Origin of the sequence: Glycomyces sp. NPDC021274 (assembly GCF_040641195.1) — a bacterium.
Taxonomy (GTDB): domain Bacteria; phylum Actinomycetota; class Actinomycetes; order Mycobacteriales; family Micromonosporaceae; genus Glycomyces.
In genome coordinates, this window is sequence record NZ_JBFADC010000006.1 from 1 (window position 1) to 56162 (window position 56162).

The 56162-nt window shown below is 68.4% G+C and carries 59 protein-coding genes, 1 tRNA gene and 3 pseudogenes (1 of these 63 running past the window's edge); 26 read left to right on the top strand and 37 right to left on the bottom strand.

Annotation, left to right across the window (positions count from 1 at the left end):
- Positions 1-106: 106 nt before the first annotated feature.
- From AB0I03_RS14970 to AB0I03_RS14995, 6 genes are read right to left on the bottom strand one after another with little or no spacing between them, the layout of a single operon-like run.
- Positions 107-250, bottom strand: coding sequence for a hypothetical protein (locus AB0I03_RS14970; RefSeq protein ID WP_360412239.1), 144 nt, complete (start codon positions 248-250; stop codon positions 107-109).
- A gap of 49 nt (positions 251-299) precedes the next feature.
- Positions 300-635: a hypothetical protein gene (locus AB0I03_RS14975; RefSeq protein WP_360412242.1), complete on the bottom strand. Its 336-nt coding sequence runs from the start codon at positions 633-635 to the stop codon at positions 300-302.
- Positions 632-853 carry a hypothetical protein gene (locus tag AB0I03_RS14980; RefSeq protein WP_360412245.1) on the bottom strand — a complete coding sequence of 74 codons (222 nt, stop codon included), beginning with the start codon at positions 851-853 and terminating at the stop codon, positions 632-634. The genes AB0I03_RS14975 and AB0I03_RS14980 overlap by 4 nt, the downstream gene beginning before the upstream one ends.
- Positions 850-2232, bottom strand: a complete 1383-nt coding sequence (locus AB0I03_RS14985; RefSeq protein WP_360412248.1) for a replicative DNA helicase — start codon at positions 2230-2232, stop codon at positions 850-852. Before AB0I03_RS14985 ends, AB0I03_RS14980 begins: the two co-directional genes overlap by 4 nt.
- Positions 2229-2819, bottom strand: a complete 591-nt coding sequence (locus tag AB0I03_RS14990) for a hypothetical protein (RefSeq protein ID WP_360412251.1) — start codon at positions 2817-2819, stop codon at positions 2229-2231. Before AB0I03_RS14990 ends, AB0I03_RS14985 begins: the two co-directional genes overlap by 4 nt.
- A complete protein-coding gene (locus tag AB0I03_RS14995; RefSeq protein ID WP_360412254.1) occupies positions 2816-3898 on the bottom strand; it encodes a hypothetical protein in 1083 nt (360 codons plus the stop codon). Before AB0I03_RS14995 ends, AB0I03_RS14990 begins: the two co-directional genes overlap by 4 nt.
- A 133-nt stretch (positions 3899-4031) precedes the next feature.
- Here AB0I03_RS14995 and AB0I03_RS15000 point away from each other — a divergent pair, with 133 nt between their 5' ends.
- Positions 4032-4253 carry a hypothetical protein gene (locus AB0I03_RS15000; RefSeq protein WP_360412257.1) on the top strand — a complete coding sequence of 74 codons (222 nt, stop codon included), beginning with the start codon at positions 4032-4034 and terminating at the stop codon, positions 4251-4253.
- A 5-nt stretch (positions 4254-4258) separates the two neighbouring features.
- Here AB0I03_RS15000 and AB0I03_RS15005 read toward each other — a convergent pair whose 3' ends face one another.
- The 20 genes from AB0I03_RS15005 to AB0I03_RS15100 form a co-directional block, all read right to left on the bottom strand.
- Positions 4259-4759 (bottom strand): RusA family crossover junction endodeoxyribonuclease, encoded by a 501-nt coding sequence (locus AB0I03_RS15005; RefSeq protein ID WP_360412260.1) that lies wholly within the window; start codon positions 4757-4759, stop codon positions 4259-4261.
- Positions 4760-4781: 22 nt separating this feature from the next.
- On the bottom strand, positions 4782-5021 hold the full coding sequence (locus tag AB0I03_RS15010; RefSeq protein WP_360412263.1) for a hypothetical protein: 240 nt from the start codon (positions 5019-5021) through the stop codon (positions 4782-4784).
- Complete coding sequence (locus tag AB0I03_RS15015) at positions 5011-5382, bottom strand: DUF4326 domain-containing protein (RefSeq protein ID WP_360412265.1); 372 nt, start codon at positions 5380-5382, stop codon at positions 5011-5013. The genes AB0I03_RS15010 and AB0I03_RS15015 overlap by 11 nt, the downstream gene beginning before the upstream one ends.
- Positions 5379-6470 (bottom strand): DNA cytosine methyltransferase, encoded by a 1092-nt coding sequence (locus AB0I03_RS15020; protein ID WP_360412268.1) that lies wholly within the window; start codon positions 6468-6470, stop codon positions 5379-5381. Before AB0I03_RS15020 ends, AB0I03_RS15015 begins: the two co-directional genes overlap by 4 nt.
- Positions 6467-6862, bottom strand: a complete 396-nt coding sequence (locus AB0I03_RS15025; RefSeq protein WP_360412271.1) for a hypothetical protein — start codon at positions 6860-6862, stop codon at positions 6467-6469. The genes AB0I03_RS15020 and AB0I03_RS15025 overlap by 4 nt, the downstream gene beginning before the upstream one ends.
- Positions 6859-7281 carry a WhiB family transcriptional regulator gene (locus AB0I03_RS15030; RefSeq protein ID WP_360412274.1) on the bottom strand — a complete coding sequence of 141 codons (423 nt, stop codon included), beginning with the start codon at positions 7279-7281 and terminating at the stop codon, positions 6859-6861. The genes AB0I03_RS15025 and AB0I03_RS15030 overlap by 4 nt, the downstream gene beginning before the upstream one ends.
- Entirely contained in the window at positions 7260-7586 is a 327-nt protein-coding gene (locus AB0I03_RS15035; protein WP_360412277.1) for an HNH endonuclease, read from the bottom strand. Before AB0I03_RS15035 ends, AB0I03_RS15030 begins: the two co-directional genes overlap by 22 nt.
- Before the next feature lie 6 nt (positions 7587-7592).
- Positions 7593-8501: a hypothetical protein gene (locus tag AB0I03_RS15040; RefSeq protein WP_360412280.1), complete on the bottom strand. Its 909-nt coding sequence runs from the start codon at positions 8499-8501 to the stop codon at positions 7593-7595.
- Positions 8498-9364, bottom strand: a complete 867-nt coding sequence (locus AB0I03_RS15045) for a hypothetical protein (RefSeq protein ID WP_360412283.1) — start codon at positions 9362-9364, stop codon at positions 8498-8500. Before AB0I03_RS15045 ends, AB0I03_RS15040 begins: the two co-directional genes overlap by 4 nt.
- The gene (locus AB0I03_RS15050) at positions 9361-10110 is read right to left on the bottom strand and encodes an exonuclease domain-containing protein (protein WP_360412286.1); all 750 of its coding nucleotides are present in this window, start codon (positions 10108-10110) and stop codon (positions 9361-9363) included. The genes AB0I03_RS15045 and AB0I03_RS15050 overlap by 4 nt, the downstream gene beginning before the upstream one ends.
- Positions 10107-10415, bottom strand: coding sequence for a hypothetical protein (locus AB0I03_RS15055; RefSeq protein ID WP_360412289.1), 309 nt, complete (start codon positions 10413-10415; stop codon positions 10107-10109). The genes AB0I03_RS15050 and AB0I03_RS15055 overlap by 4 nt, the downstream gene beginning before the upstream one ends.
- Positions 10415-10744: a hypothetical protein gene (locus AB0I03_RS15060; RefSeq protein WP_360412292.1), complete on the bottom strand. Its 330-nt coding sequence runs from the start codon at positions 10742-10744 to the stop codon at positions 10415-10417. Before AB0I03_RS15060 ends, AB0I03_RS15055 begins: the two co-directional genes overlap by 1 nt.
- Before the next feature lie 2 nt (positions 10745-10746).
- Entirely contained in the window at positions 10747-11106 is a 360-nt protein-coding gene (locus AB0I03_RS15065) for a hypothetical protein (RefSeq protein ID WP_360412295.1), read from the bottom strand.
- Between the two features lie 118 nt (positions 11107-11224).
- A complete protein-coding gene (locus AB0I03_RS15070) occupies positions 11225-11446 on the bottom strand; it encodes a hypothetical protein (RefSeq protein ID WP_360412298.1) in 222 nt (73 codons plus the stop codon).
- Between the two features lie 51 nt (positions 11447-11497).
- A complete protein-coding gene (locus AB0I03_RS15075; protein ID WP_360412301.1) occupies positions 11498-11827 on the bottom strand; it encodes a hypothetical protein in 330 nt (109 codons plus the stop codon).
- A complete protein-coding gene (locus AB0I03_RS15080; protein ID WP_360412304.1) occupies positions 11827-12135 on the bottom strand; it encodes a hypothetical protein in 309 nt (102 codons plus the stop codon). The genes AB0I03_RS15075 and AB0I03_RS15080 overlap by 1 nt, the downstream gene beginning before the upstream one ends.
- Positions 12132-12419, bottom strand: a complete 288-nt coding sequence (locus AB0I03_RS15085; protein ID WP_360412307.1) for a hypothetical protein — start codon at positions 12417-12419, stop codon at positions 12132-12134. Before AB0I03_RS15085 ends, AB0I03_RS15080 begins: the two co-directional genes overlap by 4 nt.
- A 133-nt stretch (positions 12420-12552) precedes the next feature.
- On the bottom strand, positions 12553-13248 hold the full coding sequence (locus AB0I03_RS15090; protein ID WP_360412310.1) for a hypothetical protein: 696 nt from the start codon (positions 13246-13248) through the stop codon (positions 12553-12555).
- 229 nt (positions 13249-13477) lie between these two features.
- Positions 13478-13681 (bottom strand): hypothetical protein, encoded by a 204-nt coding sequence (locus tag AB0I03_RS15095; protein WP_360412313.1) that lies wholly within the window; start codon positions 13679-13681, stop codon positions 13478-13480.
- Entirely contained in the window at positions 13668-13919 is a 252-nt protein-coding gene (locus tag AB0I03_RS15100; RefSeq protein ID WP_360412316.1) for a hypothetical protein, read from the bottom strand. The genes AB0I03_RS15095 and AB0I03_RS15100 overlap by 14 nt, the downstream gene beginning before the upstream one ends.
- Positions 13920-14127: 208 nt before the next feature.
- Here AB0I03_RS15100 and AB0I03_RS15105 point away from each other — a divergent pair, with 208 nt between their 5' ends.
- Both AB0I03_RS15105 and AB0I03_RS15110 read left to right on the top strand, forming a co-directional pair.
- Entirely contained in the window at positions 14128-14649 is a 522-nt protein-coding gene (locus AB0I03_RS15105; protein WP_360412319.1) for a hypothetical protein, read from the top strand.
- A 176-nt stretch (positions 14650-14825) separates the two neighbouring features.
- Positions 14826-15278, top strand: a complete 453-nt coding sequence (locus AB0I03_RS15110) for a hypothetical protein (protein ID WP_360412322.1) — start codon at positions 14826-14828, stop codon at positions 15276-15278.
- A gap of 55 nt (positions 15279-15333) precedes the next feature.
- Here the strand turns inward: AB0I03_RS15110 and AB0I03_RS15115 are convergent, their stop codons facing one another.
- A complete protein-coding gene (locus AB0I03_RS15115) occupies positions 15334-16914 on the bottom strand; it encodes a recombinase family protein (protein WP_360412325.1) in 1581 nt (526 codons plus the stop codon).
- A 319-nt stretch (positions 16915-17233) separates the two neighbouring features.
- Here AB0I03_RS15115 and AB0I03_RS15120 point away from each other — a divergent pair, with 319 nt between their 5' ends.
- From AB0I03_RS15120 to AB0I03_RS15160, 9 genes are all read left to right on the top strand, one after another.
- A complete protein-coding gene (locus AB0I03_RS15120) occupies positions 17234-18325 on the top strand; it encodes a MoxR family ATPase (RefSeq protein WP_360412328.1) in 1092 nt (363 codons plus the stop codon).
- 14 nt (positions 18326-18339) lie between these two features.
- Positions 18340-19233 carry a DUF58 domain-containing protein gene (locus tag AB0I03_RS15125; protein ID WP_360412331.1) on the top strand — a complete coding sequence of 298 codons (894 nt, stop codon included), beginning with the start codon at positions 18340-18342 and terminating at the stop codon, positions 19231-19233.
- A gap of 72 nt (positions 19234-19305) precedes the next feature.
- Positions 19306-20256, top strand: coding sequence for a VWA domain-containing protein (locus tag AB0I03_RS15130; RefSeq protein WP_360412334.1), 951 nt, complete (start codon positions 19306-19308; stop codon positions 20254-20256).
- 119 nt (positions 20257-20375) lie between these two features.
- Positions 20376-21080, top strand: coding sequence for a beta-ketoacyl-ACP reductase (locus tag AB0I03_RS15135; protein WP_360412337.1), 705 nt, complete (start codon positions 20376-20378; stop codon positions 21078-21080).
- Between the two features lie 51 nt (positions 21081-21131).
- Positions 21132-21914 carry an enoyl-ACP reductase FabI gene (gene fabI, locus AB0I03_RS15140; protein ID WP_360412340.1) on the top strand — a complete coding sequence of 261 codons (783 nt, stop codon included), beginning with the start codon at positions 21132-21134 and terminating at the stop codon, positions 21912-21914.
- A gap of 16 nt (positions 21915-21930) precedes the next feature.
- Entirely contained in the window at positions 21931-22968 is a 1038-nt protein-coding gene (locus AB0I03_RS15145; RefSeq protein WP_360413069.1) for a ferrochelatase, read from the top strand.
- 100 nt (positions 22969-23068) lie between these two features.
- On the top strand, positions 23069-23515 hold the full coding sequence (locus AB0I03_RS15150; RefSeq protein WP_360412343.1) for an NfeD family protein: 447 nt from the start codon (positions 23069-23071) through the stop codon (positions 23513-23515).
- 100 nt (positions 23516-23615) lie between these two features.
- Positions 23616-24650: an SPFH domain-containing protein gene (locus AB0I03_RS15155; protein WP_360412346.1), complete on the top strand. Its 1035-nt coding sequence runs from the start codon at positions 23616-23618 to the stop codon at positions 24648-24650.
- Between the two features lie 71 nt (positions 24651-24721).
- Positions 24722-25531 carry an RNA methyltransferase gene (locus AB0I03_RS15160; RefSeq protein WP_360412349.1) on the top strand — a complete coding sequence of 270 codons (810 nt, stop codon included), beginning with the start codon at positions 24722-24724 and terminating at the stop codon, positions 25529-25531.
- Here the strand turns inward: AB0I03_RS15160 and AB0I03_RS15165 are convergent.
- Together AB0I03_RS15165 and AB0I03_RS15170 are read right to left on the bottom strand one after the other, a co-directional pair.
- Positions 25528-26625: a C45 family peptidase gene (locus AB0I03_RS15165; protein ID WP_360412352.1), complete on the bottom strand. Its 1098-nt coding sequence runs from the start codon at positions 26623-26625 to the stop codon at positions 25528-25530. The two genes, AB0I03_RS15160 and AB0I03_RS15165, sit on opposite strands and share 4 nt — an antisense overlap.
- A gap of 44 nt (positions 26626-26669) precedes the next feature.
- Positions 26670-27683, bottom strand: coding sequence for a phosphotransferase (locus AB0I03_RS15170; protein ID WP_360412355.1), 1014 nt, complete (start codon positions 27681-27683; stop codon positions 26670-26672).
- Between the two features lie 156 nt (positions 27684-27839).
- Here AB0I03_RS15170 and AB0I03_RS15175 point away from each other — a divergent pair.
- Positions 27840-27924, top strand: a tRNA-Leu gene (locus AB0I03_RS15175).
- A gap of 90 nt (positions 27925-28014) precedes the next feature.
- On the opposite strand, the gene AB0I03_RS15180 is transcribed toward AB0I03_RS15175, so the two are convergent.
- Positions 28015-28203: a hypothetical protein gene (locus AB0I03_RS15180; RefSeq protein WP_360412358.1), complete on the bottom strand. Its 189-nt coding sequence runs from the start codon at positions 28201-28203 to the stop codon at positions 28015-28017.
- Positions 28204-28456: 253 nt separating this feature from the next.
- Here AB0I03_RS15180 and AB0I03_RS15185 point away from each other — a divergent pair, with 253 nt between their 5' ends.
- Entirely contained in the window at positions 28457-28954 is a 498-nt protein-coding gene (locus AB0I03_RS15185) for an HAD domain-containing protein (RefSeq protein WP_360412361.1), read from the top strand.
- Between the two features lie 191 nt (positions 28955-29145).
- Here AB0I03_RS15185 and AB0I03_RS15190 read toward each other — a convergent pair whose 3' ends face one another.
- Complete coding sequence (locus AB0I03_RS15190; protein ID WP_360412364.1) at positions 29146-29745, bottom strand: NADPH-dependent FMN reductase; 600 nt, start codon at positions 29743-29745, stop codon at positions 29146-29148.
- Between the two features lie 435 nt (positions 29746-30180).
- On the opposite strand from AB0I03_RS15190, the gene AB0I03_RS15195 reads away from it, so the two are divergent.
- From AB0I03_RS15195 to AB0I03_RS15230, 8 genes are all read left to right on the top strand, one after another.
- Positions 30181-37242, top strand: a complete 7062-nt coding sequence (locus AB0I03_RS15195; protein ID WP_360412367.1) for a hypothetical protein — start codon at positions 30181-30183, stop codon at positions 37240-37242.
- Positions 37239-40325 (top strand): hypothetical protein, encoded by a 3087-nt coding sequence (locus AB0I03_RS15200; protein ID WP_360412370.1) that lies wholly within the window; start codon positions 37239-37241, stop codon positions 40323-40325. The genes AB0I03_RS15195 and AB0I03_RS15200 overlap by 4 nt, the downstream gene beginning before the upstream one ends.
- A complete protein-coding gene (locus AB0I03_RS15205; RefSeq protein ID WP_360412373.1) occupies positions 40322-43342 on the top strand; it encodes a hypothetical protein in 3021 nt (1006 codons plus the stop codon). Before AB0I03_RS15200 ends, AB0I03_RS15205 begins: the two co-directional genes overlap by 4 nt.
- Positions 43343-43622: 280 nt before the next feature.
- The gene (locus AB0I03_RS15210; RefSeq protein WP_360412376.1) at positions 43623-43835 is read left to right on the top strand and encodes a hypothetical protein; all 213 of its coding nucleotides are present in this window, start codon (positions 43623-43625) and stop codon (positions 43833-43835) included.
- 1729 nt (positions 43836-45564) lie between these two features.
- Positions 45565-46440: a hypothetical protein gene (locus AB0I03_RS15215; RefSeq protein ID WP_360412379.1), complete on the top strand. Its 876-nt coding sequence runs from the start codon at positions 45565-45567 to the stop codon at positions 46438-46440.
- An 84-nt stretch (positions 46441-46524) separates the two neighbouring features.
- On the top strand, positions 46525-46887 hold the full coding sequence (locus tag AB0I03_RS15220; RefSeq protein ID WP_360412382.1) for a hypothetical protein: 363 nt from the start codon (positions 46525-46527) through the stop codon (positions 46885-46887).
- Between the two features lie 566 nt (positions 46888-47453).
- Entirely contained in the window at positions 47454-47666 is a 213-nt protein-coding gene (locus AB0I03_RS15225) for a hypothetical protein (protein ID WP_360412384.1), read from the top strand.
- A 511-nt stretch (positions 47667-48177) separates the two neighbouring features.
- Positions 48178-48699 carry a hypothetical protein gene (locus tag AB0I03_RS15230; RefSeq protein ID WP_360412387.1) on the top strand — a complete coding sequence of 174 codons (522 nt, stop codon included), beginning with the start codon at positions 48178-48180 and terminating at the stop codon, positions 48697-48699.
- Positions 48700-48707: 8 nt separating this feature from the next.
- Here AB0I03_RS15230 and AB0I03_RS15235 read toward each other — a convergent pair.
- From AB0I03_RS15235 to AB0I03_RS15260, 6 genes and pseudogenes are all read right to left on the bottom strand, one after another.
- Positions 48708-49514, bottom strand: a pseudogene (locus AB0I03_RS15235) (IS5 family transposase).
- 114 nt (positions 49515-49628) lie between these two features.
- Positions 49629-50366: a methyltransferase domain-containing protein gene (locus tag AB0I03_RS15240; protein ID WP_360412390.1), complete on the bottom strand. Its 738-nt coding sequence runs from the start codon at positions 50364-50366 to the stop codon at positions 49629-49631.
- 301 nt (positions 50367-50667) lie between these two features.
- The gene (locus AB0I03_RS15245; RefSeq protein ID WP_360412393.1) at positions 50668-52710 is read right to left on the bottom strand and encodes a hypothetical protein; all 2043 of its coding nucleotides are present in this window, start codon (positions 52708-52710) and stop codon (positions 50668-50670) included.
- A gap of 268 nt (positions 52711-52978) precedes the next feature.
- The gene (locus AB0I03_RS15250) at positions 52979-53281 is read right to left on the bottom strand and encodes a transcriptional regulator (RefSeq protein WP_360412396.1); all 303 of its coding nucleotides are present in this window, start codon (positions 53279-53281) and stop codon (positions 52979-52981) included.
- Complete coding sequence (locus tag AB0I03_RS15255; RefSeq protein WP_360412399.1) at positions 53278-53775, bottom strand: hypothetical protein; 498 nt, start codon at positions 53773-53775, stop codon at positions 53278-53280. Before AB0I03_RS15255 ends, AB0I03_RS15250 begins: the two co-directional genes overlap by 4 nt.
- Positions 53776-53872: 97 nt before the next feature.
- Positions 53873-53965 (bottom strand): annotated as a pseudogene (locus AB0I03_RS15260) (carbohydrate kinase); the annotation flags it as partial.
- A gap of 16 nt (positions 53966-53981) precedes the next feature.
- Here AB0I03_RS15260 and AB0I03_RS15265 point away from each other — a divergent pair.
- The 4 genes and pseudogenes from AB0I03_RS15265 to AB0I03_RS15280 all read left to right on the top strand — a co-directional run.
- Positions 53982-54119 (top strand): annotated as a pseudogene (locus tag AB0I03_RS15265) (IS5/IS1182 family transposase); the annotation flags it as partial.
- Between the two features lie 95 nt (positions 54120-54214).
- Positions 54215-55207, top strand: a complete 993-nt coding sequence (locus AB0I03_RS15270; RefSeq protein WP_360413072.1) for an IS630 family transposase — start codon at positions 54215-54217, stop codon at positions 55205-55207.
- A gap of 71 nt (positions 55208-55278) precedes the next feature.
- Positions 55279-55785: an NUDIX domain-containing protein gene (locus AB0I03_RS15275; protein WP_360412402.1), complete on the top strand. Its 507-nt coding sequence runs from the start codon at positions 55279-55281 to the stop codon at positions 55783-55785.
- Between the two features lie 282 nt (positions 55786-56067).
- Positions 56068-56162, top strand: the beginning of a protein-coding gene (locus AB0I03_RS15280) for an erythromycin esterase family protein (RefSeq protein WP_360412405.1). Its footprint extends 1180 nt past the window's final position; 95 of the gene's 1275 nt are visible here — the first part of the coding sequence; it begins with the start codon at positions 56068-56070; the stop codon falls past the right edge of the window.

Consider the following 56162-nt stretch of genomic DNA (forward strand, 5'->3'; position numbering starts at 1 on the left):
TCGGCGACGGTTGCACAGGTCGGGTCGTCGCAGGCGGCGAAACGCTTCGTGGCGATCACGGGTGTGTTACTCCTTACGGGAACGGGACAGGGAAGGGCGAGCACGGCTACTCGCCCTGCTCGTCGCGGGCCTGCCAGCAGTCATCACAGACGCCGGAGCGGGCCTCGTCGCATGTCAGCGGGGCATCACAGCCCTCGCAGTCGCCGTATACGCCGGTGCATCCCAGGGCCGTCTCGCAGATGTGGGTCATTCGGTTCTCCTTGGTCTCGTAGCCCTCGAACAGGGCAAGGGGAAAGGGGTTAGGACTGGCCGCCGTCGAGGTCATCGGCGACGTGCTCCAGGAGCCGTGCCGAGTGCTCGTGGCCGGCGTTGCGGAGGGAGGCCGCGGCCTGCCGGTAGTAGGCGGCCGTCGCGTGGTCGAGCATCCCGGCGCCCGGGGCGGCAGCAACCTCGTCGCGGCGGGCACGGAGGCGGGCGATAGCGTCCTCGGCCGTCAGGCCGTCCAGGTCCGAGTCGAACGCGGACAGGTAGTCCACGGCTTCGCTGTAGACCTCGGGCCGGAAGACGGCCAGTGCCGTGTCGTGCGGGTTCGGGGCCGGGCGGGTGGTGGGTTCGGTCGCGTAGCGGTCGCTCATCGGGGGTTCCCTTCGTTGGTGGAGAGGTTGGCGAGGAGGTCGGCGGCGAGTTCACCGAAGTCCGTGGGTTCGGCTCCGGCGCCGGCGTGCTCCCACCACGTCGCCCACGTGTGCCCGCAGTAGCAGCGGTACGTGGCCTTCCCGGTGGACTCGTCCCACGACGTGGCTTCGTTGTCCCGGCGCAGGCAGCGCGGGCATCCGTCCTTGCGGCCGGTCATCGGGTCGCTCCGAAGTCGTCGAAGTGCGCCATGGACGCGAAGCGGGCGATGTGGAGCTGCGCGGCGACGGGGATGACACCGCGTTCGCCGTGCCGGTGCTTGGCGACGATGAGGTCGGCCTCGCCCTTGCGGACGGAGTTCTTGTCGGCGACCTCTTCGCGGTGGACGAGGATGATCACGGAGGCGTCGTTCTCCAGCGACCCGGATTCGCGGAGGTCTGAGGCCTGCGGGCGCTTGTCGGGGCGGTTCTCGGGGCCGCGGTTGAGCTGCGCGGCCACGATGATGGGGATGTCGAGCTGGGAGGCGAGGATCTTCAGCTGGCGGGAGATCTCGGAGACGGCGTTCTGCCGGTTCTCGGCCTTCGGCGGCGTGATCAGCTGCAGGTAGTCGATGAGGAGGAGCCGCAGGCCGTGGCGGCGCTTCCAACGGCGGGCGAGCGCGCCGATCGACGCGATGGTCTGCGAGGTGTTGTCGTCGACCCACAGCGGCGCGTCGGCGGACATGCCCGCGTCCTTCGCGAGCTTCATCCAGCCCTCATCGCCGGGGCGTCCAGAGTTGAGGGCCTTCAGGGGGATCGCGAGGCGGGACGCGACGATCCGGTTGTATATCTCGAACTTGCGCATCTCCAGCGTCAGCAGGAGACTCGGGAGCTTCCGGTCGAGCGCGGCGTGCGCGGCGATCTGCGCGAGGAGGGTCGACTTGCCGTGCCCGGGGCGCCCGGCGACGATGTCGAGGTCGCCGGGAAGGAGCCCGTGGATGAGTGCGTCGAGGTCGCCCAGGCCCGTGGGGATGCCGCGGTGCGTGGCAGGGTTCTCGGCTGCTTCGATCGCTTCCATGCCCTGGGTGACGAGGTCGTCCCACCGCACCGGGCCGTCGTCGGTGTCGGGGTCGTCCAGGTCGTTGAGGTGCCTGCGCAGCTCGTCGAGCATCGTGTCGGCGTCGACGGGCCGTGCGGTGACCTGAGCGGCGCGAGCGGCGAAGGTATCGAGACCGCGGCGGCGAGCCATCTCGGCGACTCGCAGGGCGTGCCAGGTCGCCGACTGAGGGGCGGGAGCCTCGGCGAACAGGTGCGCGACGTACTCGCCGCCGCCGGCCTGAACCAGGGAGCCGGTGTCCATGAGAGCGGAGACGACCGCGGCAGGGTTGACGGGCGCACCGTCGCTGTGGAGGGACCGGAGGGCGCCCCAGATGAGGCCGTGGCGGACGTTTTCGAAGTCGTCGGTGTTCAGGGTGATCTCGTCGATGAGGTCGCTGTTCAGCATGCAGGCGCCGATGACGGCGGCTTCGGCACCGTGATCGGTGTTGGTGGGGCGGCGTGGTGCCGCAGCTTCCTTGTCGGGCTGGGTTTCGAGGTCGGCCCACATGTCGGTGTCGGTCATTGCATCCTCCGGTCGGGTCCGTTGAGCACGACGGTGCGGCACATGCCGAACAGTCGGGAGGGGATGCGGGGGTCCATGCGCTCGGCCATGTCGGTCGGGCCGAGGTTCGAGGTGAAGATCGTCGGGAGGAGGTCGTCCCAGCGGGTGTTCACGAGGTCTTCGACGACTCCGGAGTTCCACGAGGTGATGTGGGTGGCGCCGAGGTCGTCCAGGACGAGAAGTCGGGCGGTGAAGAACCGGTCGACGCCGTCGCCGCCGGGGCGCGCCGCGGCGAGGAGCCGCGCGTGCGTGGTGGCCGCGATCTGGGGGATGATGCCGCGCGCCGCCAGGCCCCGGGCGGTGTACTCGAGGGCGGCGTAGGCGTTCCCGGTCTTGCCGGTGCCGATCTCCCCACCGAGGAGGAGCGAGTCGGTCCCGCCGGCGATGATCGAGTCTGCCCAGGCGGTGATGTCGGGGTGCTCGATCCGGTAGCCGCGGTACCGGGCGGGAACGTGCTCGGGGAGGACGTGCTCGACTTGTTCGAGCCGGAGCGCGGCCATGTCGGCGAGGTGCACGGAGGTCGGTTCGTCGTTGTCAGGGCTGGTCATGAGGTTCCCTTCTTGGTCCATGCGTTCAGGGATTCGGCGCTGGAGACGGCCCGAGAATCACCGGACGGCCGGGCGCGGTGGGTTTTCTCCCACTCGGCAACGGCCTTCATCCGCAGCTTCAGGAACTGCTTGCGGAAGGTCGGCATCGACAGGATGTTGGTGTGCCAGAAGTCGTCCGCCTGGCACCAGTCGATGAGTTTCAGCGCCTTGTCGAGCTCGCGCTTGTCGGTGTCCAGCAGGAGTCGCGCTGACCGCTTCCACTCTTCGGAGATTTCCGGGCGTTCGCCGGAGTTCTTCTCGATGTGGTCCGCGAGGCGGGTGCACAGCTGATCGACGTCGTTGCGTTGCGGCTCGGTCTTCTTGGCGCGCTTCTTCGGTTTCGTCTTCGGCTTCTCCTGGTCGGCGGCGGCAGCCGTGGACGAAGAGTCCTGTTGAACCGTTGAACTAAGAACTCCCGTAGGGAGTTCTTTATTGTGTCCAGCTCCTGGACTATCCGAGTCCAGCTCCTGGACTATGGATGGTCCGGCTCCTGGACCATCATTCGCATCAGATAGTCCAGCTCCTGAACTGTCCTGTCCGGATTCAGCCTGTTCAAGCGGTCCAACTCCTGGACCGTCGTGACCAGTTTTGGCCGGTTTGGATAGTCCAGCTCCTGGACTATCCAGCTCCTGAACTAGTCCAGCTCCTGGACTTGACGCGGTCGCTTCGTCCTTTCGTGGCTTGCGCGCGTGCTTCTCGTGCTTCAGCTCCGGCGGCAAATCGAAGCTGCCGATGGCGAGGCGGTACTGGGTGCGGCGCCCGCGGTTGAGTGCATCGGCGACCGAAGGGCGCTCACGCACCAGCCAGCCGGTCGCCTCAAGTCCGTTGAGGTACTGCGCGACCGTGGAGCGGCCCAGGCAGGTCGAGCCGGCCAGGTCCGTGAGCGAGGGCGTGAACTGCGCGGGGATCACGGCGTCCTTGGCATGGGCACGCATCAGCAGGTCCCACATGACCGTCTTGGCGGGCGCCTTCATCGGGACCTTCCGAAGCTGATCAGCGATCTCAAACTTCAGGTCCTTCTCGTCGGACTCAGATCCCAACGCACACCTCCTCTCCAGAACCAGCCCGAGTGCAACATGATGTCTCACTATACTGCCACATGATGAGGCAACGCAATGTGCCAGTCTTCACGCCACCTTCCGTGGCAAGCCCGTGATGCGGCATACTGGTGTCATGACCACCGAGGAGACCGACGAGGCCCAGCAGCTCGCCGCCTTGGCGAGGAAGTTCCGAGCCGCCGAAAGCACCACCGAGCAGCGACGCATCGAACTTGCCGCCGCGATCCGCGCTGCGGCCGGCCGATCCGAGCCGCCCAAGCGACTCGGCCCGACCGCGATTGCGCGCCTCACCGGTTACACCCGTGAGCAAGTGCGCCGGATCGCCAACGGCCAGTAGTCCCTTCACGCCGCACCCGCCAGGCCCGGGAGCATCCCGGCAGCCGCAGGAACGAACGGTCGCACCCGGATCACAGCGCCCGGCCGGTCGAGCGCGTCGGCCTCGGCGGATCCCGCGTAGACCTTCCCGGAAGCCTCATACCGAACCACCAGGGCGTCGTCCTTCCAGACGATGCCCGTCATCGCGTCCTCAGTGGCCCGCACCAACTTCGAGAAGTCCGGGGTGGTGGCCGGGGCGACCGGCGCCGAGTCACGCAGCAGGTGGGCGTACTTCCCAGTGCGGAAGTGCGACTTCGGACGGGCAATCGTGAACACCATGCAGGCCACCAAAGGCCCGTCGAGCGGCTCACGGATGCCGAGGGCGCGCGCCGCGGCGGCGACCTCGGCCCGCCACGGCTTCACACGTTTCGACATCTCGACCAGCGCCACTTTGCCGGTGAACACCTTCGCCCCGGCCTTACCCTTGTAGATCGCATACGCCTGCTTCGACCCCTGCGGGGCGGGCACGCCGTACACGGTGAACTCGACCTCAGCCACGACGCACCGCCGGGTCCTTCGGGCAGCAGATGCTGACCTCCTGGTAGTGCTCGTACAGGTCAAGGCACACGACGCACACCTGCAGGTCGCTGTCAGCGTCGGTCCACTCGTAGTCGGCGCGGTCGAGGCTGAGCCCGCAGAACGTCGTGAAGAAGTCGCAGCAGCATGCGAAGTGGTCGAGCGCCACGGCGGCGTAGGCCAATCCAGGGCGCGAGAACGACTCAACGGTCACGGTGGGCCTCCTCATTCGCGAGCTCGAGCAGGACGTCGGCGTGGCACGGGCTCGACAACGGGCACCAGCACATGAGGTCACGGCCGGCCAGGAGCGGCACGAGATCAGAGCAGCGGTTCGCCGACCCGAGCAACCACTTCCGGTACAGCTGCACAGCGTGTGCGGCGTCGCGGACGTACACCGGCTTCGGCGAGTACGACTCGACGGGCGGAGTCACGGTCTCGCCGACCACGAACGGGTTCCCCCAGCGGCCAGGGCGGCCGACGTACACCGGCCGCCGCCCCTGCGGGTCCAATGGGGCCCGCCAGTTTGCCGTCATGCGCCGCTGCACGCGCTGCGGCGGCCTAGTCAGGGTGGTCATGCTGCTGCCTCCCAAAGGGTCTGCTGGCGCGCGGCTGGCGCAGTGAGCGCAGCCGCGGGGTAGATGCCGGCGAGGTAGTCACGAACGGGGGCCTGCCAGTCGAGGCCAAGGCACGCGCCGATGACGGCGGCGGCAACGGGCGGCGCGACGACATCGGCGGCTTGAAGGAACTGCCGCGACCGGGAGCCCTGCCACGGGTAGTCGGAGGGGAAGCCGACGAGGAGCCCGGCTTCGGCGGTTGTGAGGCGGGCGCCGTCGCTGACGCGCTGCCACGTGCGGGCCTTCTCGGTAAGACACCAGGACGGACCATCGGCGCTGAACTCGTTGCCGCCGCTGGTTTTGCGGTTCCCGCGCGTGTTGACCCGCTCCCCGGCGGGCCAGCCGAGGACGTCGGCCATGGACGGTGTGCTGAACGCGGCACCGGTCTGTGGCACGAGCTCGGCGGGCGGGGCCCACCTGCCGGTGACCCAACCGGAGCGGATCGGCAAGCCGTCGAGGACGGGCGGCCAGTGCCGCGAGGCGAGCAGGAACGTCCGTGCCCGGCGGGAGGCGACGCCGAGATCTTCGGCGGCGACGGTGACGACGACGGCGTGGTCGAAGTCCCCGACGGCGGCGAGCTCGGCGCCGATCTCCTGCCAGATTCGGCCGGCGGCGGGGACCTGTTCGCATACGAGCCACTGGAGGTGCGGCAGCCGCAGTGCGAACCGCAGGGCCTCGGTGACCAGGGCGGAGCGCGGGTCCTGGACGGACGCCGCGGCGGCGCGCCATGCGGCGTCAGCGCCGACGTGCGTGGCCTGGCTGTTGCCGAGGAGGGTGAGCGCGTCGAGGATGCGGGGCATGTCATCGCGGCCGGTGCGGCGCCCGGCCGCCGAGAACGTCGGGCACGGCGGGGTGATGACCGCACCGGTAACCCCGCGCATCGACTCGGGGTCGAGGTCGGTCACGCTCGCGCGAGTCCGCGCGTACCCGGCGGCGGCCGCGGTGGCGCAAGCGTCGGCGTCGAGGTCCCAGCCATGCACGTCGAGGCCGAGGAGCGCGGCGCCAGCGTCGGCACCTCCGGGGCCGGCGAAGAGACTGATCGTCTTCATGCCGCCCTCCCGTCGTCTCGGGGCTGGTAGTCCGTGCACGCGGGCCACTTCCGGCGGCAGTCGGTGCCGGTCGAGTTCGATATCCGTGGCGCGAACGTGACGCGGCCGCGCTCGTCGCGGTCGGCGGCGAACGTGCACTTGGAGAACGTCTTGGTGCGGTAGCCGTCGCCGACGGGCAGGCCGACGCGGGCCAGGTGCTTGCAGCTGCCGCACGTGCCGGTCCCCGAGGGGGCCAGGCGGATCAGGCGCGGCATCGCGCCGACGCCGGACAGCGGGTGCATGCCGGCGTCGATGCGGGCCTGCTGCCGCTGCCCGAGCGTGTACGGCTTCGCGGTGACCGGGTTCATCTTCGGCCCGATCTCAACGAACAGGGGCTCCTCGACGTAGGTCATGCCGCAACCGCCCCGGCCATGTTCTTGGCCCTGCTGCGCTCGCTCCGGCACTTCTTGCAGTTACGTCGACCGTCGTGGACGTAGGTGTTCTCGGGGGTGAACTCGTGGTTGTTCTTGCAGTGCGTCTTCGACGCGTTCGAGGGGCCAGCCAGACCACGCGGCTTTCGGCCCTGCCGGGGCTTCCGCCCGTTCTTGAGGGCCGTGCGCTGCGTCGGGCTGAGGCCGCCCCGGATGCCGAACCGGTCCTCGGTTTCGAGGGCGTCGCGCAAGCAGGCCTCGGCGACCGGGCAGTCCCGGCAGACACGGCGGGCCTTCCAAGCGTTCTCGTCCTGCATCGATTCCGGGTGGAAGATGTTCGGGTCCATACCCAGGCATGCCGCCTGTGCTCTCCAGTCGGTCATCGTGTCGCCGCCTTCCATCCGCCTTCGTCGTCGAGGAGCACCAGGCCACGCCAGGTCCTCACGGGCGCAGTGGTCTCGTCGTCCCAGGACTTCACCGACCAGCCGGCCTCGTACGCCTTCGTCGGATTGCTGTGAATGTCGCCATGACATTCCGTAGTCCCAGTCCCACAGACATCCAGCCCGTTGGAGGCCGTCCAGCGGCCACCCTGCGAGCGGTTCTTGCGGTGCTGGAAGTTCGTCGCACGCCGGAGCCCGCAGACCTCGCAAATCCCGCCGGAGCGCTCGCGCACGAGTTGGCGCGCCTTCCTCTCATTCGTGTTCATGGCGCGTCACCAGCCCGGTTCATCGACGATCTCGGCGTCGACCGGCTCGGCCTTCGGCGCCATCGCCTTCCGGATCGCCGCCCCCTTCGCCTCGAACTCGCCCCGGAGCTCATCGGTGATGGCGCCAGCGTTCCCGGCTTCCTCCCACAGGTCGGTGAGCGCGGGGATCGTGGTAACGGCGAGGAGCAGCGCGGAGTAGTCCGGCCCGGCGGCGATCGCGACGCGGGAACGGTTATCGATCGCCTCGGCGCGGCGGGCGGCGGCCATCTCCGGGACCTTCCCCGACAGGAGCTCGGCGGGCGTGAACTCGGCGATGTCCAGGACGGGGACCGCGAAGTTGAACGTCTTCCCTCCACGGGTGACGGTCCGCTGGTCGAGAATGAGCTTGCCGGGGATCAGGCCCTTGGCCTCGGCGAGGATGCGCGCGACGGAGGGCAGCTCCACGGCGGCGTAGAACGAGCCCGTGTCGACCCTCCACACCCCGATCCCGGGGACCTCCTCGAGGAGCACGCGGATGCGGGTGTGCATCTTGCAGTCCCGCTCCTGCGGGTCGGGGTCGCACATGCACGAGCTGCCGGAGATCCGTTCGGTCTGCCCGTCGCATCGGCGCAGGCATCCGCCCTTGGACCACATTTCGAACCACTGCGACTCGGAGGGGTCCTGCGGGGGCACCATCACCGGGACCTCCGTAGAAGTCGTGATGACCTGCCACTGGCCGTTGCCCTTCGGCGGCGACCAGGGCTCGACCTTCCCGCCGTACAGCTCGGCGACCTTCTCGATGAGGTCCCGGCGGGGGGAGGTGAAGCGGAGCGTGTCGAGCTTCGCGGGCCGCTGTCCTCCGGTGGAGGTGGCGAGCTTGACGCCGAGGCGGATCCGTCCGACTTCGGTCTGCTGCTGCTGGAGTCCGATGATCACTTCGTGGTCTCCTTCGTCTTGGGGAGTTGCGCGGGCCGGGAGAGCACGTCCCCGAGCGGGGCGGTGACGCCTTCGGCCATGCGGAGGGTGTGGATGAACTTCGCCTGGTTGAGCGGGTTGATGTGGGCTTCGCGCATCTTCACGCCGCCCTCGGCTTCGGGTCGGATGTGCAGGATCAGGCCCGAGTCCACGGCGGGCGTCGGGATCTCGCTGCCGTCCTCCAGGACCGCGGTCTCGCACAGCGAATAGCCGTTGATCTGCCAGGCATGGGTGCGGTCGATCGACTTCGAGGTCTTCTTGTCGACCAAGAGGACCTTGTGCCGCAGGTGCTCCAGGGTCTTCGGGAGCACGGAGTCGTCCCCGAATCGCATGAGGTTGTCGAGCGTTCCGGCGTGCCCCCACTTGCGGGAGACGACGGTCATCTCGGCGGCGATGATCTCGGGCTGCGCGCGGTCGGCCCAGTCCACGTACGCGTCGAAGAACGGCTTGGCGTCGTCGTCGACGGTGCCGCCGGGGCCGAACTTCTCGCGGTGCTCGGCAGCCTCGTGGAGTTTCGAGCCGCGGTCGCCGGCGGCGTCGCGGTAGACGTTGTGCCGGTCGGCCAGCCACGTGGTGACGCAGTCGCGGCACAGGCCGCACGCGTTGTCGCCCTTGGTGTTGCAAGAGGGCGTGTCAGCGGCGATGAAGACCCGTTCGGCGTTGTCGAGCGCGGCTTCGGCGGCGAGGCGTGCAGCCCACCCGGTCAGGTGGGGCTTGGCGATGTACGACAGGACCGTGGTGACGGAGATGAACCGCTCCCCGGTGTTGAGCACGTAGTAGCGGGACCCGGCGGCGTCCGTGTCGGCGAAGAACGGTTCGGTCACGACGGAACCTCCGCCCCCGTGAACGGGCGCATCGGCCAGGACCGGTCGACGGTCTCGTCTTTGCCCTCGCGCCGGAGCCACTGCTCGAAGCCCTCCGCCCATTCGAAGTGCTTCTCCGCCTGGTAGACCTGCAGCGCGGGCAGGCTCATCTCGGCGATCTTCGGGAACGTCGAGGCGGTCTTGTAGGCGACACGAGCCGCGGCCAGGCAGTCGCCGGCGGCGGTGTGCGCGTCCTCATCCGACAACGGCACGTTGTAGAACGCGGACAAGGCCCCGAGCTTCCGCGCGCCCTTGCCCTTCCGGCGCGGCACGACCACCTTGTCGAGGACGAGCGGGTCGATCACGAACAACTCGGCGTCGGCGTTCGCGACCCGCTCCTGAACCGTCGGCAGGCCGTACCGGCGGCACTCCCGGTCGAGAACGGTCAAGTCGTAGGGGGCGTTGAAGATGACCAGGGGGATCCCGGCGACCGCGGCGTGTGTGAGGCTGTCGGTGATCGCCTTGACCCCGCCCGCCGCATCGACACCTTTCTCCCTGGCGATCTCGGTTGTGACGCCGTGGATGTCGCTGGCCTTCGTCGGGATCTGCACGCCCGGGTCGAGCAGCCACTCCACGGACTCGACCGGGAGGCCCGGCCGGATCGTCACCACAGCGGAGGTGACGATCCGGGCGGTCTCCACATCGACACCAGTGGTCTCGGTGTCCCACGCACACATCGGGCCCAGCGCCCACGAACGCCCGCTCATCGACGCTCCTCCGCCCAGGACTCGATGTGCCCGTCGACGCCGAGGTCGTCGTAGACGACGCCAGCGACGATCTGGTCGACCAGAACGTCCGCGATCGCTTCGACCGAGTTCTCCAGCCGCTCCGGGACACGGGGCGTGAGGTGGTCGATGAACGAGGCCTGCAAGCCCCGCTCGAGCAGGATGGAGCGGCGCTTCTCAGCGGCCAGGAGGCTCTCGGCGGTGGCCAGGCGCGCGCGGAGCTGCGCGGCTTCGTCGGCCTGCTGCTCGTTGGTCGTGGTGTGCCAGTTGCGCGGGAGGGTGTCCATTAGAACGGCACCACCTTCGAGTAGTCCTTGCCCGGCTTGGGCATCGCGTAGGCCTGGTGGTGCTCGATCGCGGCGGCGGCGGCCGTGGTGGTCGGGTATTCGCCGTTCACCACGAGGAACGCGGCGAGCGCGACGCGGGCGTCGGCGGCGGCCTTCGCACGCTTCTTGTTGCGCGGCGCGGCGTCGGCTTCCTCGGCGGCGAGGAGGTAGTCGCAAAGGAGGTTGCGCCGGCGCTCGGCGCGGATCTTCCGCTTCTCACGGGCGAGCTCGGCGTTGTCGATCGCGTCGAACATGGCGGCGGTTTGCTGCGGAGTCAGGATGTCGGTCATGGCTACTTGGCCCCGTTCTTGCCGTGCAGCGTCTCGGGTCCGTACTCGCCGGAGCGGATTCGGTTGCGCATGTCGGTGAGGTAGCCGAACGCGCCGTCGTACGAGTCGAGCGGGACGCCTTCGCTCCAGTCCTGGGACCTGTCGTGCTTGTAGTCCTCGGACAGCGACTCAAGCGAGCCGGTCACCCCGGCAGCGGCGAGAGTCGGGTAGAGGGCCCGCACCATCTCGCGGGCCTCCCTGGCGAACTGAGAGCCGTCGATGTGCGCTGCGTCAACACCCAAGGGGCGGACTGTGGCGCAGTACAGCCCGGCAAGGAGCTCGGCGGCGGCTTGCTCGGCGATGTTGATCGGGTGGTAGGTCATGACTGCTTGGTCTCCTCGGTCTCGGTGCGGGGCTGGGTGATCTGCTCGGGTGCCAGGCGGGGGGTGTGCTTGCGGCCCCCCCGGCGGCCAGGACGGCGACGCGTCGGGGCGGCAATGGCTACTTGCCCGCCCCGACGACGCCCTTGCCAAGTTCCGCAAGGAAGGTGGTGGCGACGGTGATGGCGGTGGCCATGAGGACCACCAGGACCGATGACCAGTAGCCGATCGTCGGCATCATCGGGAGCCATTCGCCGTGGACGACCCCGACGAGGAGCATGAGCAGCCATGCCTCGACGAAGATTGAGGCCGGGATCAGAGGGATCAGGAGGAGGTAGCGCATGAGGTTCCTTTCAGGTGGTGGCGGGCCGGGCCTGGGACGCGGCCCGCCGGATCAGGTCTGGGAAGCCGCGCGCTCGGCGCGGCGGATCGAACGGCGGACCCGAAGCGGCAACGGCCGCTTGAGGTCCCGCTCGAGGGCTTCGAGGAAAATCGCTTCGGTGCGCGGCATGCCCGGGTCGAACTCGCCGTCGACCGGGAGCCCGGCGGCCAGCGCCGCCTGCAGCCCCTGCAGCGCTTCGGACAGGCCCTGGGCGTCGCCGCGGGCGGCCGCCAGGCGCTCCTCCGCGAGCAGCGCCTGGCGGCGGTACCGCCACATGGCCGCCAGGTAGCCAAGGCCGACCATGCACGCGGTGAAAACGACGAACCCGATGAGCAGCACCATCACCGTTCACCTCCCGGCGCGGTCCGCCAGTGGTCGAACTCAGCGGCCGTCGCGGCATCCGAGCCCGCGCGGTCGGCTTCGGAGAGGTGCCCGTCAAGGGCCTGCGCCGCGGCGACCAGACCCCGCAGATTGGACTGGATCTCAGCCCGGACGACCGGGTTCGCGCGGCCAGCCATGAGCCGCTGCACCCAATCCGAGTGCTCAATCAGCTCAGCCATGAGGCCCGCAGCCTGCTCGGCCTCGGCCTCGTCAGCGACGGGCTCCGGTGTCCGCAGTGCTCGGCGCAGCCGAATGGTGTCGTCGCTCATGACCTGCCCGCTTCCATTGCACGGACCTCGTTGCACACGTGCCCGTTGCCGGGGCGGAGGTCGTAGATGGGGAGGTTCGGTTCGCGACGCCAGTGCGCGGCTACGACCTCGAATCGGTGGCGCCCGCAGGAGAAGTCGGCGGCGTCGCCGTTCCCGACCCGGTGCTCCGCCTCGACGACGCAGTCGAAGACATCAGCGATGACGACTTGCCGCGGCTCAGCGGCCGGGCGGAAGAACTCGGGGGCGGAGGGTCCGGTCTGGTTGGGGAGCATCGCGACCATCACGACCGCCCGACCTTCGACCCGGACTTGCCGCCCTGGTCAGTGGTGGAACGGGAGTCTGAGGCCGGCGTCGTCGTGCCGCGGTCGATAATCGGCGCCGGGTTCCAGTGACCCCGGTTCGGGTTGGTTGAGTTCGTCATCGGGCACCGCCCGCCCGGACCTCGTTCATGTCGATGTCGCCCGCGTCGGAGGGGACGTCGTCCTCTTCGTCCACGAGCAGCGAGATCATCGGCCGACGGCCCTGGTGCCCGCACTCCATCGACTGCGACCCGCGAGCGGCCCGCACCGGCACCATGCCGAAGCTGGCCTCCAGCTCCGCCGCGAATTCGTCCGCGTGCCGCAGGCAAGACCACAGGAATACCAGATCGGACCCGCTGGTAACGGCCATCGTGACCGCCGCCTGGGCTTCGCAGGCTTCCTCGTAGTCGTCGTGCTTCGAGAAGCACGCGCTCGAGCAGCAGCCGGAGCCGCCGCCGTCTTCGGAGTTCGTGCAGCCGTCTGACGCGCACTGCTCGGGCTCGTCGAGGACGGCGCGGATCAGCGCATCCGTGTACTCGGCCAGCGAGGTGTACTCGCCGGGGAGCATGATCGTGCGCGGCCGGTAGTCGCCGGTCTTGCGGGTGCGGATCGCGACCTGCTCGTTGGGGGACTCCCACGCGTTCGCGTCCGCGTGCATGTAGGAGGTGCCGACCGACGGGAGCATGACGATCCCGCGCGCCCGCAGCGCCTCAGCAACCGCGACCAGGTCCGAGACCTCGTGGTCGATCGAGTAAACGAAGCTGACCAGAGCCTGTTGCTGCGGCTCGGTCCCTTCTGTAGTCTTCTCTTCCATGGGCACTCCTTCAGGTCTTGCCCTGTCGAAGCCCTGGCCCTGTCCGGCCGGGGCTTCCTTGTCGTGCGTCTCCGGGTGTCGATCCCGGCACTGCCCCACTGGGGGAGAAGCAGGGGTGGTTGTGGTGGGCTGGCCCCGCACCCCTCAGGCGGAGCCAGCCCTGGTGGTCAGGCCCGAAGGCCCTCCCGTTCCCCTCCCGCGCCACCCCTCGTCACGCGGTCGGGAAGATCTACGCGGCCTTGACGTGCTCGGCGGCTTTCGCCTTTTCGCGAGCGGCGAGACGTTCGGCGGCCTTGGGAAGTTCGAGGCGCATCATGGCGACGATGCGACGCTCGACCTCGGGGGATAGGGCCGGATACGAGTCCACATCGGTCTCGCGGGCGGGGGCGCCCACCATGCCCGGGTAGGTTGTCGCGGATTCACTCGCTTTCATCGCGGGACTCCTCCTTCGCGAGGGGGAAGAGGCGCGTATAGGCCCTAATCCCAAACAGCTGTCGACATGCGTTGGCGAAGCGAAGCCCTGGGTGTCGCTGCCCGGTGCGAACGCGGTAGACCGTTGTCCCCTCGACGCCGAGCGCGCGGGCGCGCTCGGCGTCAGTGGTGAGCTGCTTGCCGTCGCATAGCTCGTTGAAGAGCTCTCGGTTGAAAAACGGCTCGGAATCAATCGGCATAGGGAGAACCATACACTCCTGCCTGTCCGCAGGCAAGTAAGCCGAAAGGTTGACAGTGCGGGGTACTTTCAGGGAGAGTACTGCCTACAGGCAGACAACCAGAGGAGTGAAGATGCCGCTGACAGCAATGGCGAGCAGCAGAACGTCATCTGAACCACTTGCCCGCAGGCAGATGCCAGGAATGCTGAAGTCAGATACGGTCCTGCCTATGAGCAGGCAGGAGCGCCGCGCACGATGGCCCTACCAGGATTTCAGCAGCCTCCTGGATCGGAAGATGATCCAGGCGGGCATCCCGCTGACGAGCAAGGGCAGGCCGAACACGATGGTCTTTGAGGACATCACCGGAATCGGCAGCGACCGTGTCTCCCGATGGCGGAGTGGATACCAGCAACCCACCATCGACAGCCTCCGCGATGTCGCCAACGCGCTCGCGCCCCGCACCGGCGACGATCCGGCACATCTGCAATGGGAGCTGGAGATCGCCGCGGGCAGGCGCTCCCGAGTAGAGCAACGGGAACCGTCGTCGGTGTCCCGCGCAGGGCCCGACCTCGACCTGATCATCCGGCGCATCAAACTCCGTCTCGATCAGAAGCCTCCGACACCGGAGCGGCAGGAACTCGAGCTGAAGCTTGTGCGGGCCCGGCGCGCGCGCGACGCGAAGCGGCTCGCTGACGAACTCATTGCTGAGATCGAGACGGAACTGGACCGGACGACGGACGAAGGATCCTGACAGGTTCACCTGATCGTGTGACCGCGCGACACGTTTACCCCACGAGGTCGGTTGCGACCCAGCAGTATTCAAATCGGTGAACGAACGGGCTATTGATTGTCAGCTATCCGACACGTAGCGTTCCCTTTACGGTGCTGGCACACTCACATTCACATAGGCCCAACGGAGCGCCGCCGATGACCGAACAGGAACCGACCGCCAAGCCATTCCCTACCAAGAAGTTCATTCTCAGCGCGCTGCCGGCACTCGGCGCGACCATCTTCATCCTCATCCACCTGCGAGACGCGGTCGTCCCCCACGTCTACCAGTCCGTCCTCATGAACGCCTGGCTCGGGCTGCTCTGCGGCACACTGGCGTACTGGTTGTACCTCGCGCTCTTCCGCGTCGCCGACCGCATCTGCGACAAATTCGACGCCCGCCACGATGCAATCGTCAAGCTGATCGAAGCCCACACCGAAGCCAGCGCACGAGACTTCAGGCTGGCGATGGCGAAGCTCGGCAAGGCATGTAAGCGCGTCGAAACGATCGAGCGCCAGAACAAGGAGATGGCAGAGGAGATCGCGCACCTACGCGGGCTCCTCATCGAGTCCGACCCGAGCTCGCTCACCGGTCCGGCACCGTTCTCCTAGGAAAGCAGCGACCCCGGGCCAGTGGGGACCGGCCCGGGGTCGTTCTTTCGTGATATCAACTCTCAGACGGTGCCCACCGCCGCCATTCATGCCCCACTCGCTCCGGATCGAACTGGCGCGTCCCGCGGATTCCCCGCTTGAGCTTGAGCTCGGAGAACAGCGACCGGATGACGTCCCGCCGGCCTGAGACCGGGAACCCGGCCCACATCTCGCGGACCAGGGCCTCTGCCGTCGCTCGGTCTGACGCCCCCAGCATGCCGGTGAACGTCCTGAGAATGGGCGGGATGCCGATGTTGCGCGCCGCGGCTTCGGCTGCTTCGATCTGCGAGGTGAGCTCCAGCTTCCGCTCACCGTATTGATCGAGGGTCAAGATCTTCCGCTTGTACCCCTCATACGCCTCATCGAGCGTTGCTCGGAGCGCATCCGCCTCGGCCTGGGCGATGATCACCACCGCGTCATCTTGTACGACTGCTTGCGACAGCAGGTCGGGTTGGCTGAGGCGATGCACGACCATGTCGGTGATGTAGTCGTCAACCCAGTCCTGCCGCACCGACACGCACCCGCTCTTGCCGGTCGCTGCGCCGCCGGCGTCCAAGCCGGAGCAGTGGTAGCGCGGGCTCTGTTTCTTCAAGGGCTGGTGGGCGATTACGGCCCCACATTCGCCGCAGGTCATGAAACGCGTCAACAAGTGGACTGCCTTCCCAGGGCTCTGGCTAGCGTGAGCGTTCGAGCGTTCGTTCATCACGCGCTGCGCAGCCCAATACAGCATCGGCAGCGTCTCGGACAGGGGCGGCCACTGCGCGTCTAGGAGCTCATTGGAATGCGGGTCGCGGCGCTTCCCAATGTGCGCGGGGTTCTTGAGCGTGCGGCGAAGGGCCTCGGTCGACCACTTAGCGCCGCGGCGCAGGACAGGAACTCTTCGGGGGTCATCCTGGGGGAGGTCGATGCGCGAGTTCAGATCGCGCATGATCGCGGTCAGCGCTTCACCACCGGCCACGAACCGTTCGAAGATCTCGACGACGACCCTGCTCTCCTGCGGCTCGGGGATCTGGCGGAGGAGATCACCGGTGTCCGGGTCGTACTCTCGCTTGTGGCCGTAGCAGAGAGGCCCGTCGGGGCGGCCGAGCTCTCGAATCGCCTTCTTGTCGCGCTTGTTGCGCAGCGAGGTCTTCGCCGACTCCATCTCGGCGTCCACGCCCTCATCCGCAAGGGTCTTCCAGTCCCGAGGGTTGCGGACATCGTAGGTGCGCCCGTGTGTGACCACCCGGATCGGCACGGCCAGATCGCGGCACAGGGCGAGAAACTGGAGCCACTCGACGCTTTCACGGGACCCGCGCGAGGACTCCCAGAAGACCACGAAGTTGATCTTCCCGTCCTCGACATCGCGAACGAACCGGGGCCAGTCGACGCGGACCACCGTCGAGTGGCGGGAGGCCGGCATGTTGTTGTCGTGGTCGTAGACCTCTTTGATGAGCACTGGGCGGCCTTCATGGCTGCCGAGCTCTGCAATGTCGATACGGGCGTCGCTGACCTGCTGGTCGACGGAGGCTCGCTCGCGGAGCATGCGCTTCCGCGTGTCCTTGGAAACCCGGGCGTAGATGCCTGCCTGCCACGCTGCGAGCAGAAGATCACTCATAGCCCTAAATATAGTTGGCCCGCACGACCACGGGGGAAGTCGTGCGGGTTGTGGAAAGCATAGCGCTCCGACATTTCGCAGCAACGGATTGAATACGCGCGGCGTGTCACGCTCCTGGGCAAATACCGCGTTATCGTTTGCCGGGCCGGCGTTGTGGCAGTGTAGACCCCCTGCGCCGCAAGGGGTTCGGCGTGAACTGTCGGGTTCCCGACAAATGGCGGTGCGCGAGCGCCGCGCGGGTCCGTGCGGCCCCCTGCCATCCTCGAACGGGCGAATTAGTATCGACAGGACCAGAACGAACGCGCTTGAAGGAGCCGACATGGGATCAGCCGAGGCCGACCGTTCCGACCGCGCCGCCGGGAACACCACCCCGGCGGAGAACGCCGCCCTCCTCGAGAAGGCGCTGTTCGAGATCAAGAAGGTCATCGTCGGCCAGGACGCCCTCGTCGAGCGCATGTTCGCCGCGCTGCTGGCCCGCGGCCACTGCCTCATCGAAGGCGTGCCCGGCGTCGCCAAGACCCTCGCGGTCGAGACCATGGCCCGCGTCGTGGGCGCGGACTTCCAGCGCATCCAGTTCACCCCCGACCTCGTCCCCGCCGACATCGTGGGCACGCGCATCTACCGCCAGTCCAGCGAGACCTTCGACGTCGAGCTCGGCCCGGTCTACACCAACTTCGTGCTCGCCGACGAGATCAACCGCGCCCCCGCCAAGGTCCAGTCCGCGATGCTCGAGGTCATGGCCGAGGGCCGCATCTCCATCGGCGGCCAGACCCACGTACTCCCCAAGCCGTTCCTGGTCATGGCCACCCAGAACCCGATCGAGCAGGAAGGCGTGTACCCGCTGCCCGAGGCGCAGCGCGACCGCTTCCTCTTCAAGGTCAACGTCGGCTACCCCACGGACGCCGAGGAGCGCGAGATCGTCTTCCGCATGGGCGTCGACTCGCCCGTGCCCGACCGCATCCTCGACACCGACGACCTCCTGCGCCTCCAGCAGGCCTCCGACGGCGTGTTCATCCACAACGCCCTCGTCGATTACGCCGTGCGCATCGTCATGGCCACCCGCAACCCCGCCGCCGCCGGACTCGGCGGCATCGCCCGCCACATCCAGTACGGGGCCAGCCCCCGCGCCTCCCTCGGCCTCATCCGCGCCACCCGCGCCATCGCGCTCCTGCGCGGCCGCGACTACGCCCTGCCGCAGGACCTGGACGACATCGCACCCGATGTCCTGCGCCACCGCCTCGTGCTCTCCTACGACGCCATGGCCGACGGCGTGGTCACCGACCAGCTCGTGGGCCAGCTCCTCGCAGCCGTCCCCGCCCCCACCGTGAGTCCCCGCCAGGACGCCGCGCCGCGGAGCGCAGAGCCGTATCGGCCGGAGTCGTACCAGCCGCAGCAGCCGGGCGCCTGGTGAGGACCACGGCACCCGTGGAACACGACCTGCGCGCCCTCGACCGGCTGCAGCTCAACGTCACCCGCCGCCTCGACGGGCTCCTGCACGGCGACTACCTGGGCCTGCTGCCCGGCGCCGGCTCCGAGCCCGGCGAGGCCCGCGAGTACCGGGCAGGAGACGACGTGCGCCGCATGGACTGGCCCGTCACCGCCCGCACCACCGTCCCGCACGTCCGCACCACCATCGCCGACCGCGAACTCGAGACCTGGCTCGCCGTCGACCTCTCACCGAGCCTCGACTTCGGCACCGTCGGCATGCTCAAGCGCGAACTCGCCGAAGGCGCCGTCGCCGCCTTCGCCTACCTCGCCGGACGCGGCGGCAACCGCATCGGCGCGGTCGTCACCGAAGGCGGCCCCGCGAAGGCCATCCCGCCGCGCCCCGGCCGCGGCGGCGCCCGCTCGCTCCTGCGCACCGTCACCGCCCTGCCGCGCGGTGAAGGCGCCGGCGACCTCGCCGAACTCATCGACAAGACCCGCCGCCACGCCCGCCGCCGCGGCCTCGCCATCGTCATCTCCGACTTCCTGGAGGACGAAGAGCACCCGAGCGACTGGTCCCGCGAACTGCGCCGACTCGCCGTGCGCCAGCAGGTCCTCTGCGTCGAGATCCTCGACCCGGCCGAGCTCGCGCTCCCCGACGTCGGCGTCCTCGACCTGATGGACCCCGAGACCGGTGCCACGGTCGAAGTCCAGACCGGCAACGCGCGCTTCCGGGCCCGCTACGCCGAGGCCGCCGCCGAGCAGCGCCGCCGCATCGCCGAGGGCATCCGCTCCGGCGGCGCGGGCCACCTGCGCCTCTCCACCGGCTCTGACTGGCTGCGCGACATCGCCGCGTTCATCGCCCAGCGCCGCCACCTCGCCGCCTACCGCTAGCCGAGCCCGCCCTGAGCATCCGAACACCGCGCCGCTGAACACCGCGCCTGCAAACGACACCAAGGAGAACCGTTGATCCGCCTGCTCGAACCGATGTGGCTCCTGGCGCTCATCCCCGTCGCCGCGCTCGCCGCGGTCTACGTCTGGGCCCAGTTCGCCCGCAAGCGGATCGCCGTCAGGTTCGCCAACGCCTCGCTCCTGGCGAAGCTCGTGCCGAAGGTCCCCGGCTGGCGCCGCCACTTCCCGGCCGGGCTCCTGGTCATCGCGCTGGCGGTCCTGGTGGGCGGCATGACCCGCCCCGCCGTCGACGTCGACGAGCCCCAGGAACGGGCCACGATCATCCTCGCCATCGACGTCTCACTGTCCATGATGTCCGAAGACGTGTCCCCGAACCGGATGGACGCCGCCAAGGCGGCGGCCGCCGACTTCGTCAACGACCTGCCCGAGCAGTACAACGTCGGGCTCGTCTCCTTCGCCGGGTTCGCCTCCGTGACCGTGCCGCCCACCAAGGACCACGCGAGCGTCGCCACCGCGATCAACGGCCTCACCATGGCCGAGGCCACCGCCACCGGCGAAGCCGTCTTCGCGTCCCTCCAGGCGATCCAGCAGGTCCCCGCCGACGCGTCCGGCACGCTCCCGCCCGCCCGCGTCCTGCTCATGTCCGACGGCTACCGCACCGCCGGACGCACCGTGGAGGAGGCCACCGAGGCCGCCGCCGCCGCGAACATCCCCGTCTCCACGGTCGCGTTCGGCACCGACGAAGGCGTGATCGAACTCGACCAGGAACTCGTCTCGGTCCCCGTCGACCGCCAGGCCCTCGCCGAACTCGCCGAAGGCACCGGCGGCAACTTCTACGAGGCCTTCAGCGCCGAGCAGCTCCGCTCGGTCTACGAGGACATGGAGTCCTCGCTCGCGCACCAGACCGTCGCGCGGGACATCTCCCAGTGGTTCATCGGCACCGCCATGGTCCTGCTGTTCGCAGCCGCAGGGCTCAGCCTCGCCTGGACCTCCCGCCTCACCTAGGGCCCGGGCCCGCCCTGAGGCGGATGCCACACGGTCCGTGAAGGCCCCTTCGCCACTGCAAGGGCCCGTCGCTACGATCGTCGGTGGCTTCGTACAAAGAAACTTGAGGAGTTCGAACAATGGCGCGCACGGTCCTCGTCACCGGAGGCAATCGCGGGATCGGTCTCGCTATCGCCCAAGCCTTCGCGGCCCAGGGCGACAACGTCGCCGTCACCCACCGCGGCACCGGCGCCCCCGACGGCCTCTACGGCGTCCAGTGCGACATCACCGACACCGCCTCGGTCGACGCCGCGTTCACCGACGTCGAAGGCAAGTTCGGCCCCGTCGAGATCCTCGTCGCCAACGCCGGCATCACCGACGACACCCTCCTCCTCCGCATGAGCGACGAGCAGTTCGAGCGGGTCGTCGACACGAACCTCAAGGGCGCGTGGCGGGTCGCCAAGCGCGCCTCCTCGAAGATGCTGCGCGCCAAGTTCGGCCGCATGATCTTCATCTCCTCGGTCGTCGGCCTCTACGGCAACGCCGGGCAGACCAACTACGCCGCGTCCAAGGCCGGCCTGGTCGGCCTCAGCCGCTCGATCACCCGCGAACTCGGCTCCCGCAACATCACCGCGAACGTCGTCGCGCCCGGATTCGTCCAGACCGACATGACCGACGCGCTCCCCGAGGCGCAGCGCAAGGCCTACCTGGACTCCATCCCCGCCAAGCGCTTCGCCACCGCCGCGGAGATCGCCGGCGCCGTCACCTGGCTCGCGGGCGACAACGCCGGCTACGTCAACGGCGCGGTCATCCCCGTCGACGGCGGCCTCGGCATGGGCCACTAGCCCCCACAACGGGCCCCATATTTGCAAGCACGAATAACGACGGAGGAACAGATGACTGGATTCTTGGACGGCAAACGACTGCTCGTCACCGGGGTGATCACCGAGCAGTCCCTCGGCTTCGGCGTGGCCAAGTACGCGCAGGAGCAGGGCGCCGAAGTGGTCCTCACCGGCTTCGGGCGCATGTCCCTGGTCGAGCGGATCGCCAAGAAGCTCCCCACCCCGGCCCCCGTCATCGAGCTCGACGCCACCGACCCCGAGCAGCTCGCCGGCCTCGAGGCGAAGGTCCGCGAGCACGTGGACGGCATCGACGGCGTCCTGCACGCCATCGCCTACGCCCCGCCGTCGGCGCTCGGCGGGAACTTCCTCAACACCCCGTGGGAGGACGTCGCGACCGCACTCCAGGTCTCGACCTTCTCCTACAAGGCCCTCGCCATGGCCTGCCTGCCGCTGATGGGGAACGGAGGCTCCATCGTCGGCCTCACCTTCGACGCCAGCCAGGCCTGGCCCGTCTACGACTGGATGGGCGTCGCCAAGGCCGGACTCGAGTCCGCCAACCGCTACCTCGCGCGCGACCTGGGCCCCAAGGGCATCCGCGTCAACCTCGTGTCCGCGGGCCCGCAGCGCACCATGGCCGCCAAGTCCATCCCCGGCTTCGAGGCCTTCGAGGAGGCCTGGACCAAGCGCGCCCCGCTCGGCTGGTCCCTCACGGACTCCGAGCCGGTCGCCAAGGCCTGCGCGGCGCTCCTGTCCGACCTCTTCCCGGCCACCAGCGGCGAGATCCTGCACGTCGACGGCGGCTTCCACGCCGTCGGGGTCGAGCGCACCGAACAGTAGCGGAGCCGCCATGAGCATGAATGGCTATGACGCCGTCCTCCTCGTCTCGTTCGGCGGTCCCGAAGGCCCTGGCGACGTGCTGCCGTTCCTGCGCAACGTCACCCGCGGCCGCGGCATCCCCGACGAGCGCCTCGCCGAGGTCGCCGAGCACTACTACCACTTCGGCGGGATCTCGCCGATCAACCAGTGGTGCCGCGAGGTCCTCGAGGCCCTCCGCCAGGAGTTCCGCGTCGGCGGCATCGACCTGCCGATCTACTGGGGCAACCGCAACTGGCCCCCGATGCTCGTCGACGCCGTCACCCAGATGACCGGCGACGGCGTCAAGCGCGCCCTCGCCCTGTGCACCAGCGCCTACGGCTCGTACTCCTCGTGCCGCCAGTACGTGGAGGACATCAACGCCGCGCGCGCCGCCATCGGCGACACCGCGCCGGTGATCGACAAGGTCCGGCACTTCTTCGACCACCCGGGCTTCGTCGGCGGCTTCGCCGCGCAGCTCCAGCGGAGCCTGGGCCGGATCGAGGACCAGTCGAAGACCCGCGTGGTCTTCACGGCGCACTCGATCCCGAGCGTCGCCGAGGAGTGCTCGGGCCCCGAAGGCGCCCGCTACTCCGACCAGGTCGCCGAGGCCGCCGCGCTCGTCGCCGGGCAGGCCGGCTGGACCGGGCCGATCGACGTCGTCTGGCAGTCCCGCTCGGGCCCGCCGTCGATGCCGTGGCTCGCGCCCGACATCAACGACCACCTCAAGACGATCGCCGCCGAAGGCGTCGACACCGTCGTGGTCAGCCCCGTCGGCTTCCTCTCCGACCACATCGAAGTGCTGTGGGACCTCGACAACGAGGCCAAGGACACCGCCGCCGAACTGGGCCTGCGCTACCTCCGGGCCGGCACGCCCGAGGTCCCCGACATCGTCGGCATGTTCCGCGACCTCGTCGCCGAACGCGTCCAGGGCGCGCCCCTGCGCCGCCTCGGCAAGCTCCCGGTCTGGGACCCCACGGTCGAGGGCTGCTGCCCCGCCCGCAGGCCCCCGGCCCCCGAGAAGCACCGGGGCCGCTGAAGCGCCCGAACCGCTGCGAACCACCGGGCCCGCGTCCTCACCAGGACGCGGGCCCGGCCCGTAATCACCGCTGGACGCCACCGCATGACATGCTTGAGAGGTGGAACCCGTCTTCTATTGGATCATCGCCGCTGTGATCCTCGGCGCCATCGAGCTCTTCACCGGCACCCTGGTCCTCGCCATGGTCGGCGTCGGCGCGGTGCTCGCGGGCATCGGCGCCTCCCTCGGCGCACCCTTCTGGCTCCAGGCCGTGCTCTTCGGGGCCGGCTCCGTGGCCTCCATCTTCGGCCTGCGCCCCTTCCTCAAGCAGGCCCTCGAAAGCGACTCCGGCAGCGACAAGACCCCCCGCTCGTTCGGCACCCGCGCCATCGAAGGCGCCGAAGCCCGCGTCATCGAGAAGGTCGACCGCTCCGGCGGCCTCGTCGAGATCGCCGGCGACAACTGGACCGCCTTCCCCCTCGAGCCCGACCAGGAGCTGGAACCCGGCGACCGCGTGACAGTGGTAGAAATCAAAGGAGCCACCGTCATCGTCTGGAAGCAGAGCTGACTGGACGTGCCCGTATAGCCTTTCCGCATCGCCTCGAGACAGGCGAAGCCCGAAGCCAAGTGAATGCCCGCCGATCCCAGACCACTGGAGGCCGAACACCATGGACCCCGTAGGCGTACTGCTGCTGATAGTCGCGATCTTCTTCATCATCGTGCTCTTCCGCTCGATCAAGATCGTTCCCCAGCAGTGGAACTACATCATCGAACGCCTCGGCAAGTACCGTCGCACCCTGGAACCCGGGCCCCGGCTCCTGGTGCCGTTCGTCGACAACGTACGAGCCAAAGTGGACCTCCGCGAGCGCGTCGTCAACTTCCCGCCCCAGCCCGTGATCACCGCCGACAACCTCGGCGTGCAGATCGACACGGTCCTGTACTACATCATCACGCAGCCCACCGCCGCCGTGTACAACATCGACGACTACCTCGCGGGCGTCGAGCAGCTCACCACCACCACCCTCCGCAACGTCGTCGGCTCCCTCGACCTGGAGAAGACCCTCACCAGCCGCGAGGAGATCAACGCCCGCCTCGCCGCCGAGCTCGACAAGGCCACCGACAAGTGGGGCCTCAAGGTCACCCGCGTCGAGCTGCGCTCCATCGAACCGCCGCTGAGCATCCGCGACGCCATGGAGAAGCAGATGCGCGCCGAGCGCGACCGCCGCGCCGCGATCCTCAACGCCGAAGGCACCAAGCGCGCCGCGATCCTCAACGCCGAAGGCGAGCAGCAGTCCCAGGTCCTGCGCGCCAAGGGCGCCCGCGATGCCGAGGTCCTCCGCGCCGACGGCCAGGCCAAGGCCATCCAGACCGTGTTCGCGGCCATCCACAAGGCCAAGCCCACCGACCGGCTCCTGGCCTACCAGTACCTCCAGACCCTCCCCAAGATCGCCCAAGGCGACGCCAACAAGGTGTGGGTCGTCCCGGCGGAGCTCACCAAGGCCCTCGGCGGCATCGGCAACGCCCTCGGCGGCATCACCGGCGACACCGTCCAGGACGAGGAGGAGATCGAGGTCGACACGAGCGCCCTCGAACTCGACGACTCCGCCGCCCAGGCCCTCGAAGCCGCCGAGCAGGCCGCCCGCGAGGTCCAGGACATCGGCAAGGGCAAGATCAAGGACGAACTCCCGCCCGCCCCGGCCTAGTTCGACGTGACGCCCCCGGTCAGCCAGACGGCCCCGGGGGCGTTTCGCGTGCAGTAGGGGAGAATCGCCCGGTGCCCGACGTCATCCACATCAGCGACCCCGAGGACGAGCGCCTCGGCGACTACCGCGCCCTGACCGACCTCGCCCTCCGCACCCGCTTCGAGCAGCCCCACGGCCTGTTCATCGCCGAAGGCCACCAGGTCATCGGCCGCGCCCTGCGCGCCGGCTACCGCATGCGCTCGATGCTCATCGACACCAAACGCGCCGACCAGCTCGCGCACCTCGCCGACGACGCCCCCTGCTACACCGCCGGCCCCGACGTCCTCGAATCCGTCACGGGCTTCCACGTCCACCGCGGCGCGCTGGCCTCGTTCCACCGCAAGGAACTCCCCGCGCCGGCCGAACTCCTCGAGCGCGTCCACCGCCTCGTCGTCCTCGAAGGCATCAACAACCACACCAACATCGGAGCCATCTTCAGGGTCGCCGCAGGTCTCGGCTTCGACGGCGTCCTGCTCGCCCCCGACTGCGCGGACCCGCTCTACCGCCGGAGCGTCCGCGTGAGCATGGGGGAGGTGTTCGCGGTGCCGTACGCCTACCTCGAGCCCTGGCCCGGAGGCCTCGCCCAGGTCCGCGACGCCGGGTTCACGCTGCACGGCCTCAGTCCGTCGCGCGGCGCGATCGACATCGGCCAGGTGAGCGCCGAGGAACGCGAGCGTCCGGCCCTGATGTTCGGCGCCGAGGGCCCCGGCCTGACGGCGGCCGCGCTCGACGCCTGCGACCGCACGGTCGTCATCCCCATGCACGCGGGCGTCGACTCCCTCAACGTCGCCGCCGCGACCGCGGTGGCCTGCTGGGAGCTGTCCCAGGCGACGCCCCGCTAGAGGCTCACCGTCGCGAACTCGGATTCGCAGGGCGGGCCCCACGTGTAGGAGAACCGCTTCGCGTCGAGTTCCAAGTGCGCGGCGAACGCCGTGTGCGTCTGCAGCTCAACGGGATCCGTCTCCACCGGGTGGCGGCAGAGGCCGAGCGGCCCGCCCTCGTGGTCCCGCATGGCGGCGTGCAGCCGCTCGGTCGACACCGGGGACTCCTTGGCGAGCAGCGTCTCCATCCGGTCGCACCGGTGATAGGTCGAGACCCGCCCGGTCTCGAGCCAGCTCTGGTACACCCCGAGCGCCTCAGGATTCCGGAAATGGTTGGCGTGCACCAGGGGAGCAGTGCCCTCCTGGTAGATCACCCGCGACCCGAGCGGCGAGGTCTCGACGGTGAGCACCCCCTCCGAGGCGCTGCCGATGAAGAAGTTGGACGAGCAGGCGGGCCGCGGCGCCACCGCATGGCCCACGGCCGCAGCGAGACTCGTGGACTGCAGGACCCGCATCGTCCTGAGGTGGAACGGCACCGTGTCGAGGCGCCAGTCGTCGGCCGACGCGCCGAGTCCGTTGATGCACAAGCCGATCCCGGCGCTGTTGAGCCCGATCTTCGCCCCGGCGACGCCGGCCTCGGTGAATCCGATCACCGTCGTGTCGCCGTGCTCCCATTGCAGCAGGGCCCCTTCGACACCGGTGAACCAGTCCCAGTTCTGCCCGATGTGCGTGCCCGAGACGGCGAACACGCCGTCGCCGCCGCCGAACGCGGTGCACTCGGATCGGATGCTCTCCGCCGTCGGGCGTCCGAACTCGCTCCAGGCGCTGTACAGCAGCTCGTACCGGGCGTTCAGCAGCGTGATGTCGAGGAGGTCCTGCCCCGACCCCGCGGCGATGCCGTCCATCATCGCGCGATAGGAGGCATCGGCCCGCGTGAACTGCTCGAGAAACCGCCGAGAACGCTCCGAAAGCTCATGCTCGGGAACCCCCGACGTCAGCATCCGCGAGCGGTAGACCGCGACATTGGCGGCGATCGCCTCCCGCAGTTCCTCGCCGTGCTGCAGACCCCGCTGATGCGGGCTGCCGTGAAGGTGCAGAAGCGGAAGTGAAGTCATGAAGCCCATTGTGACAAAGGCGATAGCGAGAAGCCAGCGACTTCCTACCGCCCCATGAGGGCCTGCTCCACCTGCGAGTAGTGAATCGTCCACCACTTCACGAGCCCGGTCTGCCCCGGCAGCAGGTGGTCGCACGCCGAGTTATGGCGCACGTAATGCCACTCGATGACCCAGTTGTCGGTCAGCCGGTCCCACCACAGCTGGTGCGTGGCCAGCCCGATCTCGGGCTCCCCGACATCGAAGACCGACCGGTAGCCCCCGGCGAACGCCCGGATCCGATCGCAGTCCAACCCGCGCTCGTCCCCGTACGTGAAGTAGAACACCGCGGCCCGGGCCATCTCCCGCGCATACGACGAGACCACCAACCGGTCCCAGTCGAGAATCGCCGAGATCCGATCGTCCGGTCCGTGCAGCACGTTGTGCGGGTGCAGGTCCCCGTGCGTGTAACCCGTGTACTGCGGCAGCAGGTCCGGCGGCCGGCGGTCCCCGAGCCTGACCAGCAGCCCCCGCTTCAACCGCAGCGTCTGCTCGGCGACGGCCTCGAACCCGGTCTTGTCTCCCCGGCCGGCGGCGACGAGCTCCAGCAGCCGGTCGACCTTCTGCAGCGCCGCTTCCGTCGTGGGCGGGTTCTCGGCCTTCGGCGCGCGGTCGGCGGGGATCGACGCATGCAGGGTCCGGTGCAGCCGCCCGATGACCGATCCGAGGTCGCGGCAGGCGTCACGCGACATCGACAGTCCGGACCGGTGGCGTCCCCCGACCCACGGAAAGACCCCGAACTCCTCACCTTCGAGGAAGATGGTGGTCCGCCCGTCCCGACTGAGCACCGGCAGCACCACCGGCACTCCCGAGCCCCCCAGGGTCTGCAGCACGTGGAACTGAAACTGCAGCTCAGGGCCGGTGACGTCCCGGAACAACTTCAGCAGGTACGACCCGGACGACGTATCGACCCGCCACGACCGGTTCATCAGCCCGGTCTGGACCCGCTGCATCTGGTAGACCTGCCCGAGATCCCAATGCGTCAAGGCCGCGTCAGGCAGTCGAGGCGCGGTCACGGTCATGCCTCCAAGCCTAGCCGCCGCCGGCCCGTCCGCCCGACCGTGAACCCCCCTTGCGCCTACCGCCGACCCATCGTGTAAAGTTTCGTCTCGTGCCACGGAGGGCAGGAAAGCCCACCTGGCAGGCAAAACAAACTACATATACACTTCTCTGTGCACGCGCGAGTGGCGGAATGGCAGACGCGCTAGCTTGAGGTGCTAGTGTCCTATTATGGACGTGGGGGTTCAAGTCCCCCCTCGCGCACAGATTCGAAGGTCTCGGGAAACCGGGGCCTTCTTTTTCATGCTTCCACTTGCCTCGTTCCGTTGGCGCCTGCTAGGGGTGAGCCAAAAGTTAGCCAATGTTCCGTCCCTTTAGGTCCCAGCTCCAGTCGCTCACGGTGTCGTCAATCAGTTCGGCGCCTTCGATGATGACGGGTTTGAGCTGGTGTCGGTACACCATCCGGGTAGTGGCGATGCCCTGGTGCCCGACGAGGTCGGCGATGCGATCGATCGGCGCCCCGCGGTCGGACAGGATCGACACGTAGGTGTAGCAGTTCCCGCGGCGTGGGCGTGGTACACCGAAGGACCTGCCGATGAGTGGAAGACGGTCGTGGTCGACGAGAGCGGGGACCTGCACGTCTTCGCCTGCGGTTGCGCCGAATATCGTGCTGCGGACTACCGCCCGATCGGCCAGCTGCAGTCTTAAGACTTCCGGCTGAGTTCGGCGATGGTCAGTTGGTCCGGAACAACGAGCGGCACGTCCTGGAACCACCAGCGCGTAAGCTGCGCGGGATATGATCGGGCCTGCCGAGCAACCTCTCCTCTTTCTTGACGTCGATGAAACCGTGGTCCCCTTCAGCCAGCCGAATGGCACCTGGTCGGGACCTACCGCCGCGGAGGCGTACCTCGCAGGAATCAGCCCTGAATTGGGGCGTCGGCTGGCCGCACTGCCATGTGAGCTGATCTGGGCCACCACTTGGGAAGATGAGGCCAACGAGGTATTGGCACCTCGGCTCGGGTTGCCTCCGTTGCGAGTAGTGCACTGGCCAGAACCATCTGGCGAAGACGAACGCGAAGACCGATGGTTCAACCTGCATTGGAAGACTCGCACCCTGGCTGCGTGGGCCAATGGTCGCCCGTTCGCCTGGGTCGACGACGAGATCACCGCTACTGATGTCGAATGGGTTGCCGCTAGTCACCATGGCCACGCCTTGCTGCGCCCCGTTGACGGCTTCCTTGGCATCACGAGCCAGGATCTTGAAGCTCTAGTTGTTTGGCTTCGCAGCGTCTGAAAACTGACCAGTCCGACCCAGGGAGTGGTGCGAGCGGATGATGCGGTCGAACCTGCATGGCACCTCGACGCGGCCGCAAGTCACCCGTTTCTCGAAGTCCGGCGAGTTCGACCCCGGCCGGTAGGAGCAGTTCGAGGCCGCGCACGACGCGGCGTGCGCCGCTGCAACCGCACTGCAGGGACCCGACAGGCCTATTTGGTCGAGGCGGGATCACTGTCGCCGATGTGCCCGGGGGCGTTGGCGGCCAAGACTCGCTGTACGAAAGCGCAATACTCCTCCATATAGTGGCGCAGGAATTTGGCGGTGCTCTCGTTCGTCACCGACCCGTTCTCACCGAAGTCATCTGGCGTGTAAGTGATGTACGCCTCGGGGGCGTTGAGCTGTGGCGCGTCGAGGAAGCTCAGCACACTGCGCATCGACGACTGCATCACCGCCGTCCCGACGCCGCCTGGTGAGGCGCCGATGATGCCGGTGGGTTTGCGGGCGAAGGAGTTCTGCCCCCATGGACGCGAGCCCCAGTCGATGGCGTTCTTCAGCGCCCCGGGGATCGACCGGTTGTACTCCGGGGAGACGAACAGCAGCCCGTCCGAGGACTCGATGCCCTCCTTGAACCGCCTGCCCTCCGGTGGGAAATCGCCGTCGTAGTCCCAGCTGTAGAGCGGAAGATCGCCGATGGGTATCTCGGTGAACTCGAGGTCGTCGGGTGCCACAGCGATGAGCGCCTTCGACAGCGTGCGGTTGATCGAGCCCGTGGCGAGGCTGCCGACGAGGTAGCCGATCTGGTAAGTCATGGTGTCTCCGGTACTTCGAGTCGGGCGCCGACGGGCCCGTCGACGCCGAGATCGATTGTCGTAGAGAACCGCCGCGATTACCGACAGTTGGTGAAAGTGCCAATCAATCGACCGGTACTCCACCAACCTCGGCGACTATGCCTGCAAGCGGTCCTCGGTGACCCGAGTCGAGCGCCGGGCCTGCGGGTCGAGGCTGGTGGTGAGTTGTCGAGAGCACCGTCTTCAGGCCCAGAACGTGTGGCGTCAACTTCCCGACTCTAGCTGTTCTGGTGTGGATGAATTGACGCATTTTGCGCCGTGATGCGCCGCCGAAATCTCCGTATTATCGTGATTGATTGGTTACGAACCGTCCCCTGCGGACGGTGTGTCGCTGACATACTCAGCGATGCGGCCCTCTCCTGCCGGGCCGATCGAGTACTCCTCCAAGGAGCCCCCATGGGACACCTCGCGCTCGTCGACCTGCTCCGCCCCTACTTCTTCATCGGTGTCGACCTCGGCGACGAAGTGAACGGCGTCCTGGAATTCCTGTTCGTCGACACCTACGAGGAGTCCTGGGACGAGGACGGCGTCGTCGTGTACGGCGTCGCACGCGTCGCCGACGAATCGACCGCGGCCCTTGGCTTCTCGCTCGGCTCGGGCACCGACGACCTGGTCTTCGATCCCAAGGACGTTACCGTCGACTTCCGGCTCTCGGTCGCGCGAAGGGCCGCCGCATGCCTCGTGCCCACTGACGTCACCGATACCGGACTCCGCGGGGTCCTGGAGGCACTCGGCCCTGCAGAAGGCGCACCGAGCGATTATCCGAACACGCAGTTCCGGCTCGAACTGCTCTTCAACCTCATCACGATCACCTTCCCCGGCCTCACGGGCGCCGAACCCGACGGCGCGTTCCTCAAACCGCACACCAACCGGGAGCTGCGGGCGGTCAAATTCGACCTGCCGCGGATCGTGCTCCAGGTCGACCAGGACTCCGCCGCCGACACGAACGCCGACGCGGACATCACCTCCTGGGGTGCGGAGACCCTCAACGAACCCGACGAGGAGGTCGCGTCCCTCTTCCAGATGCGGCCCCCGTTGGCCCTCTTCGACGGCAATAAGTTCGGCATCGGCCTGGAGAAGGTCGTCCTCGACCTCTCTGCATCGAACACCCCGCCCGACCTCCTCGAACGCTTCGGACTCGGCGTCGACTTCACCGGCCTGCACCTGCCGGAGTTCCGGTTCTTCTTCTCCCAGGCCGAATCGGTCGGCTTCGCCGGGAACGTCGGCGCGCGCGACCTCATCATCGGCTTCAAACCCGAGCCCGCGATCTGGGGCGACCTCAGCTTCGACGTCGACTTCCGCGGCACCGCGCTCGAGGTCGAACTGCGCCTGCTCAGCGTCGACCGCACCGCCGTCGAGATCACCTCGGTCGCGGCCGAACCGGGCGACTTCGCGGACCTGCGGCGCAAGTCCGCGAACATCACCTCGAACATGCAGCCGGAGACCGAGAACTACCTGCTCATGATCGACATCCCGAGCGGTGCGGCCCCCTACTCGGTCGCCGTCGCCCACGGGCTCGACCACGGCGCGGCCGACGACCACGCCGGCAGCGCAGCCGAGCTCGACGCCTTCATCGCCGCGAACGACCCCCGCGACCTCTCGGCGCTGCAACGGATGCGGCTGTTCGACCACGACCAGCAGGTCGTCATCCGCGTCACCGACCGCGAGGACCGCAAGCGGTACATCATCTTCGAACTCAACGCCGTCCTCGAACTCAACCGGCCCAGGCCCGACGACGAGGACACCGCCACAGCGGTCCACCTCGAACCCGAGACCGAACGCGTCACCATCGTCGACCAGTCCGACCCGAACCAGGTCACCATCCAGCTCGATCCGCCGAACGGCGTCATCGAAGGCGTGACCGTGACCGGCGGCCGCGCGACCCTCCCGCTCGCCCCGGGCGCCTCGCGACCCCTCAGGGTCGACTGGACGACCCCGCCCGACTCCTCGCCGGAACGCATCACGGCGCATTTCCACTTCATGGAACCCGGAAACGGGCTTCCTGGAACGGTGGAGACCGTCACCAGCGCATCCCTGAGCAGCAGGCCGGTCTCGGCGCGGAGCGGCGGCAGGGATGACATCGACTACGGACCCTTCCTGCGGAGCTGGCAGGCGCAGAGCGCCGACGGCACGCGACCGCGCATCCGCATCGACGCCTACGCGAGCACCCAGGACCGGGACCGATTCGACTACAACCTGGCGCTCAGCGAACGCCGGGCGCAGGCCCTCTCCCTGCGCCTCCAACGGGAACTCCCCGGTCTGCGGCCCGACGAGATCGAGATCCACACCTGGGGCGAGAACGGCTACCCCGCGAGCGCGCCCGACCCCCGGCTCATCGAGGAGCAGACGCCCGACAGCCGATCCGCATGGGACGCGAGGCGAGCGGACCCGAACTACAACGACTACGAGTTCAGGCTCGCGGTCGCCTCCTTCATCCGCGAGGAGGCGCCGCGCACCGACGACTACACCGGCACGTTGCGGCGCGACGACGTGGTGCGCGATGAAGAAGAACACCTCCCCGTCGACGCGCCCCACTCGAACCGTCCCGACTGGCTCCACAGCATCGGCGCGACCATCCGCTGGGAGAGGGACCCCGTCCCGATCGCCGCCGAACTGCGCGGCGTCGTCGACTTCGACACCGCCCACGAGAACGCGCTCAGCCGCTACCGGGGCGACCTCGACGTGGTCGGTCCCGGCCTGGAACAGGGCGACGAGGAGAACCTTCCGGAGCTCGGCGAAGGGCCGCCCAACCTCCACGACGGCGAGGTCGAATTCCGGATCACCGTCACCCACGACCCGTCGACGGCGACGTTCACCGAGACGCTCGTCGCCCGCGCCGCCGCCGGCGACACCGACGGCCTGTGGAGCTGGGGCGAGATCCCCGGCCAAGGCGACACGCCCACGGACGACCCATGGCGCGACCTCCTCGGCCTCTACTTCGCCCTCGCCCCGCTGACCGCCTCGACGGCGGCGGACGCGGCGGACGGTGGCGACATCGCCCCGCTGGTCGTCTCGCTCGCCGTCCCGATCGTCGTCACCGCGCTCGGCATCGCCCACGTCGACCGGTTCACGCACTACGGGGTCGAGCTCGGCGTCTCCCACGACGAGGACGAGGTGCACTCGGTGCTCCTCTTCGACGTCGAGAGCGCCATCCGCCTCAACCTCGCCATCGACGGCTTCGTCATCGTCGCCACCGCCGTCGACAAGCCGATCAAGGTGCGCTACAAGGCGATCGGCTTCGGCCTCGACGTCAACCCCGACGGCACGACCGGGTTCCAGCCCGTGTTCGACTCCTCTCGCGGCTACACGCTCGACCTGGCGGACTCCGGTTCGCTGCAGGTCCTGCCCTCGCTCGGGGACGCCATCGGCGACATCATCCAAGTTCTCGGCGCACGCATCGCCCGCACGAACCCGCTCAACATCGAGATCGACCTGGGCCTGGGCGTCGACCTCGGCGTGTTCAGAGTGGAGCACTTCGGGTTCCGGCTGCCCGTCGAACCGTTCGGGCCGCCCACGATCACCGCGATCGGCCTCGGCGTCGACATCCCGAACACGCTCGTCGGCAGCGGCTACCTGGAGATCTTCGAGGACGGCTTCGAGGGCAGCCTCGACCTGGCCCTGCCCTCGGTCGGGCTCCGTGTGGCCGCCAACGTCCGCATCGAGACCGTCGAGGAGGGCGACCGCTCCGCCACCGGCGTGTTCGCGACCATCGAGGTCGAGTTCCCCGGCGGCATCCCCCTCGGCGGCACCGGGATGGGCATCTTCGGCTTCATCGGCCTGTTCGCGATGCACCAGGCCCGCAACGAGGTCGTCACCGAACGCAGCCCCGCCCTGCACTGGCTCGACACCATCCAGGAAGGCGACCCGACCGACCCCGGCGGCTGGGCCGCGTCGCTGGACTCGTGGGCGTTCGGCCTCGGCGTCGTCGCCGGCACCATCGAGGGCGGCACGATCATCAACGTCAAGGGGATGCTCGTCGTCGAACTGCCCGGCCCGCGCATCCTCCTGTTCGTCAAGGCCCAGCTGCTCACCGCCAAGCCGCCGACCCGCGGCCAGACCACCGGGACCCTCCTCGCCGTCGTCGACATCGGCCCGCGCGGCGTGTTCATCGGCATCCAGATCGAATACGAGATCGAGGAGATCCTCCACCTCCAGATCCCCATCGAGGCCGGGTTCCCGTTCCCCGACCCGGAGGGGTTCTATGTGGACATCGGCTCGATCGCAGTGCCGATCCGCGCCACGATCCTCCAATTCTTCGAGGCCACCGCCTACTTCATGGTCCACGGCGACGGCATCAGCGACTTCCCGCTCGTCCACGGCGGCCTCCAGGGCTTCTCCCTCGCTACCGGCTTCTCCGTGTCGATCACCTGGGGCGACAGGGACATCGGCCTCTACCTCGAGGTCGCGGCGGGCTTCGACGCCGGCATCGGCTTCGCGCCGCTCACCTTCGCCGGCCGCCTCTACCTCCAAGGCGCGCTCCACCTCATCATCGTCTCCATCGAAGCGAGGGCCGAGCTCACCGTCAAGGCCGCCGAAATGGAGACCGTCCCCGGCGAACCCGACTCCAAGCAGCTCGTGACGTACATTCACGGCGAAGTCTGCGGCCGGGTCAGCCTGCTGTTCTTCACCATCGAGGCCTGCGTCGAGTTCTCCCTCGGCAACGACCCCGACGAGCCGCCGCCGCCCGAGCCCATCCGCGACCTCACCCTCCAGAGCCGGTCCCCGGCCCTCGTGGAAGGCACCGGAACCGACCGCGGCATCGACACCGTGCTGTGCCGCGGCACTGAGGACGGCTCAGTCCCGACCGTGGAGACCAGCGCCGGACCAGTGGAGGTCCGCGTCCCGATCGACGCGATCCCGCTGCTCCAGTTCGAGGCCGCCCCGATCCTGCCGGCGTCCGCAGTGGACGGCACCCTCCAAGGCGCGCCGCCCCCCGGCATCGACGGCTGGCAGCAGCGCGGCATGGTCTACGTCCGCTACCACGTCAACAGCGTCGAACTGCGGCTCGTCGCCCGGCACGGCGCCCCCGCCGCGCCCGGCTCGGCGGCCACCACCGAAGGGCCCCGTCCCTACACATGGCGCAACAGCACCGACAGCGGCAGCGGGGACGGCATGCCCGTCGACCTCGCGATGCTCGACTGGAAACCGACGAACACCGACAAGGCGATCCTGGAAGGCGCGGCCCTCGACACGATCGTCGACGCCCTCTGGGGCGACGCCTGCACCCCCGTCGCGCAGCCCGCGAGCATGCTGTGGACCTTCCTCGACAGCCCGCTCGGGCCCGACCGCAACGGCTGGGACCTCCTCGGCGAGGCCTGGCCCGACGACCCGGGCAGCCGCCGCGGGCGCCCCGTCGACACCGGCGTGCTCGTGCGCGAGACCTGGCGCACCGGCTCCCCGCTCGACGGACTCCTGCCCCACCGCGCCGCCGAAGTCGTGGGCTCCCAAGCGAAATGCCCCTCCAAGGCCCTCCAGCAGAAGGCCGCCGCGCGCGGCTCGCAGCTGTGCGACGCGAGAGTCCTCGAAGCACCCTACGAACTGCTCACCGGGGCCCTCCCGCCCGACCTGGCCGACGGCCCGTTCGGCGACGTGCTCAAAGCCGCCGACGAGGCCCGCTCCAAAGGCCTTCGGGACGTCCTGCGGGTCAGCGGCGGCCCGCACGAGACACTGACGCTCCTCATCGTCGCCGACGTCAAACTCGTCGAATCCGGCCTCTTCGCGGCCGCCGCCCTCGACGCGGAACTGAACGACCTCGGCCCCGTCGACCTCGAGGTCACGCGGGTCCACACGAACGCGGACCTGCCCGCGCGCTGGACCGACACCGCCGGCCCCTGGTGGGACGAGGTCCGCCTCGCCCGCACCTACGCCGCCGACCACGACGGCAAGGGCGAGTTCCTCGTCCGCGCCAAACCGCGGCGGCCCGCCTTCCACATCGACCTGGGCCTGCGCGAACTCGCCACCGCGATCGGGCAGTTCGGGCTCGTCGCCCCGTCCTGGTACCTCGTCGCGTTCGAAGGGCTCTCCGTCCGCGAGCGCAACCGCCACGAGGCCGAAGCGCCCTTCGCCGAGGACAACGAGGCGGCCCTCGCCGAATCGCTCGACACCACCGCGCACGCCCTGCTGCTCCCCGACGCCGAATACGAGGTCCTCGTGCACTACACCGCCGAGACCGGGCGCAAACCCGTCGACGGCGAAGGCGGCGACCCGAACGTCATCCAGACGAAGTGGACGACGGGCGCGCTCACCGACAAGCGCACGTTCTTCACCGACGCCGAAGCGCCGCGCAGCCTCGAACCGTGGATGCTCGCGCAGTTCCCCGCCCCCGACGAGCCGCACCACTTCCACGAGGACCCGGTGGTGTTCGTGTTCGCCACCGACGACGTCATGGAGCTGTACGCCGCCTACGACCTGACGCTGCGGGCCGCCGCCCGCGCCGCCTCCTTCCGCGGCTCCGAAGGCACCCCGGACGCCCCGTTCACGCGCATCATGCTCGACGGCCTCTTCGAACGCATCGAAGGCCTCGTGCTCTCGCCGTTCGAGGCCACCGCGCACCGCATGCTCGGCGACAAGCCCTGCCGCGACTTCGCACCCGGCGGCGACCGGCACGGCCGCGCCGTCGTCGACTTCCGGCTCGACCCGGTCACCGACTACGTCGTCGACATCGAGACCCTCGACGGCGAAGGCGCGATCGTCAAACCCACCCCGCGCGAGAACGAGGTCGGCGAGCGCCCCCTCCACCGGCAGCGCATGACGACCTCGCAGTACGGCACGCGCGCCGCGTTCGCCAAAGCCGTACGCGAATGCAGAGTCGTCTCCCAGCGGATCGAAGACCCCTCCGCGCTCATCGCACTCGACACCGCGGCCGGCGACGACCAGTTCGACCGGGCCCTGACCGCCGCCGGACTCGAAGCCCGCCCACGCCCGGTCGGCCCGCAGATCACCGTCCTGTGGAACGCCGACCCGGTGGCCGCTCCGATCGCGATCTACATCGAGACGCCCGAACCGCTGTGGCGCGGACGCCTCGAACCGCAACCGGCCTACGCCGAGGACGGCGTCCACATCGAACGCTGGCGCCTCGACCGCGCCGAATGGCTCCTCGTCGACGAGATCGTGCCCTCCACGGCCACACCCGTCTCCAAAGGCGGGACGTTCCTGCGGCCCGGATTCCTCACCCAGGACACCCCCGCTCCCTCGATCGCCGAGCAGCGCAAGCGGTTCCTGTTCGACCTCCCCGTCCCGCCGCCCGCCGGTGCACCCGCGGCCGCGCTGGTCGAACGGTTCGTCCACGACACCAGCGGCGCCCGCACCCTCGCGTTCCTCAAGCCCGGCGCGCGAGGCTCGACCGTGACACTCGGCCTGGCCCGCAACCTGCACCCGCTCCTCGACCTCGACGCCACCGACACCGCCGAACTGCTCGGCGAGTTCGCCCTCGACCGTCCCGCCTGGGAGACGCCATGAACCGCACCGTGATGCCGAACCTGTTCAGCGCCTGGGGCTCGGTGATCGACACCAAGGACGGCGCGCGGGCCGCGCTGCGCTGGATGACCGACCCGGCGCTCGGACTGCCCGCGAACCACTTCAAGGTGTGGCACCTGCCGAAGTCCTCCTCCGCGCCGAAGCAGGTCGATCCGTCCTCGCGCCGGATCAGGGGCGGGCTGACCCTCCACACGTGGCCGGGCCAGCGCGCCGCCGCGACGGTCCGCGTCCTCCTCGACATCCCGTCAGGGCAGGTGCGCGTCCGCGCGCACTCGGGCCCGTCCGGGGCCGGCCAGGCCGTCGACGAGGAGATCGCGATCGGCCCGGCGACCGGGGCCGTCGTGACCTTGACCGGGGCGTCGATCCGGTCGGTCACGACCACAGGGAGCGCGACGGTCACGGCCATGGCCGTCCTCGACCTGCAACAGCACGTGGACGACCCGAACTGGAAGCTGCTCGAGCACGTCGGCCTCCCAGTCGACAAGCGGTTCGCGGGGGAGTACCCGCTCGACCCGCAGGGCCCGGTCGGGGCGATGACCGATCCGGTGAAGGCCGCGGTCATCCGCGTCGGGCGCGGCACCCCAGCCGGGTTCTGGCCCGGTGCGACCGACACCGGGGAGGCCGCGCCGCCGTTCGAGCCGCCCGATCCGGACGCGCTCGTGCGCGGCGAGCTCGAACCGGTCATGGAGCAGCTGGCGGAGATGCTGGCCGAGACCGGCGACCGCAGCCGCCACGCCGGCCTCGTCGTCGAGCGGGCCCTGAACGTGCCGCAGTCGGTGCACGGCACCGACGCCCCCGAGCGCTGGCGCGCGGGTTCGAAGGCGAAGCTGCCGCCGCTGCGTGCGGCGCTGCTGGCGGCCGGGACCGACCCGTACGGGGCGCTCGCGCTCGGCTTCGGCACCTCGATCGACGGCTCCAAGCTCATGACCGTGCCCTGGGCGCTCACGCACGGGCTCGCGCAGACCGCGTCCACGAGCCTGCTGCTCATGGTCACGTTGGAGCACAAGGCCGAATTCGCGGTCAAGGTCGGCGACCGGGAGATCTCGGTCCCGTTCGACCACGACCTGGCCGCGCTCGTCGTCATCGGCGGCGCCGGTCCGGCCGCGCCGACCGTGGTGCGCACCAACGAGAACCGAGACACGCCCCGCCTGGACCGGCCCGCCGGACGCGACCTGCCGTGGCTGGAGTCGGTGGAGGTGTCCTGGGCCGCGAACCGTCCCGCCGCGGCATCCGGCATGGGGCCCTCGACGTTCGCGGTGCTCCGCTCGGTCGGCGGCTCCGCTCTCGAACCGGCCCTTGACAAGCGGCCCTCGGGCGGTCACCGGGTGTTCGTCCCGGGCCTGGCCGGGGACACCGACCGGGCGCGGTTCACGTCCGCCGCCGTGCCCGAGCAGTTCCCGGGGGAGTCGATCGACGCGCGGTTCGCCGTCGCGGCGCAGGACTGGTTCGGCCGCTGGAGCGGCTGGGCCTCCGTCGACCACAAGCGGGTGACCGTCGATCCGCAGCGGCCTGCGGTGCGCAGCGTCGAAGTCGACGAGGACGGGACCTCGCCCGAGGCCGTCGTCGAGTTCACGTGGGACTGGTCGGACCGCTCGCCGATCGCTGTGCACCTGCGGCTCAAGGTCTTTCGATTCGAGCATCCTGACGACGCGGCCCCGCCCGTCGACGGCACGGTGCTCATCCCCGGCGGCCCCGCGACCGCCGACCGGATCATCTCGTTCTCCGGAGCCTCCCCGGACTCCCCGCCCACGGGCGTCACCGAGGTGATCGAGGAGCGCGACGGCGACCTGCGGACGTACCGCTGCCGCATCCCCGGGATCGCCCTGCCGTACGCGACCCATCCGCGCATGCGGGTCGAGGCGAGCGCCCGTGCGGCCGAACGCGTCCGCCCCGCGACGCTCGGCGCGTTCTCCAAACCGGTCGGCGCGGCCGTGCACAGCCCGCTGCTGCCGCCGGCTCCCGTGACGACCGCGCCGATGCGCTGGGCCTCGCTCCCCGACTCGGCGGGGATCTGCCGCGCCGTCCTCGACTGGTCGGGCTCGGGCCCGACGTACACGGTCTACGTCGCCGACGAGACCGCGATCGCCCGCGAACTCGGCCTCGCCTCCCCGAACCTCGACATGCCTGCCGCCGAACGCCTCCAGGCACTGCGCGGCGAGGACTTCCACAAGGCCCGGCGCGCCTTCCGACGCCACGCCGAGCAGCTCGTCGAGCCCCGCCTCGAGATCGCCCTCCCGAAGGGCGGCAAGCTCATCCACTTCTACGGGATCTCCGCCGTCAGCGTCACCGGCCAGGAGCGGCCGCTCCCTGCCGACGCCGACCGGTATCTCGCCGTCGCCGCACCCGTCCGGCTCGAACCGGCCCCGCCGCTGCTGGTCGCGAGGGTCGAAGGCTCGACGGTGCGCCTGTCGGCCTCGGTCGCGAGCGCGCAGGTCCCGGTGGACCGCATCGCGATCGGGCGCGTGGACCACCGCGCCAAGGCCGTGACCCCGGAGGCCGCCGGGGCCCCGATCCTCACCGCCGACGCCGCGACCGCGACCGCCCGCGACGGGAAGCTCCACTGGGAACTGACCGACGCGACCGCGCTCCCGACGTGGACCCCGGTGTTCTACCGGGCGGTCGCGACCGCCGCCGCCGACCCCGACCTCGGGCAGATCGCGGGACGCTCGCAACCGGGCCCGGCCGTCGAGGTCGTCGTCCCCTCGGCGAACCCGCCGCAGGTCACCGGTCTTTCGGTCACCTCCGCTGCGGGCGGCACCACGGTCGCCTTCGCCACGGACGCCTCCCGGACGCGCACCCGCCTGGGGGCTTTCACCGTCGCAGTCACCGCCGTGCACACCGCCGCCGGTACGGCCGCGACCACGGTGCTGCGCGGCCAGGTCGCCAACCTGCCGATCCACACAGGACTGGTCCCGGCCGGCGCGCCCGCGCTGTACCTGCATCGTGCCACCGCCGCCGACCCGTACCGGGTCACCGCCCGGCTGGACGGCACCCCGGCCTCGGTGTCCGTCGAGGCGACCGACCCGCTCGGCCGCCGCACCTCCGCCACCTGGAGCACCCCGTGATCAATCCGGTCCTCGCCAGCACCGCCTTCAACACCACCGGCCTCGAAGCACTCGGCCACGCGTCCGCGCAGCTGTCCGCGAAGTGGGCGGACTCCCTGCCGACCGCTGACGAACCCGGGCTGAGCCTCAGCCTGACCGCGCCCTGGCTCGCGCCGATCGACGGCTACCTCACCTGGTCGCGCGTCGGCGCGCCCGCGCTGACCGACCACACCGGGGCGCCGCTCTCCGGCGCGGTCGCCGTCCTACGCTTCCATCCACAAGGGGCCCTTCGGCTCCGGCGGCTCATCGCCGACCGCTACGACGGCGGCGCGCACCGCAGGCCCACCCCGTTCTACGCGGCGCTGCGCGGCGGCACGCCCCCTGCGGAGACTCCGGCGGGCAGGCCCGGCCCGCCCGATACGATGCGCGCCGGGGACGACCTCGGCCCCGGCCGCCTCACCTTCCACGACGACCGCGGCCTCGTCATCGACCCGATCGCCGTCGCGTGCATGTTCCGCGACCTCCTCGAAGCCATGCCGCCTCTGCACCGCCGCGACGAGGGTACGACCGCGGACGTCACCGACGCGAACCGCAACGGCTCGCTCGCGCAGATCGCCGCGCTCGGCGAACCGCGCGTGCGCCTGCACCTGGTGGACCTGTTCGGGAACCCCTGGCACGACCACTCCGGCCGCGGAGGCGTCCGGATCGGCACCGGCGGCCGCCTCAGCGGCGGCGTCCACGACTGGGGCGGCGCCCTCGCCGCCACCGGCACCGGTATCCGCACCGGGCTCCTGCCCGACGGCGAGCTCGCCACGGCCGCCATCGAAGTCCCGGCTCTGCCCACGGGCACCGGCGCGCCCGTGCTCGACCGCGAGTTCTTCCGAGCGGCCGTCGTCGACCTCGCCCTCCACCTCCACGGCAACCGCACCGGCACCGACGTGGACGGTGTGCCCGGGGTCGACGCGGCCACCGCCGCCGAACCGGCCCCGCCCGTCGGTGCCGGCGACCTCACCGTCCTCACCACCGGCCAGCACTTCCTCGGCGCCGCAGGGCAGATCGCCCGCGCCGCGGGCACACGCCTCGCCGTGAGCCCCCGTATCGAGGACGATTTCCCGCTGCCCGCCGACGCCGCCGAACGCTGGCCGCTCGCCCCGTTGCCCCTCGCCGCGGCCGAGGACCTCACGGGCGAACACGCCGCCCGCGCCCGCGCCGAAGCCTCCGCCGCCTATATCGGCGCGACCCCCGACGTCGTCGTCTCCTGGCCCGCCGGGGCACTGCCGGTCGAGGCGTTCGTGCGCGTCTTCCCCCGCGTCGACCCCGGCCGCGCCATCGTTCCCCTTGCGCTGCTGAACTTCTCGAAGCGAGGCGACGGCGGCAGCGCGATCGTCCCGCCCGGCGGCGAATGCCGCATCCGCGTCCCCGACCCGTACCTGGTCGGCACCGACCCGCGCCCGACCGCACCAGGCCTGGTCTTCGACCTCCTCATCGTGACCCGCGGCCCCGCAGGAGTCCGCGAGCGCCTGTTCGGCTCGATCCACCTCGACCCGATCGGCGAAGGCGGCACCGACCCCACCCCGGCCGCCGCCCCGAACGCCTTCAACGCGATCCCCGACGACCACCGCGGCATCAGCCCCGCGCCCGTCCTCGGCCTGGAGCCGACGGCGCCGCCGAGCGACTTCGACCTCGTGCTCGACGCATTCGGCGCAGCCGCCCCGCGACAGTCGCCGCGCTTCGCGACCATGGCCCGCACCGAGACCCTCGTCGCCGGCCACGACGGCACCACCCCCGGCGAATGGACGTCACTCGTCGGACCCGGCCACCTCACCGAGGCCTTCATGTCCGGCGACGCGCGCCGCGGCAGCCCCGGGCTGCCCGCCGGACCAGAAGAACACGCACCCGCCGTCCAGGCCACCGGCCCGCTCGGACAGCACCTCGCCCGCGCCGCCCTGCGCCGCACGCACCATCTCGTCGCGCGCCTGATCGAACTCGACAACGGCCGCTGGGCCGCCGCCACGGGCACCGCAGGGAACGCGACCGGCGCGGTCCTCCAGACCGTCGCACCCACAGTGGAGTCACCGGAGCTCAAGGCCGCACTGCAACTCGTCGACGTCGACACCCTCCCCGACGACTGGGCCGGACTCATGGGCGCGGTCGGTGGGCTCCTCCCGCCACCGCTGAACGAGCTCACCTCGCTCGCCCCGGACGCGGGCGACCGCTGGGTCGCCGAGTTCAAACGCGAAGCGCGCGCGGCGAACCAGGGCCGCCGCGACGCCCAATGGGCCTGGCGCTGGGCGATCGCGCACGCGCGCCGCCTCGTCTATATCGAGACCACACTCCTGTCGCCCACCGCCGCCGCCACCGAAGGGCACAAGGTCGACCTCGTCGCGCTCCTGGGCACCCGCCTCAGCGCGGCCCCGGACCTGCGGGTGGTCCTCGTGACCCCGCGCCGGATCCCGTTCGGCACCGGCTACGAGTCCTTCGCGCAGCGCATGCACCTCGAACGCCAGGCCGCCGTCACGACCCTCCAGAACGCCTACCCCGACCGGGTCGTCGCCTACCACCCCGTCGGCTTCCCCGGCCGCCCCGAGAACCTGCGCGGCACGTTCGCGGTCGTCGACGACGTGTGGGCGCTCCTCGGCGGCTCCACGTTCTCCCGTCGCGGACTCACCTTCGACGGCTCCTGCGACCTCGCGTTCGTCGGCCACGACCTCAAGGACGGCGTGAGCGCGACCGTCCGCGAGGCGCGCCGCACCGCGATGGCCCGCGTCCTCGGCGTCGGCCCACGCGAACCCGGCTCTACCGCGACCCCCGATCCGCGCTGGACCCAGCTCAACGGCCCCCGCAGCGCCTTCGACCTCATGAGACGCACGGTCGCGGCAGGAGGCGAAGGCGAGGTCCAGCCCCGCTGGGACGGCCTCCCGACGACCGAGCTGCCCGCACTCGCGAAAGACATCGCCGACCCCGAGGGCCGCGAGTTCTCGTCCGCACTCACCGGTCTCGCGGGCATCCTTGCGGGCCTCGGAACCGGGAGGCTCTGAGGCCCACAGCGCAGGACGGTCCGCGAACTACGATGGAAGTCCTATGCAGCGGCCGCGAGGTGCCCACGACTTCCTGGCAACGCCCTATCGCGTTGAGCCTCAAGCCTGGCCCGCAAACTCGGCATCGACGGCTCCCTCACAAGTGGCCCAGCGGGTGCCCAGCCCCGCGAGCGAGAACCCACCGTTCTCCCTCCAGTACGACTGGCCGAACGACGCGTCGATCACCAACTATCCCAACCACGATAAAATCAACAAGCAGTGGTAGCTGTGGAAGAGTCTCATGACTGAACTCGCTGAGCTTGCGGCACTCACCCGCATGAGCCCCACGCCGACCGAATACGACTGGACGGCGCTCGCCGAAGCCTTGGGCACGATGCCGCCCCCGGACTACGTTGAACTCGTGAACACCTACGGCGGCGGCACGTTCGACAACGACGTCATCGTCTTCACACCCGGGTCCTCCGACCGTCCGCACTCGTACGACCGATACTGAGACGCTGTTCGCTCCCCGACGGAGACAGTCCTTCACCACCGTGGACCTGACCGCCATGGGCCGCGTTGCCCCGTACATCGGGGTGATCGCCGACGAATGTCAGCGGCGAATTTCTCGCCCCGGTGGCGGTAACGAAATTCCCCGGCCAACAGCCTGGGGTTGCTGCCCTCCCAGTCCTGGGCCGTAATCGAATCCTGGATCCTCGCTGCGAACCTTGCCGCCGATCTCGACACCTGGCTCAGGCTCCTGGGTCTGCACGACCAACCGGGCCTCGCTCGAGCCGAGATCCACGCGATGCGCCACCGCCTCTACGCCATCCCTGGCCGACACGCGCGCAGGCGCACCCTCCGCCTCGCGAAGGACTGGCCCTGGGCCGCAGCGTTTGCGCTGTGCTGGAACCGCATGGGCGCTATCGCGCCCTCACCGACCCGACCTCCGCCCATACCCCACCCGCCGCAGAAAGGAGCGTAAAGCGGCCGCCACCAGGCGAGCGAGACTACCTGGCGCCCACCGCGACGACATCGCAGTCCGGCAGCCCCCCATATGGTCGAGGACAAACCGGGAGAACCCAGACCACAACTCAAACCACAATGGCCACAGACGAATTGAGGCCAGAGAACATCGATGCGGACAGCCACGCCTACGGCCTTGTCGAGGCCACTACTCCTGGTCAACGATTCGAATCTGTCAACCGAGATGTCGTCAACACCCTCCGGGCCATATCCAATCAACTCAGACTCTGGAAAGGATGACACTGATGGCGCGGAGGGTTGGCGTCAGCTCGGCATAATGGCGCGGCAGATCCAGCCACACTTGCCTTCGAACACGAGGACACTGAGTCGATGACCGAACTACAGGTTCTGGGCGCCGACAGCCGGCAGTGGTGGCGAGCGCTTCGCTTGGAATCGATCAGGGTTGAGCCAGACGCGTTCGATTCCAACTTGGCGGAATGGCAGGGCCCGGATGACTGCGAGCAGCAGTGGCGAGTGAGTCTGGAGCAGACTGGCTCCTGGCACCGGAAGCGATGCTACCTACAGACCACGGAGGTTCGGAAGGGTCTGGTGGCGGTCGTGGCCGGGGGAGGAGTGGGGTCTTCACGCGGAGATCGTCCCGGCGTTGAGCTCGTTGCCGTCCCGGTCGTACGTCGCCTGGACGAGGAGACTCGGGTCGTGTTCGGCCAGTTCGGGGCGTACGGGTCTGTGACATGACTCGGGCGGGAGCCGAACCCACGCCCCATTAAGCCCGAGGCGGACCTCAGTATAGAGGCCGATACCAGAAGATTCTCCCGAATCGGGCCTGGTCACTGCATGTCGGGCCTGTCTTGCGAGCGCGTGTGGGTTCGTAACCCTTTGCGAGCTGCGTTCGCCGGCTCGACGGCCCTGTCGAGTCGGCGTCGATCGTCCTCGTCGGGGCCTGCGGTGCGGTGTGCTTGACCCCGGAACAGACCGCCTGAAAGTAGGGCTCGGCAAGGCGCATGCGGTGGACGCAGACAGTCGACCTACGTCCGTTCCGAGCTGGCGCCGTCGCCGCCTGGGATGTCTCGGCGGTTGCGAAGCCAGTCAAGTTCGGCGCCGGTGATTTCTGCAGCGAATAGGTGCGCCCGGTGGGTCGTCATGTGCTTGGATTCCTGGCCGCGGATGCGAGGAACCTCGGATGTTCATGGCTCGTAATACGATAGGGGTCCCCTCAATGAAAGCGAGCGACGTTGCGTACCCTTGAACCCTCTGCGTTGAAGCCGCGCACGCCGAGTCGAACTACTTTGTTCGTAGTCAGTGCGGCAGCGCTCGTCCTCGTTGTTGTTGTTGCTGCCGTCGTCGGGGCGCTCAGGCAAGGCGAATCGCGACCAGAGGGGGCCGGGCCCACCCCCATCGAAGCCGCAACGTCAAGTGGAAGTCCGAAAGCGGACACGGAGGTTCTGCTGGCAACGATCACGCAGCTCGGCGGCGGCGATGACTGCCGGAACTTCGTGTTCGACGAGAGCTTGCGCGCCGAAGCTGACGTGATGCTCGAAAGCCTCCCGTACTACGGGAACAACGCTGAACTCGTTGGAGCCATGCTGACCGCGGGCGCGTACCTCGAAGGCACCATGAGTGTCTTCTTCACCCTCCAAACCGACCTGGCGCAGCAGGTGACCGTCAATGACATCCGGGCCGAGATCATCTCCGAACGTGAAACGATCGAAGGTGGCACATTCGTTGAACCTCCTCCGTGCGGCGGGGACCCGATCGACCAGATGCATCTGCTGCTGAACGCACCGGATCAGGGCCCCTACACGATCGATGAGGAATCCGGATACCCCACCGACCGTGCGTTCTTCGAGGAGCAGGTCATCAACGTCGCGCCTGGAGACAAGCAGGCGGTCATGGTCAAGGTGACGTTGGATCACGAATTGCCCGGTGGCGCGTACGAGTACCGGCTGGTAGTCGACTACGAGGTCGACGGCGAATTGGGATCGGTGAAGATCGACAACGGGGGCGCACCATTCCGAATGACCTCGCTGTCGTGCGACCAAAACCGATTCTTCGGAAATCCGGAATCCGACTGGGGGGAAGAAGACCCAGGCTACGTCGAGATGTCCAACGCGTTTACGTGTGAATTCAACTGATCAGTCCGCCGAACTGGTCGATGAGCCCCAAGAGCGCGAGGTGCTTGTGTGAACCCTTTCGTCACTCGCAATCAGGTACGGTCCTTGCACGACGAGGTCCGCGCGCTGGCTAGCGAGCAGCAGCGAACGAACCAGTTGCTGACCGAACTCATCGAACAACACCAGCTTGCGTGGGAGCATCAGCGCCGATTGTCGGAGCATGCGGTCCGAAACGGCACCAGTCTTTCGACGATCGCGCTATCGGTAGCCATGATGGGCTTCGTGGTCGGCTTGCTGGCGGTGTTTGCGACGTTGCCTGCTTCTCCAATGAAGGTTGTCGGGACGGTCACGGCTGGTGTTGTCATACTTCTCTTCCTTGGCCTCGCCGCTCGTCACTTCCTCGTAGCATCCCAGTCACGCGTCGAAGACGACGAGGCCGAAGGCGTCGACGAAAGCGATCCGCGGTGACGTTGACGCCACGCGTATTTCGTTTTACTTCCCGGACAACGATGCCGCCATCACGGGGTTCCTCGAGTTCTTTCGAGGGCTTGCCGACAGCGATCACGACTGCCGCCTCACGGCCACCGGCGGCGCTGAGGCCGCGACGCATCGTTCGATAGCCGTGACATCAATAGTCGAGCTCGTCGAAAAGGCGTACAAGTGAGGGGGGCCGCTCCCCAGGAGCTTTCAAGAAATCATGCAAGATCTGCGTATTTTCGTCGATGCATTCCTTTACGCCCTGCGCGGCTTCCCCTTGACTCTCCATCCACTGCAAGTTGATCTCGGTGTGCTCGCCACCCCAGTAAGGGCGTGTCTCAGTTGGTGAGGCCAGTGTCAGCTGAGGTTCTTGGGATCCGTGGTTCCCGCTCGAGAGGGATTTCGAGCCGGGCACCATGAAGGGAATCCGCCCAGCGGGAGGACTTTGGTCGCCGTGGTAAGTCACCGGCATCCTCTGCACCCCAGTCACCATCGCCATCGCCCGCAGCCCCTGCGCAGAAGCCCACCTCACCACGTGGACCGGCGGCACCCCGCAGATGTTCACCCTCTTCGCCGCCATCACTGCCCTGGCAGCGCCCATCATCCTGGTGGAACACATCGCGAAGCGGCCCCTGAAGGTCCGTGCAATGGGCGAAGCGAAGGTTCCCAAGTCGGCGCTTCAGCGGCGCCCGCGCCGCAAACACAGTCCACTGACGGTGAAGGGGTTACAAACCCGCACGCGCTGGCCAGACAGACCTGACGTGCGGTGACCAGGCCAGCTCCCGGTACCGGTCTCAGTACTGAGGTCCGGCACGGGCTGAAAGGCGCGTGGGTTCGGCTCCTGCCCTGGCTACGTTATGGCCCGATTCGGCGACCACATCAGCGAAGCCATCCAGCGCGCTGCAGAACAGGTCCTCGAACTCTTCCACACCAGGCCCACAACCGGCAAGGCGGACAACGCCACCACCGACTGAGAGGAGCCTGGCGGGAGATTGTCGCGCTGGTCCCATCTCATCGAGGAGCCCCCTGGTGCCGCTTCGGCGTCCTTTACCGAACTTTCATGGTGCAGCGGTGCAGGGCGGAGTAGAGGAAAGCCAATCTGCGCTGCTGAGCTTGAGAACCCAAACGTGGGAAGCGCTCATCTACTCTGGATCTGCAGCCAGAAGGGATGGGGCAAGCTGATGCCGGAAGTGCTGAGAAATCAGGAAACTCCTGGGGCTCCACGGTCAACGGGGCTTGCGTTCATGGTGGCGCGGGCGCTCTGAAGCGATGCGAACCACTATGGTCTCTGGTGTCATCGCCGTTGTCGTGGCTCTGGGAACCCTCACTGTTCCACCTCTCATCAAAGCACTCTCGGATGACCCGCCTGCGCCTGAAGTGCGGCTCGCGAGCGTGATTGTCCATGAACCTGACGGCGATGTGGCGTCCATGGAGTTCACAATCCATAACACCGGTAGCAGCCGTGGGATCGTGGAGGAAGCGGTCTTCACCGTAGAGGAGGTCATCACCGTGGTCCCCTGTGTCGGCGGCGGCATCGTTGAACTCTCGGCGGAGTATGACCTGCTACTTCCTTCGAGGGCCGAAAAAGGCGACCAGTTCACCGTACCCGTTAGTCAGCAGGTCGGTCCTGACGAAGCTGACCGTTTCGCTATCAACGCCCGCTTGGACCAGGCTGCCATGGGCTTTGAGACGTTGTTTCGTTTGGATGTTCAGCTGGTCGTTGACGGGCCGGCAGAAGATCTAGCCGTCGGGACCGTCATAGTCTCTCTGCCTCACTCACCAGCGAACAGTTCGTTGACTTAGAGGCTGTCTCAGTTGGTGAGTTTCTTGTAGCAGGTGATGGCGGCTGCCAGGGCGAGGAATGCGGCGAAGAGGTGTCCATGGCGTTCGTATCGGATGGTCAGGCGACGGTAGCCGCCGAGCCAGGCGATGGTGCGTTCGACGGCCCACCGGTGGCGGCCGAGGCGGGTCGAGGACTCGATGCCGCGGCGGGCGATGCGGTCGCCGATCCGGCGTTCGCGCAGTGCACGGTGGCAGTCGGGGATGTCGTAGGCCTTGTCTGCGTGGAGCTTCGCGGGTTTGCGCCGACGCGGGCCGTGCCGGGACCGGATCTTCGGGATGCCTTGGACGAGCGGCTCCAGTGCCTGACTGTCATGCAGGTTCGCGGCCGAGACGCCCAAGGCGAGGGGCAGGCCCGTTCCGATCGGTGAGGACGTGGATCTTGCTGCCCGCCTTGCCGCGATCGACCGGGTTTGGGCCGGTCAGCGATCCCCTTTTTTAGCGCGCAAGCTCGCCGCGTCAACAATCGCCCGCGCCCAGTCGATGTCGCCGGTGGCGCCCAGTCGGTCGAGGACGGCGCGGTGGAGCTTGGCCCACAGGCTGGCCTCGGACCACTCGGTGAAGCGCCGGTGCGCGGTCTGGTGCGAGACCCCGAAGCTCGGCGGCAGGTGCCGCCAGGCGCATCCGGTGGTCAGCACGAACACGATCGCCGCGAACACCTGCCGGTCATCGGCCCTGGGGATGCCACCGCCCTGGGTGCGCTTCGGCGAGGCCGGGATCAGCGGTTCAGTAATTTCCCACAGCCCATCGGGCACAAGACGTCTGGTGAACTGGTCCATCGCCGAGTGATACCAGACCTCTTGCGCAGCAACAGAGACGCGTTCAAAGATTGAATCTCCGAGTCAGGATTGAGTCTGGTCCCGAGACGCATCCTCAGCATCAGACCATCCCCGTCATCGGGGGATCGCACTCGCATCCAGGCGGCCACGAATGACGATGAACGGCGGCAGTCCGGCGCGTCGGGGCTGCTCGGCGACCACGCTCGCATCGGGGACGGGCTCTGCCATCGCCTCAAGGGCGAAGCCGTTTCCGATCAAGGCGGTGACATAGGTGCTCAGCATCCGATGCTGGTTCCCGGCACGACGCACGCCCTGCGGATTGGTCGAACGCCAGAAGCCTTCGGTCGCGTAATCACCGACCACCCGGCGCAACGAAGTCTCCTGGTCCGTCCAGCTCGCGCCGGGCGCTTCGAAGCACGGATGCGGGATGGTGAAGACGACCTGGCCTCCGACGACCAGCACCCGACGGATTGCCTGGATGGCGGTGTTCAGATCGGGAACGTTGTTCAGCGACAGGCCTGCGATTACCCAGTCGGTCGATCCTGACGGGACCGTGGCGAGGCTGCAGCCGTCGTCTACGACGTACTCCGCACCAGTCTGGTGCGCGCGCTCAGCGGCGAGCGCATGCTCGATCATGCGCTGGGCTGGATCGATACCCAGGGCCTTCGCTCCCCGCTCGGCGACCGCGCGCGTCAGCAGGCCCTCACCACAACCCAGGTCGACTACCCGCTCACCGTCCAGGCTCGCAGGCAGATGTTCGAGGAGTATGTCTCGTGCGAACTCATGCATTGCCGAGCCGGCATGCAGCCGCTCGGCGTACCAGTCAGCGATTTCGTCCCAGGCGTCAACCATCGCGCCGAGCCTACTGGTTCAGGATCAGCGACTCGGTACTGGCGCATGTCCGCTTCGATAGCCAACACGAACTTCGCCATTGAACCCGCCAACTGAGACAAGCTTTAAGCGGATTTCGGGTGCTATCCGATCGCGGGTTCAGAGCCCATATCCTCCGCCGTGAAGCCCCGGTGATCCTGCGTGCAGATCACCGGGGCTTCATCTATTTCTTCATGCTTTGCGCTTTGGTGCAACGGTTCGAGGATGAGGGCTTTCGGGTCTCCTTGCCGTCATGGAGTGCACGGCGCTCATTGCCTCGCTTTCAGTGGAGTCCGTAGGAGCGGATCGTGGTCTGGGTGACTTCGGTGCCTGTTTCGTCGGTTGCGGTCAGGCGGGTGGAGACGTACTGGGCGGTGCGGGGGTGGTCGAGTTCGACGGTGCCGGTGCTCCCGTCAAGGTCGACGTCGACCGCCTTCCAGGTCCGTCCGTTGTTATAGGACACCTCGAAGGTCATCTCCCGGGCCGTCACGGCCTCGCCCATGACGTCGAGCAGTTCGAGGGTGAGTTCCTGGTGGCGGTCCTTGGTCCAGCCGCTGTCGATGCCCTCCGCGGTGATGCCGATCGCCGGGAGGGTGAGCAGCGAGCCCTCAGGGTCGACCGAGGCCGGATCGAGGTCGAAGGTCCATTCGACAGCGGATGTGGTGGCGAACGGTCCGATCGCGGTGCCGCGCGTCCCGTCCACGGCCAGGATGTAGCGGCCGGCAGCGGGTTTGGTGAGGGCGAAGCCGAAGCCGCCGAACGGGTCGATGCCGGCAACATGGTCGATCTGCTCGCAGTCGAGGAAGAGGGTCGCATCGCCGGTGTATCCGAGGAGGTGCAGTTGTTCGCCGTTGATACTGGCGCCCAAGGTGGCGCCGGCCTCGATGTAGGTGACGCCGTCCGCGTTGAACAGGCCCGCTCTGCTCGCGCCGGCGGTCAAGGGGCCGTGCGGGAACGTCCGCTCGGACTCGCCGGGTTCGAAGGCGAAGTCCGCCTGCTCATGGAAGCCGTCCACCAGGAGCAGGTCGTCGTCCGCGTGGTAGAGCCCGCCCTCGATCAAGTTGCTCCAGTCGATCGCGGGATCGGCGGTGAAGAGCTCCAGTCGTTCGGAGGGGAACGACGTGGCCGCCAGGAAGCAGCCGGGCTTGCCGATGGGTTCGACGTGGTCACCCTCGTTGCAGGTGTAGCCGTCGACGGCCTTGCCGAAGCCGCGGTATTCGGTCTGGACCGCCGCGAGTTCGTCGTCGGCGACGCTGAAGGCGGTGTCGTCGGGAAAGCCGCCGTGCTGGGCGAAGGTCAGGTTGTACGCGTAGGGCCCGCCCTTGGAGCCGGTCAGGGTCGGCTGGAATTTGAAGGCGAGGTCGTACCCGGGCACCTCGGTCTGCGGCATGAGATAGCGGTCGATGCCGACTGACCCGAAGCTGGTCAATTCGACGCCCGAGCCGTCGGGAGCGGTGGCGGCCAGCGTGAGGATGTCGCTGTCCAGTGTCGCGTCGGGACGTTCGACCTCGACGGTGACGGGTTGGGCCTTGGCGCCGTCGAGGAGGAGGCCCATGCTCTGGTCCCCGATCACGACATGGGTGAGGCCGTGGATGTCCTCGCCCGGCTCGGTGTCGGTGGCGCCGTTCCCAAACGAGTAGATGAGGATGTAAGTGCCGGGCGCGAGGTCGGCGGTGGCGACGCCGTCGTCGAACTCAAGTGAGCCGTTGTGTGCGAAATCGGCGGTGTCGAACCACTTGGCGCCGCTGCCGTCGGGGATGCCGCCGAAACGGTCCTTGACGGTGACGGTGAGCGTCTGCGCGGCTTCGGCACCGGCATCATCGGTCGTCGGCGGCAGGCCCGCGTACTGCTCCAGTTCGGACGTCTCGACGTCGGCGGCGTCGGCGTGGCCGTCGGCCATGAGCTGAGTGACGTTGTAGCGGCGGGAGTCCTCGGTACCCGAAAGGATTTCTTCGGACTTGTCTTGCGGGACGATGATCGTGTCGCCGCTGCCGTCCGCGGCCGGGACCGCGAGGAATCCGACGTCCTCGCGGCCTTCGGCGGGCAGGAGCCCGATCGTGCCGTCCGGTTGCATCCGGACCTGGTCGCCGGTCGGCAGCAGGACCGTCTCCGAGGCCTGGTCCGAAGTGTCAAGGGCAGCAGGCTGGTCGGTGACCTCTTGGCCGCTCGTGGGTGCCGCTGCTGTGGCGGAACCGACGGTCAAGACGGTGAGGACAGCCGTGACGAGCACGGCGGTGCCTCCCGCTGCGAAGGCGGGCAGTCGGCGACGGCGCACAGCGCCGCGTGATGGCTCGGGAGTCGACGAGAAGTCGTCGTGGTTCGTCATGGGGGCTTGACCTTTCACTGGTGGTGGGAGAGAGGAGTCACGAGCGAGACAGCGCCGATACGACTCCGTACCGCGACTTCGCTTCTGGCCTCGATCGACAAGGGAGGCAAACGGAACCGCCTTGTACAAGGCCAAGATCGAGGTGATCGACGACCTGGAGTCCGGTCAACGCCAGGGCATCGACCTGGCTGGTAACGAGCGCTGAGACACGCGGGCGGGCGGTGCGGAAGCCCTCGGCCCGCCTGCGTGTGCGCTCAGTCGCAGGAGGTCAGTCGAGCAGCACGCCTGCGGCGAGTCGCCGCAGCTCGGCGACATGCCCGGCGAAGGCCGCGCGCCCCTGCTCGGTGAGGGCGGCCCAGGTGCGGGTGCGGCCGTCGACCGGCGACTTCCGCAGGTTGAGGTACTCGGCGTCTTCGAGCGCCTTCAGCTGCTTGCTGAGCACCGAGTCCGAGACGCGGAGCGCGTCGCGTAGGGTGGCGAACTCGACCTCCGACACGGTCGAGAGCATCGAGCAGATGCGCAGCCGATTGGGCGGGTGGATGGTCTCGTCGAACTTCGGCTTGGTACTCATGCCGATTCCCGGAGTGCGGCCTGCATCGCCTTGTCGAAACGGCGGCCCCACACCACGGTGAAGGCCGCGACGACCACACCGACGGCGATCGCGCGCGGCCAAGGGTTGTTGTAGATCTCGGTAACCGCCCAGTAGTTGCCCACGAGGAACAGTCCCACGCTCATCCAGACGGCCAGGTTGCGCCGTTTGCGCAGTCCGGCGGCGTGTGCGTCGGACAAGACGCCGACCCGGCGGTAGTAGAACCTGGACAGGAGGATCATGCCGACGACGTAGACCGCCAGAATGCTGCCGACGATGATCGGGACGAGGGGGACGACCGCGGCCACGAACCAGGTGATGCCGCTGCACGCGACCATGGTCATGCCGCCGGTGAGGACGCCCAGGGCCGGGTGGTACCACCAGGGGGAGACGAGCTGGTCGGCGATGTCCGCACGGGACTTGTCTATGGACGCGAGAGCCGCTTGGGCCGCTTCGGGGTTCACTGAACTTTCCATACCGGAAAGCTTAGCGGACGATTTTCTATCTCGTCAAGTCAATGCTTTCCGTTCCGGAAAATCTCTGCGCCCGATCCATCGGCCGTTGACGCCCATTACCTGGTTCGAGCGCCAGGGCGAGCGAGCCGGCGTGCACGGCTTCGAAGCCCGGTGAGGCGGCGAGTTCGTCAGCCGACCACTGCCAGCCGGCGGCCCTGTAGACGTGCTGGGCGGTCGAGCGCACCATCGCCTGGCTCGGCGGCTACCGCCGCCTCACCATCCGATATGAGCGCCACGGCCACCTCTTCGCCGCATTCCTCGTCCTCGCAGCAGCCCTCACCTGCTACAAGAAGCTCACCAACTGAGACAAGCTCTTATTGGTTGATCATCGCGTGTGGTTGTTGTGGGCGATGATGTGAGGGTGGACATGCGCAGGCTCTCACCGTCGCAGTAGGAGGCGCTGCGGAAGCGGGTGATGGCCGCGGTCCGGGACGGCATGAGCATCGCTGAGGCGGTGCGGGTGTTCGGGGTCTCGCGCGGTTCGGTCCGGAACTGGAAGGCGCGCTTCGATACCGGCGGCGCGGTCGGCTTGGATTCGGGGACGCCCGGGCGGCGTGTCGGTGAGCAGACCAAGCTGTCGACTTCGGAGGCCGACGCACTGGTCGGGTCGATCGTGGACTACGAGCCCGATGATCTTGAGCTGGGCGGGAAGTTGTGGACCCGCCGCAAGGTCTGCGTCCTGGCCGAACGATTGTTCGGGGTGTCCTTCACCGAGCAAGGCATGGGCAAGCTGCTGCGGCGCATGGGCTTCAGCTTCCAGGGGTCGGACAAGCGGGCGATCGAAGCCGATCCGGAGGCGATGCGCGAGTGGGTAGAGGAGACCTATCCCGCTTTGCGCGAGCGGGCCCGCTCCGAGGGGGCGGTGGTCTTGTTCGGCGACCAGGTCGGGGTCCGCTCCGATCAACTGTCCGGGCGTACTTGGGGTCGCAAGGGACAGACACCGACCACGGCGCGGACCGGGAACCGGTTCGGGCTCAGCGCGATGTCGACCATCTCCACCAGGGGCGACCTGCACTTCACGATCTTGAGGGACAAGTTCAACGCCGAGGTCTTCATCGTCTTCCTCGACCGGCTGCTGGGCCAGTTCGAGGAGAAGATCCACCTCGTCGTCGACGGGCACTCCGCCCACCGCGCCAAGAAGGTCGCCGAATGGGTCGCCGACCGGAACGACCGGATCGAGCTGCATTTCTTGCCCGCCTACGCCCCGCACCCGGGCCCCGACGAGCTGGCGGGCGCCGATCTGAAGCACACGCTCGCCGACCAGGTCATCACCGACCGGGCCCAGATGGAGCGATCGGTCCGGGCGTGCTTCCACCGCGTTCAGAAGCTCCCGACCCGTGTGCTCAGCTACTTCCAAGCGCCGCATACGAAGTACGTCAGCTCAACCCTCTAGTTCGACTGTGAGGTACTACGGTGGAGCAATTTCCTCCCCGAATCCGTCGGCCGCATTGTGAAGGAGCGACCGTGACCCTACAGCGACACTTCACCGCTTCCGTCTGCGTCTTCAATGACGATGGCGCGATGCTGCTCGTCCACCACCGGAAACTCGACCTTTGGCTCTACCCAGGTGGCCACATCGATCCCAACGAGGCCCCGGACGAGACCGCCAAACGCGAAGTGTTCGAGGAGACCGGAATCGAGGTGGAGATCATCGCGGAATCCCTTCCCTCCTACGCCAACGTCACAGCCCTCATCCCGCCATGGCGCATCATCGAGGTAGCTACCGAAGACAAACACATTGGCCCTCACCATCACATCGACTTCATCTACGTCGCCCGCGTTGCCCATCCGGGCGCCACGCGCGGCTCCGGACAATTCACCGTCGCCGAGGACGAAATCGTTGACTGCCGCTGGGTGCCAATCGACCGATTCGAGGACTACAAGACGCCCTCCGTGCTCCCCAAGCTCGCCGCCGATGCTGCAGATTGGGCCCACCGAGTCCAACGATCGAACCCAACCTTCAACCAATAAGTTTCGGATCAATAGAACTGGTTTCAGGTTGGTCGCTGCTCACCATGTGTTGTCTGGCTTCGGCTGCCGAGCACGGTATGAGGCGGCAGCGGCGGGTGCATCCGACGAGATGTCGGGCGTGTCGTACTCCCTCTGTTGTAGGGGAGCAGTCGGGATCGACTTCGGGTTGACCCTGCAAGTCCGGTCCTGGACTGACGACTGGCGGCGCTTGACCCGGCATCATGGAACCGCCCGGGCCGCCAGGCTCGCAGCATTGCATGACCGAGCTGGGAGGCAGCAGCAATGAGCGATCCCATCGACTTCACCATATGGGTACGCCGACGCGGCCACTCGATGACCGCCTTTGATCTGGACGCGGATCTCGATGAGTTGGAGCC

Coding starts and splice junctions, on each gene's coding strand:
- AB0I03_RS14970 (WP_360412239.1), bottom strand. CDS start 250: ATGACCCACATCTGCGAGACGGCCCTGGGATGCACCGGCGTATACGGC.
- AB0I03_RS14975 (WP_360412242.1), bottom strand. CDS start 635: ATGAGCGACCGCTACGCGACCGAACCCACCACCCGCCCGGCCCCGAAC.
- AB0I03_RS14980 (WP_360412245.1), bottom strand. CDS start 853: ATGACCGGCCGCAAGGACGGATGCCCGCGCTGCCTGCGCCGGGACAAC.
- AB0I03_RS14985 (WP_360412248.1), bottom strand. CDS start 2,232: ATGACCGACACCGACATGTGGGCCGACCTCGAAACCCAGCCCGACAAG.
- AB0I03_RS14990 (WP_360412251.1), bottom strand. CDS start 2,819: ATGACCAGCCCTGACAACGACGAACCGACCTCCGTGCACCTCGCCGAC.
- AB0I03_RS15000 (WP_360412257.1), top strand. CDS start 4,032: ATGACCACCGAGGAGACCGACGAGGCCCAGCAGCTCGCCGCCTTGGCG.
- AB0I03_RS15015 (WP_360412265.1), bottom strand. CDS start 5,382: ATGACCACCCTGACTAGGCCGCCGCAGCGCGTGCAGCGGCGCATGACG.
- AB0I03_RS15020 (WP_360412268.1), bottom strand. CDS start 6,470: ATGAAGACGATCAGTCTCTTCGCCGGCCCCGGAGGTGCCGACGCTGGC.
- AB0I03_RS15025 (WP_360412271.1), bottom strand. CDS start 6,862: ATGACCTACGTCGAGGAGCCCCTGTTCGTTGAGATCGGGCCGAAGATG.
- AB0I03_RS15030 (WP_360412274.1), bottom strand. CDS start 7,281: ATGGAAGGCGGCGACACGATGACCGACTGGAGAGCACAGGCGGCATGC.
- AB0I03_RS15035 (WP_360412277.1), bottom strand. CDS start 7,586: ATGAACACGAATGAGAGGAAGGCGCGCCAACTCGTGCGCGAGCGCTCC.
- AB0I03_RS15050 (WP_360412286.1), bottom strand. CDS start 10,110: ATGAGCGGGCGTTCGTGGGCGCTGGGCCCGATGTGTGCGTGGGACACC.
- AB0I03_RS15055 (WP_360412289.1), bottom strand. CDS start 10,415: ATGGACACCCTCCCGCGCAACTGGCACACCACGACCAACGAGCAGCAG.
- AB0I03_RS15060 (WP_360412292.1), bottom strand. CDS start 10,744: ATGACCGACATCCTGACTCCGCAGCAAACCGCCGCCATGTTCGACGCG.
- AB0I03_RS15065 (WP_360412295.1), bottom strand. CDS start 11,106: ATGACCTACCACCCGATCAACATCGCCGAGCAAGCCGCCGCCGAGCTC.
- AB0I03_RS15070 (WP_360412298.1), bottom strand. CDS start 11,446: ATGCGCTACCTCCTCCTGATCCCTCTGATCCCGGCCTCAATCTTCGTC.
- AB0I03_RS15075 (WP_360412301.1), bottom strand. CDS start 11,827: ATGGTGCTGCTCATCGGGTTCGTCGTTTTCACCGCGTGCATGGTCGGC.
- AB0I03_RS15080 (WP_360412304.1), bottom strand. CDS start 12,135: ATGAGCGACGACACCATTCGGCTGCGCCGAGCACTGCGGACACCGGAG.
- AB0I03_RS15090 (WP_360412310.1), bottom strand. CDS start 13,248: ATGGAAGAGAAGACTACAGAAGGGACCGAGCCGCAGCAACAGGCTCTG.
- AB0I03_RS15095 (WP_360412313.1), bottom strand. CDS start 13,681: ATGAAAGCGAGTGAATCCGCGACAACCTACCCGGGCATGGTGGGCGCC.
- AB0I03_RS15100 (WP_360412316.1), bottom strand. CDS start 13,919: ATGCCGATTGATTCCGAGCCGTTTTTCAACCGAGAGCTCTTCAACGAG.
- AB0I03_RS15105 (WP_360412319.1), top strand. CDS start 14,128: ATGAGCAGGCAGGAGCGCCGCGCACGATGGCCCTACCAGGATTTCAGC.
- AB0I03_RS15110 (WP_360412322.1), top strand. CDS start 14,826: ATGACCGAACAGGAACCGACCGCCAAGCCATTCCCTACCAAGAAGTTC.
- AB0I03_RS15115 (WP_360412325.1), bottom strand. CDS start 16,914: ATGAGTGATCTTCTGCTCGCAGCGTGGCAGGCAGGCATCTACGCCCGG.
- AB0I03_RS15120 (WP_360412328.1), top strand. CDS start 17,234: ATGGGATCAGCCGAGGCCGACCGTTCCGACCGCGCCGCCGGGAACACC.
- AB0I03_RS15135 (WP_360412337.1), top strand. CDS start 20,376: ATGGCGCGCACGGTCCTCGTCACCGGAGGCAATCGCGGGATCGGTCTC.
- fabI (WP_360412340.1), top strand. CDS start 21,132: ATGACTGGATTCTTGGACGGCAAACGACTGCTCGTCACCGGGGTGATC.
- AB0I03_RS15145 (WP_360413069.1), top strand. CDS start 21,931: ATGAATGGCTATGACGCCGTCCTCCTCGTCTCGTTCGGCGGTCCCGAA.
- AB0I03_RS15155 (WP_360412346.1), top strand. CDS start 23,616: ATGGACCCCGTAGGCGTACTGCTGCTGATAGTCGCGATCTTCTTCATC.
- AB0I03_RS15165 (WP_360412352.1), bottom strand. CDS start 26,625: ATGACTTCACTTCCGCTTCTGCACCTTCACGGCAGCCCGCATCAGCGG.
- AB0I03_RS15170 (WP_360412355.1), bottom strand. CDS start 27,683: ATGACCGTGACCGCGCCTCGACTGCCTGACGCGGCCTTGACGCATTGG.
- AB0I03_RS15185 (WP_360412361.1), top strand. CDS start 28,457: ATGATCGGGCCTGCCGAGCAACCTCTCCTCTTTCTTGACGTCGATGAA.
- AB0I03_RS15190 (WP_360412364.1), bottom strand. CDS start 29,745: ATGACTTACCAGATCGGCTACCTCGTCGGCAGCCTCGCCACGGGCTCG.
- AB0I03_RS15195 (WP_360412367.1), top strand. CDS start 30,181: ATGGGACACCTCGCGCTCGTCGACCTGCTCCGCCCCTACTTCTTCATC.
- AB0I03_RS15200 (WP_360412370.1), top strand. CDS start 37,239: ATGAACCGCACCGTGATGCCGAACCTGTTCAGCGCCTGGGGCTCGGTG.
- AB0I03_RS15210 (WP_360412376.1), top strand. CDS start 43,623: ATGACTGAACTCGCTGAGCTTGCGGCACTCACCCGCATGAGCCCCACG.
- AB0I03_RS15225 (WP_360412384.1), top strand. CDS start 47,454: ATGTTCACCCTCTTCGCCGCCATCACTGCCCTGGCAGCGCCCATCATC.
- AB0I03_RS15230 (WP_360412387.1), top strand. CDS start 48,178: ATGGTCTCTGGTGTCATCGCCGTTGTCGTGGCTCTGGGAACCCTCACT.
- AB0I03_RS15240 (WP_360412390.1), bottom strand. CDS start 50,366: ATGGTTGACGCCTGGGACGAAATCGCTGACTGGTACGCCGAGCGGCTG.
- AB0I03_RS15245 (WP_360412393.1), bottom strand. CDS start 52,710: ATGACGAACCACGACGACTTCTCGTCGACTCCCGAGCCATCACGCGGC.
- AB0I03_RS15250 (WP_360412396.1), bottom strand. CDS start 53,281: ATGAGTACCAAGCCGAAGTTCGACGAGACCATCCACCCGCCCAATCGG.
- AB0I03_RS15255 (WP_360412399.1), bottom strand. CDS start 53,775: ATGGAAAGTTCAGTGAACCCCGAAGCGGCCCAAGCGGCTCTCGCGTCC.